Origin of the sequence: Stenotrophomonas sp. SMYL41, from assembly GCF_036319965.1 — a bacterium.
Classification (GTDB): Bacteria; Pseudomonadota; Gammaproteobacteria; order Xanthomonadales; family Xanthomonadaceae; genus Stenotrophomonas; species Stenotrophomonas maltophilia_R.
This window is the reverse complement of sequence record NZ_JAWIRX010000009.1, coordinates 147,649-203,074: the sequence shown is the minus strand read 5'-3', so window position 1 is coordinate 203,074 and position 55,426 is coordinate 147,649. Positions and strand designations below refer to the sequence as shown.

The 55,426-nt window shown below is 67.3% G+C and carries 54 protein-coding genes, 1 pseudogene and 1 riboswitch (1 of these 56 cut by a window edge); of the genes and pseudogenes, 31 read left to right on the top strand and 24 right to left on the bottom strand.

Annotated elements, in window-relative coordinates:
- The 8 genes from V3B30_RS12905 to V3B30_RS12870 form a co-directional block, all read left to right on the top strand.
- Positions 1-150, top strand: the end of a protein-coding gene (locus V3B30_RS12905; protein WP_087924112.1) for an N-acetylmuramoyl-L-alanine amidase. Its footprint begins 597 nt before the window's first position; only the last 150 of its 747 coding nucleotides appear in the window; its start codon lies beyond the left edge, outside the window; it ends in the stop codon at positions 148-150.
- Positions 151-205: 55 nt separating this feature from the next.
- Entirely contained in the window at positions 206-1,366 is a 1,161-nt protein-coding gene (locus V3B30_RS12900; protein ID WP_262084061.1) for an MltA domain-containing protein, read from the top strand.
- Between the two features lie 109 nt (positions 1,367-1,475).
- Positions 1,476-1,790, top strand: coding sequence for a hypothetical protein (locus V3B30_RS12895; protein ID WP_021204073.1), 315 nt, complete (start codon positions 1,476-1,478; stop codon positions 1,788-1,790).
- 107 nt (positions 1,791-1,897) lie between these two features.
- Positions 1,898-3,943, top strand: coding sequence for a TonB-dependent receptor (locus V3B30_RS12890; RefSeq protein ID WP_262084060.1), 2,046 nt, complete (start codon positions 1,898-1,900; stop codon positions 3,941-3,943).
- Positions 3,944-4,058: 115 nt separating this feature from the next.
- Entirely contained in the window at positions 4,059-5,120 is a 1,062-nt protein-coding gene (locus V3B30_RS12885; RefSeq protein WP_100475020.1) for an ATP-binding protein, read from the top strand.
- A complete protein-coding gene (gene ntrC, locus V3B30_RS12880; RefSeq protein WP_262084058.1) occupies positions 5,113-6,561 on the top strand; it encodes a nitrogen regulation protein NR(I) in 1,449 nt (482 codons plus the stop codon). The genes V3B30_RS12885 and ntrC overlap by 8 nt, the downstream gene beginning before the upstream one ends.
- 93 nt (positions 6,562-6,654) lie before the next feature.
- On the top strand, positions 6,655-7,224 hold the full coding sequence (locus V3B30_RS12875; RefSeq protein ID WP_087921124.1) for a superoxide dismutase family protein: 570 nt from the start codon (positions 6,655-6,657) through the stop codon (positions 7,222-7,224).
- 32 nt (positions 7,225-7,256) lie between these two features.
- Complete coding sequence (locus V3B30_RS12870; RefSeq protein ID WP_262084056.1) at positions 7,257-7,874, top strand: superoxide dismutase family protein; 618 nt, start codon at positions 7,257-7,259, stop codon at positions 7,872-7,874.
- 141 nt (positions 7,875-8,015) lie between these two features.
- On the opposite strand, the gene V3B30_RS12865 is transcribed toward V3B30_RS12870, so the two are convergent.
- On the bottom strand, positions 8,016-8,903 hold the full coding sequence (locus V3B30_RS12865) for a hypothetical protein (protein ID WP_262084055.1): 888 nt from the start codon (positions 8,901-8,903) through the stop codon (positions 8,016-8,018).
- A 93-nt stretch (positions 8,904-8,996) separates the two neighbouring features.
- Between V3B30_RS12865 and V3B30_RS12860 the strand changes: the two genes are divergently transcribed.
- Positions 8,997-10,292, top strand: a complete 1,296-nt coding sequence (locus V3B30_RS12860) for an acetyl-CoA C-acetyltransferase (protein ID WP_029550824.1) — start codon at positions 8,997-8,999, stop codon at positions 10,290-10,292.
- A gap of 117 nt (positions 10,293-10,409) precedes the next feature.
- Here the strand turns inward: V3B30_RS12860 and V3B30_RS12855 are convergent, their stop codons facing one another.
- The 3 genes from V3B30_RS12855 to V3B30_RS12845 all read right to left on the bottom strand — a co-directional run bounded on the left by V3B30_RS12855 (position 10,410) and on the right by V3B30_RS12845 (position 13,602).
- Entirely contained in the window at positions 10,410-11,705 is a 1,296-nt protein-coding gene (locus V3B30_RS12855; protein WP_262084054.1) for a heme biosynthesis HemY N-terminal domain-containing protein, read from the bottom strand.
- 6 nt (positions 11,706-11,711) lie between these two features.
- Positions 11,712-12,689, bottom strand: coding sequence for a uroporphyrinogen-III C-methyltransferase (locus V3B30_RS12850; protein ID WP_100475015.1), 978 nt, complete (start codon positions 12,687-12,689; stop codon positions 11,712-11,714).
- Positions 12,690-12,792: 103 nt separating this feature from the next.
- On the bottom strand, positions 12,793-13,602 hold the full coding sequence (locus V3B30_RS12845) for a uroporphyrinogen-III synthase (RefSeq protein WP_262084053.1): 810 nt from the start codon (positions 13,600-13,602) through the stop codon (positions 12,793-12,795).
- Positions 13,603-13,637: 35 nt separating this feature from the next.
- On the opposite strand from V3B30_RS12845, the gene V3B30_RS12840 reads away from it, so the two are divergent.
- The 5 genes from V3B30_RS12840 (at position 13,638) to V3B30_RS12820 (ending at position 16,723) form a co-directional block, all read left to right on the top strand.
- The gene (locus tag V3B30_RS12840) at positions 13,638-14,105 is read left to right on the top strand and encodes a YiiD C-terminal domain-containing protein (RefSeq protein ID WP_005407593.1); all 468 of its coding nucleotides are present in this window, start codon (positions 13,638-13,640) and stop codon (positions 14,103-14,105) included.
- A 32-nt stretch (positions 14,106-14,137) separates the two neighbouring features.
- Positions 14,138-14,563 (top strand): hypothetical protein, encoded by a 426-nt coding sequence (locus V3B30_RS12835; RefSeq protein ID WP_100475013.1) that lies wholly within the window; start codon positions 14,138-14,140, stop codon positions 14,561-14,563.
- A 57-nt stretch (positions 14,564-14,620) separates the two neighbouring features.
- Positions 14,621-15,058 (top strand): rhodanese-like domain-containing protein, encoded by a 438-nt coding sequence (locus V3B30_RS12830; protein ID WP_049416566.1) that lies wholly within the window; start codon positions 14,621-14,623, stop codon positions 15,056-15,058.
- Between the two features lie 100 nt (positions 15,059-15,158).
- On the top strand, positions 15,159-15,677 hold the full coding sequence (gene secB, locus V3B30_RS12825) for a protein-export chaperone SecB (protein ID WP_005407596.1): 519 nt from the start codon (positions 15,159-15,161) through the stop codon (positions 15,675-15,677).
- A gap of 20 nt (positions 15,678-15,697) precedes the next feature.
- Positions 15,698-16,723 carry an NAD(P)H-dependent glycerol-3-phosphate dehydrogenase gene (locus V3B30_RS12820; protein WP_100475012.1) on the top strand — a complete coding sequence of 342 codons (1,026 nt, stop codon included), beginning with the start codon at positions 15,698-15,700 and terminating at the stop codon, positions 16,721-16,723.
- A 152-nt stretch (positions 16,724-16,875) separates the two neighbouring features.
- Here the strand turns inward: V3B30_RS12820 and V3B30_RS12815 are convergent, their stop codons facing one another.
- Entirely contained in the window at positions 16,876-17,352 is a 477-nt protein-coding gene (locus tag V3B30_RS12815; RefSeq protein ID WP_238381647.1) for a nuclear transport factor 2 family protein, read from the bottom strand.
- A 115-nt stretch (positions 17,353-17,467) separates the two neighbouring features.
- On the opposite strand from V3B30_RS12815, the gene V3B30_RS12810 reads away from it, so the two are divergent.
- Positions 17,468-18,133, top strand: coding sequence for an Ivy family c-type lysozyme inhibitor (locus tag V3B30_RS12810; protein ID WP_315973636.1), 666 nt, complete (start codon positions 17,468-17,470; stop codon positions 18,131-18,133).
- Between the two features lie 13 nt (positions 18,134-18,146).
- Here the strand turns inward: V3B30_RS12810 and V3B30_RS12805 are convergent, their stop codons facing one another.
- From V3B30_RS12805 to V3B30_RS12790, 4 genes are all read right to left on the bottom strand, one after another.
- Positions 18,147-18,521 carry a hypothetical protein gene (locus V3B30_RS12805; protein ID WP_100475009.1) on the bottom strand — a complete coding sequence of 125 codons (375 nt, stop codon included), beginning with the start codon at positions 18,519-18,521 and terminating at the stop codon, positions 18,147-18,149.
- Between the two features lie 488 nt (positions 18,522-19,009).
- Positions 19,010-20,041, bottom strand: coding sequence for an ACR3 family arsenite efflux transporter (gene arsB / locus V3B30_RS12800; protein WP_262084051.1), 1,032 nt, complete (start codon positions 20,039-20,041; stop codon positions 19,010-19,012).
- Between the two features lie 13 nt (positions 20,042-20,054).
- Positions 20,055-20,558, bottom strand: a complete 504-nt coding sequence (locus V3B30_RS12795; protein ID WP_100475007.1) for an arsenate reductase ArsC — start codon at positions 20,556-20,558, stop codon at positions 20,055-20,057.
- Between the two features lie 38 nt (positions 20,559-20,596).
- Positions 20,597-20,926, bottom strand: coding sequence for a metalloregulator ArsR/SmtB family transcription factor (locus V3B30_RS12790; RefSeq protein ID WP_100475006.1), 330 nt, complete (start codon positions 20,924-20,926; stop codon positions 20,597-20,599).
- Positions 20,927-21,007: 81 nt separating this feature from the next.
- On the opposite strand from V3B30_RS12790, the pseudogene V3B30_RS12785 reads away from it, so the two are divergent.
- Positions 21,008-21,255, top strand: a pseudogene (locus V3B30_RS12785) (arsenical resistance protein ArsH); the annotation flags it as partial.
- Between the two features lie 20 nt (positions 21,256-21,275).
- Here V3B30_RS12785 and V3B30_RS12780 read toward each other — a convergent pair.
- The 3 genes from V3B30_RS12780 to V3B30_RS12770 all read right to left on the bottom strand — a co-directional run bounded on the left by V3B30_RS12780 (position 21,276) and on the right by V3B30_RS12770 (position 23,608).
- Positions 21,276-21,962: a hypothetical protein gene (locus tag V3B30_RS12780; protein ID WP_262084050.1), complete on the bottom strand. Its 687-nt coding sequence runs from the start codon at positions 21,960-21,962 to the stop codon at positions 21,276-21,278.
- Between the two features lie 157 nt (positions 21,963-22,119).
- Entirely contained in the window at positions 22,120-22,392 is a 273-nt protein-coding gene (locus V3B30_RS12775) for a hypothetical protein (protein WP_005420910.1), read from the bottom strand.
- Positions 22,393-22,603: 211 nt separating this feature from the next.
- Positions 22,604-23,608 (bottom strand): DUF2268 domain-containing protein, encoded by a 1,005-nt coding sequence (locus V3B30_RS12770; RefSeq protein WP_262084049.1) that lies wholly within the window; start codon positions 23,606-23,608, stop codon positions 22,604-22,606.
- Positions 23,609-23,768: 160 nt separating this feature from the next.
- Here V3B30_RS12770 and V3B30_RS12765 point away from each other — a divergent pair, with 160 nt between their 5' ends.
- The 6 genes from V3B30_RS12765 (at position 23,769) to V3B30_RS12740 (ending at position 28,228) form a co-directional block, all read left to right on the top strand.
- On the top strand, positions 23,769-24,344 hold the full coding sequence (locus V3B30_RS12765; RefSeq protein WP_049465985.1) for an Ax21 family protein: 576 nt from the start codon (positions 23,769-23,771) through the stop codon (positions 24,342-24,344).
- A 123-nt stretch (positions 24,345-24,467) separates the two neighbouring features.
- Positions 24,468-25,235: a DUF6597 domain-containing transcriptional factor gene (locus V3B30_RS12760; RefSeq protein WP_262084047.1), complete on the top strand. Its 768-nt coding sequence runs from the start codon at positions 24,468-24,470 to the stop codon at positions 25,233-25,235.
- Positions 25,236-25,303: 68 nt separating this feature from the next.
- Positions 25,304-25,672: a VOC family protein gene (locus V3B30_RS12755; protein ID WP_262084046.1), complete on the top strand. Its 369-nt coding sequence runs from the start codon at positions 25,304-25,306 to the stop codon at positions 25,670-25,672.
- Positions 25,673-25,795: 123 nt separating this feature from the next.
- Complete coding sequence (locus V3B30_RS12750) at positions 25,796-26,770, top strand: Dyp-type peroxidase (RefSeq protein WP_262084045.1); 975 nt, start codon at positions 25,796-25,798, stop codon at positions 26,768-26,770.
- Between the two features lie 97 nt (positions 26,771-26,867).
- A complete protein-coding gene (locus V3B30_RS12745; RefSeq protein WP_100475003.1) occupies positions 26,868-27,710 on the top strand; it encodes an EcsC family protein in 843 nt (280 codons plus the stop codon).
- 98 nt (positions 27,711-27,808) lie between these two features.
- The gene (locus V3B30_RS12740; protein WP_262084044.1) at positions 27,809-28,228 is read left to right on the top strand and encodes a hypothetical protein; all 420 of its coding nucleotides are present in this window, start codon (positions 27,809-27,811) and stop codon (positions 28,226-28,228) included.
- A gap of 129 nt (positions 28,229-28,357) precedes the next feature.
- Here the strand turns inward: V3B30_RS12740 and pnuC are convergent, their stop codons facing one another.
- The 7 genes from pnuC to V3B30_RS12705 all read right to left on the bottom strand — a co-directional run bounded on the left by pnuC (position 28,358) and on the right by V3B30_RS12705 (position 37,130).
- Positions 28,358-28,930 (bottom strand): nicotinamide riboside transporter PnuC, encoded by a 573-nt coding sequence (pnuC, locus tag V3B30_RS12735; RefSeq protein ID WP_262084043.1) that lies wholly within the window; start codon positions 28,928-28,930, stop codon positions 28,358-28,360.
- Between the two features lie 8 nt (positions 28,931-28,938).
- Positions 28,939-31,128, bottom strand: coding sequence for a TonB-dependent siderophore receptor (locus V3B30_RS12730; protein WP_262084042.1), 2,190 nt, complete (start codon positions 31,126-31,128; stop codon positions 28,939-28,941).
- 70 nt (positions 31,129-31,198) lie between these two features.
- A riboswitch (TPP riboswitch) is annotated at positions 31,199-31,294 on the bottom strand.
- A 43-nt stretch (positions 31,295-31,337) separates the two neighbouring features.
- The gene (locus V3B30_RS12725; RefSeq protein ID WP_100475000.1) at positions 31,338-32,462 is read right to left on the bottom strand and encodes a phosphotransferase; all 1,125 of its coding nucleotides are present in this window, start codon (positions 32,460-32,462) and stop codon (positions 31,338-31,340) included.
- 123 nt (positions 32,463-32,585) lie between these two features.
- Positions 32,586-32,993 (bottom strand): glycine zipper 2TM domain-containing protein, encoded by a 408-nt coding sequence (locus V3B30_RS12720; RefSeq protein ID WP_100474999.1) that lies wholly within the window; start codon positions 32,991-32,993, stop codon positions 32,586-32,588.
- A gap of 246 nt (positions 32,994-33,239) precedes the next feature.
- Positions 33,240-35,234, bottom strand: coding sequence for a peptidoglycan-binding protein (locus tag V3B30_RS12715; protein ID WP_262084041.1), 1,995 nt, complete (start codon positions 35,232-35,234; stop codon positions 33,240-33,242).
- 111 nt (positions 35,235-35,345) lie between these two features.
- The gene (locus V3B30_RS12710) at positions 35,346-36,116 is read right to left on the bottom strand and encodes a hypothetical protein (RefSeq protein ID WP_100474998.1); all 771 of its coding nucleotides are present in this window, start codon (positions 36,114-36,116) and stop codon (positions 35,346-35,348) included.
- Between the two features lie 375 nt (positions 36,117-36,491).
- Positions 36,492-37,130 (bottom strand): response regulator transcription factor, encoded by a 639-nt coding sequence (locus V3B30_RS12705; RefSeq protein ID WP_100474997.1) that lies wholly within the window; start codon positions 37,128-37,130, stop codon positions 36,492-36,494.
- A gap of 75 nt (positions 37,131-37,205) precedes the next feature.
- Here V3B30_RS12705 and V3B30_RS12700 point away from each other — a divergent pair, with 75 nt between their 5' ends.
- The gene (locus tag V3B30_RS12700) at positions 37,206-40,805 is read left to right on the top strand and encodes a transporter substrate-binding domain-containing protein (RefSeq protein WP_262084040.1); all 3,600 of its coding nucleotides are present in this window, start codon (positions 37,206-37,208) and stop codon (positions 40,803-40,805) included.
- Here V3B30_RS12700 and V3B30_RS12695 read toward each other — a convergent pair.
- Positions 40,799-41,200 (bottom strand): c-type cytochrome, encoded by a 402-nt coding sequence (locus V3B30_RS12695; protein ID WP_329809655.1) that lies wholly within the window; start codon positions 41,198-41,200, stop codon positions 40,799-40,801. The genes V3B30_RS12700 and V3B30_RS12695 overlap by 7 nt on opposite strands.
- Positions 41,201-41,265: 65 nt before the next feature.
- On the bottom strand, positions 41,266-42,942 hold the full coding sequence (locus V3B30_RS12690; RefSeq protein WP_100474994.1) for an electron transfer flavoprotein-ubiquinone oxidoreductase: 1,677 nt from the start codon (positions 42,940-42,942) through the stop codon (positions 41,266-41,268).
- A 257-nt stretch (positions 42,943-43,199) separates the two neighbouring features.
- Between V3B30_RS12690 and V3B30_RS12685 the strand changes: the two genes are divergently transcribed.
- The gene (locus V3B30_RS12685; protein ID WP_262084038.1) at positions 43,200-44,363 is read left to right on the top strand and encodes an acyl-CoA dehydrogenase family protein; all 1,164 of its coding nucleotides are present in this window, start codon (positions 43,200-43,202) and stop codon (positions 44,361-44,363) included.
- A 548-nt stretch (positions 44,364-44,911) separates the two neighbouring features.
- On the opposite strand, the gene V3B30_RS12680 is transcribed toward V3B30_RS12685, so the two are convergent.
- Both V3B30_RS12680 and V3B30_RS12675 read right to left on the bottom strand, forming a co-directional pair.
- Positions 44,912-45,391: a tRNA (cytidine(34)-2'-O)-methyltransferase gene (locus V3B30_RS12680; protein WP_005407625.1), complete on the bottom strand. Its 480-nt coding sequence runs from the start codon at positions 45,389-45,391 to the stop codon at positions 44,912-44,914.
- 69 nt (positions 45,392-45,460) lie between these two features.
- Positions 45,461-45,937, bottom strand: a complete 477-nt coding sequence (locus V3B30_RS12675; protein WP_262084037.1) for a hypothetical protein — start codon at positions 45,935-45,937, stop codon at positions 45,461-45,463.
- A 415-nt stretch (positions 45,938-46,352) separates the two neighbouring features.
- On the opposite strand from V3B30_RS12675, the gene V3B30_RS12670 reads away from it, so the two are divergent.
- From V3B30_RS12670 to V3B30_RS12655, 4 genes are all read left to right on the top strand, one after another.
- Entirely contained in the window at positions 46,353-49,226 is a 2,874-nt protein-coding gene (locus V3B30_RS12670) for a pitrilysin family protein (protein WP_329809654.1), read from the top strand.
- A gap of 160 nt (positions 49,227-49,386) precedes the next feature.
- Entirely contained in the window at positions 49,387-49,704 is a 318-nt protein-coding gene (locus V3B30_RS12665) for a DUF4156 domain-containing protein (RefSeq protein ID WP_100474990.1), read from the top strand.
- A gap of 103 nt (positions 49,705-49,807) precedes the next feature.
- Positions 49,808-50,824 (top strand): 3-oxoacyl-ACP synthase III, encoded by a 1,017-nt coding sequence (locus V3B30_RS12660; protein WP_014035559.1) that lies wholly within the window; start codon positions 49,808-49,810, stop codon positions 50,822-50,824.
- Between the two features lie 117 nt (positions 50,825-50,941).
- Positions 50,942-51,832, top strand: coding sequence for an alpha/beta fold hydrolase (locus tag V3B30_RS12655; RefSeq protein ID WP_262084035.1), 891 nt, complete (start codon positions 50,942-50,944; stop codon positions 51,830-51,832).
- A gap of 87 nt (positions 51,833-51,919) precedes the next feature.
- Here V3B30_RS12655 and V3B30_RS12650 read toward each other — a convergent pair whose 3' ends face one another.
- Positions 51,920-52,351 (bottom strand): YkgJ family cysteine cluster protein, encoded by a 432-nt coding sequence (locus tag V3B30_RS12650; RefSeq protein WP_100474988.1) that lies wholly within the window; start codon positions 52,349-52,351, stop codon positions 51,920-51,922.
- A gap of 104 nt (positions 52,352-52,455) precedes the next feature.
- Here V3B30_RS12650 and oleC point away from each other — a divergent pair, with 104 nt between their 5' ends.
- The 3 genes from oleC to V3B30_RS12635 all read left to right on the top strand — a co-directional run bounded on the left by oleC (position 52,456) and on the right by V3B30_RS12635 (position 55,340).
- Positions 52,456-54,114 carry an olefin beta-lactone synthetase gene (gene oleC, locus V3B30_RS12645; RefSeq protein ID WP_262084034.1) on the top strand — a complete coding sequence of 553 codons (1,659 nt, stop codon included), beginning with the start codon at positions 52,456-52,458 and terminating at the stop codon, positions 54,112-54,114.
- Positions 54,111-55,103 (top strand): 2-alkyl-3-oxoalkanoate reductase, encoded by a 993-nt coding sequence (oleD, locus tag V3B30_RS12640; protein ID WP_262084033.1) that lies wholly within the window; start codon positions 54,111-54,113, stop codon positions 55,101-55,103. Before oleC ends, oleD begins: the two co-directional genes overlap by 4 nt.
- Positions 55,104-55,184: 81 nt before the next feature.
- Positions 55,185-55,340, top strand: a complete 156-nt coding sequence (locus tag V3B30_RS12635) for a DUF1328 domain-containing protein (RefSeq protein ID WP_005407633.1) — start codon at positions 55,185-55,187, stop codon at positions 55,338-55,340.
- Positions 55,341-55,426: the final 86 nt, after the last annotated feature.

Genomic DNA, 55,426 nt, shown 5'->3' with positions numbered 1-55,426 from the left:
GCGCTGGCCCGCTTCGGCTATCCGCTGGACAACCGCGACGCCACCGTCGCTGCCTTCCACCGCCGTTTCCGTGGCCGCGACGACCTGCCGAAGACGCTGGATGCCGAGGATGCCCGCATCCTGCACTCACTTCTGCTGCAGATGCCCTGAACACTTCTGATTGTCGCGGCTTGCCGCCTGACGACCTGCACGACACCATGGCGGCATGACCGAATCCGCCTCCTTCTCCACGCACAAGCACTGGGCACTGCTTGCCATCGTTCTGCTCGCCGGCTGCGCCACCACGGGTACTGGCCCCGAAGCGCCGGCTGCAGCCAAGCCGGCTGCCGCTACCTACGCCAAGGTCGACTGGAAAACGCTGCCAGCGGTCTCCGATGCCGACCTGCGGGCCGGCTTCGTTGCCTGGCGCAGTAGCTGCACCCGCCTGAAGAACGATGCGGTCTGGGCAAAATCCTGCACCACCGCCGCGGCGGTTTCAGACAAGGACCCGGCCGCGATCCGCCAGTTCCTGCAGCGTGACCTCGATGTCTATGCGCTGCGTGCTGGGGGCCATCAGGCCGACGGGCTGATTACCGGCTACTACGAGCCGATCTACACCGGCAGCCTCACCCGCACGGCCGCTGCCACCGTACCGGTTTACGGCACGCCGAATGATCTGATCGTGGTGCAGCTGGACAGCGTCTACCCGGAACTGAAGGGCAAGCGCCTGCGCGGTCGCCTCGACGGCAAGGTGCTCAAGCCCTATGACGACGCCGGCACCATCGCGGCCAAGGGCGCCAAAGCCCCGGTGCTGGCCTGGCTGACCGATCCGATGGACCTGCAGCTGCTGCAGATCCAGGGGTCGGGCCGGGTACGCCTCGCTGACGGCACGCAGGTGCGGCTGGCCTATGCCGAGCAGAATGGCCACCCGTATCGCGCCATCGGTCGCTGGCTGGTCGACCAGGGCCAGCTGAAGAAGGAAGACGTCACCATGGACGCGATCCGCGCCTGGGCACGGGCCAACCCCGCGCGCGTACCGGAACTGCTGCGCAGCAACCCCAGCTACGTGTTCTTCGTGCGCAACCCTGACAGCCCGGAAGGGCCACGGGGTTCACTGAACGTGCCGCTCACCGCCGGCTACAGCGTGGCGGTGGATCGCACCGTGGTGCCACTGGGCAGCCTGCTGTGGCTGTCCACCACGCGCCCGGACGGCAGCCCAGTGGTGCGCCCGGTAGCCGCACAGGACACCGGCGGTGCCATCGCCGGTGAAGTGCGCGCCGACCTGTACTGGGGCAGCGGCGATGCCGCCGGCAAGCTGGCTGGCGACATGAAGCAGAAGGGCAATATCTGGATGCTGTGGCCAAAGGGCGTGGCCTTGCCGAACTGAACCGGCAGGGGTCGGATCCCTTTCCGCAGGGAAGGGTTCTGACCCCCGGATGCCTGATAATGGCGCCATTCCGAACTTTCCGGCCGCGCCTGCGGCCAGGACCCCTGCAATGACCTACGCAAAGCACAACGCAAAACCCGGCGCGAAATCCGCCGCAAAGAAGTACTACAAGCACTGGGCCGAATCGGGCCTGGGCAAGGGCAACGTGCTGATGGAAGCCCGTGGCGAGAAGATCGTGCGCCAAGTGGAGATCTACGGCACCAGGATGGTCTGGGCCGACGAGCATGCCCACAGCGATGACCGCTTCCTGCTGGCCGACCAGCCGGTGTCGTTCCTGGATTTCGACGAGGACGACGAAATCTCCGCGCGTGAATTCGAAGCCGCCTGGAAGAAGGCACGGGAAGCCACCGGTTACCCGGTGTAATCCCCCCCCCCGGCACCCGCCCTTGTAGCGCCGAGCCTTGCTCAACGCTGCAAAAGTGGGCATGTGAAATGTTATACGATTACATTTCACCGTAACCGCCCCTTCCCATGAAGACTCCCACCCTGGTGGCCGCCCTCGCGGCCGCACCGTTCGCCCCTGAAGCTTTCGCGCAGTCGGCCGACGCCGCGCTCACCCTCGGCAAGGTGCAGGTACACCAGCACGGCGAAGGCCAGCTCAGTGCGCACCAGGTGCTGACCTCGGTGGACGTCCTGGGTGCAGACCAGATCGAAAACCGCAACGTCTCGCACAGCTGGGAACTGCTCGGGCAGATGCCCGGCATCCAGCTCACCGAAACCCGGCAGGGCGCCGAATCGGGCAAGGTCAGCTTCCGCGCCTTCAACGGCGAGGGTTACCTCAATGCCATCAAGACGCTGATCGATGGCATCCCCAGCAACGTCAACAGCGGCAACCAGCGCTTCATCGACATGCTGTTCCCGCTGGACATCAGCTACATCGAAGTGGTGCGCGGTACCAACGACCCTCGCTATGGCCTGCACAACATCGGCGGCAACGTGAACTTCGGTACGCGCCAGGGTGGCAGCTACACCGATGCGCGCCTGGCCTACGGCAGCTACAACACCCGTGATGCGCAGCTGGCGGTTGGCCGCGAAGCCAATGGCTTCGCGCAGAATTATTTCGTCGGCACCCAGGCCAGCGATGGCTACCGCGACCACGACACCTCGAAGAAGTACTCGCTGGGTGGCAAGTGGTTCTTCGGCTCGCTTGACGAAGGACTGCGCGTGGGCCTGACCGCGCGCGCCTACCACCATCAGGCCGACGAACCGGGCTTCATGACCGCCGATGAACTGCGTACGCACCGCCGTAGCAGCGAGCTGCGCAACGGCAACGACGGTGATGACCGCGACATGCGCCAGCTTGCCGCGCACCTGGACATGAAACTGTCCGACGCACTCACCTTTGGCACGCGGCTGTACTACAACCGCTACGAAGACGATCGCCGCGTGACCTTCAGCAACCTGCCCACCGGCAACCTCCCGCGCCAGCGCCGCGTGTGGGACGAGCGGCAGCATGGCCTGCTCAGCACGCTCACCTGGCAGGCCAGCCCCGCGCTTACTGTCGAGGGCGGCCTGAACTACGAGCAGCAGGACAACGGCTACATCCGCGAGCGCTACGCCTACGCCGAACCCACTGATTTCAGCCGGCCACCGGCACGGGTGCAGAACAATGATCGGCACAGCTTCGACAACTGGGGCGCCTATGTGCAGGCCGTCTACCAGCCCGTCGAGGCCTGGAAGATCGTGCCGGCCTACCGCGTGGACCGTTTCAGCGGCCGCACGCACCTGATGAACGGCGTCAGCGGCCGCCTGCAGGATTACAGCAGCATCGGCCAGCCCAAGCTGAGCGTCATCCACAGTCTGGGCCAGACCACCCACGTGTACGCGAACTGGGGCCGCACCTTCCAGGTGCTGACTGGCTCCACCGCACCGGCCTACCTCACCCCGGGGCAGGCGCCCATGCAGCCGTCCACCAACACCGGCATGGAGCTGGGCCTGAAGTTCCAACCGTTCGCGGGCAGCCAGGCGCGCCTGGCGGTGTGGCAGCAGGATGCGGAAAACGAGGTGTCCAACATGCCGGCCACCGGCACTACGGTCACCCTGGGCAAGACCCGCCGGCGCGGCGTGGATGCGCAGTTGAGCCTGCAGTTGGGCGACGACTGGACGGTATGGGCGTCGCACGCCTACCAGGAAGCGAAGATCACCCGCGACGACCGCGATGCCAGCATTTCCCTGCAGGGCCGCGAAGTGGCCGCCACGCCGCGCCATATCAGCAACCTGGGTCTGGACTACCGCGCCACGGATGCGCTGCGGCTGGGCCTGCAGGCGCGTGCACAGGGCGATTACTACCTTGAGGAGCGCAACGTGGCCGGCAAGTTCGGTGGCTTCGCCGTGCTCGACCTCAGCGCGGCCTACCAGCTCACCCCGCGCTTCAGCGTGGACCTGCAACTGAAGAACGTCACCGGCCGCGAGTACGCCTACGCCTGGTACGACAGCTTCTTCTGGGACAGCGCGCGCCCGATGTTCTCTCCGGCCCCGGCGCGCAGCGTGTTCGTCGGCCTCAACATGAAGCTGTGACCGGCCACGCATCTGGTAGTGGTCGAGCTTGCTCGACCTGCAGCAGGGGTCAGAGCCCTTTCCTGGCGGAAAGGGATCCGACCCCGAACCCCGCGTTTTGCACTACATTGGTGCAATGTCCGACCCCACACCCTCGCCGTCTCTCGATGCCCTGGGCACGCCGCTGGCCTGGGCCGGGGCTGATGGCTGCATTGCCGGTTGCAATCCGGCCTTTGCCCGCTGGCTGGGCGTCAGCGCCCGGCGCCTGCTGGGTCGGCCGCTGGTCGCTCTGGAAGTGCAGGGCGAGGCGCTGGCCCATTTCCTGGCCCGCGATGAGCGCGACAGCCTGCGCCTGAACCGGTTGGCGCTGGCGGTGCCCGGCGAGGCACCGCGCTTCGCCGAGGGCTGGATGAGCCGCCGCGACGATGGTGGCTGGCTGCTGGAGGCGCACCCGGTCGATGAATTCCCCGGGCTGGACCCGACCCAGGCGCTGCCCAGCGCGCTTAGCGCGGCGCTGAAGGGGCTGGCCCACGAGCTGCGCAATCCGCTGGCCGGGCTGAAGGGCGCCGCCCAGCTGCTGGCCCGCCGCGCCGTCCAGCGCGATGCCAGCGAGCGCGAACTGATCGAGCTGATCGGCTCGGAGATCGAACGCCTCAACGGCCTGCTCGACCAGTTGCTGTCGCCGGCCCCGGCCGCACCGCATGCCGAACTGAACATCCATGCCGCGCTGGAGCGCGTGCTGCGCCTGGCCGAGAACGAGGCCGGCTGGGCGGTACGCCTGCAGCGCGACTACGACCCCAGCATTCCCGAATTCCACGGTGACGCCGACCGCCTCACCCAGGCGGTGTGGAACCTGGTGCGCAATGCGATCCAGGCCGGTGCCGGCAGCATCACCCTGCGCACTCGCGTGGAACATGGCGTGCGCATTGCCGAACAGCTGCACACGCTGGCGTTGCGCCTGGAAATCGCCGACGACGGCCGTGGCGTTCCCGAGGAACTGGCCGAGCACCTGTTCCTGCCGCTGGTCAGTGGCCGCGCCGAAGGCACTGGGCTGGGCCTGGCGCTGGCCCAGCAGGTGGCACGCGAGCATCGCGGCACGCTGACCTACCGCTCGCGCCCGGGCCATACCGTGTTCACCCTGCTGCTGCCGATCATCAACGGTACCGCCCCGTCCGAGGAGGCCACGCGCAATGTCTGAGTCTTCTTCGTCCCCACAGCGCATCTGGGTGGTCGATGACGATCGAGCCGTACGCTTCGTGCTGTGTACCGCGCTGCGCGAAGCGGGCTACCAGGTCGTCGATTTCGACAGCGCCGCGCCCGCCCTGCAGGCCTTGAGCGAGGGCCCGCCACCGGCGCTGCTGTTCACCGATGTGCGCATGCCGGGCGATGACGGCCTGGTGCTGCTGGACAAGCTCAAGGCCGCACTGCCGCAACTGCCGGTGGTGGTGATGTCGGCCTATACCGACGTAGCCAGCACCGCGGGCGCGTTCCGCGGTGGCGCGCATGAATTCCTGTCCAAACCGTTCGACCTGGACGATGCGGTGGCGCTGGCGCAGCGCGTGCTGCCGGCAGTGGCACCGGCACTGGCAGCGCCCACGCCGGCGGCGGAAACGCACGGCGATCAACCGCCGCAGCTGGTGGGCGATGCCCCGCCGATGCGCGCGCTGTTCCGCGCCATCGGTCGCCTGGCGCAGGCGCCGCTGGCGGTGCTGATCACCGGCGAGACCGGCACCGGCAAGGAACTGGTGGCCAACGCGCTGCATCGTGAATCACCGCGAGCGCAGGGGCCGTTCGTCGCGCTCAATACCGCCGCGATTCCGGCCGAGCTGCTGGAAAGCGAGTTGTTCGGCCACGAAGCCGGCGCCTTCACCGGTGCGCAGCGCCGCCACATCGGTCGCTTCGAGCAGGCCGACGGTGGCACGCTGTTCCTGGATGAAATCGGCGACATGCCGTTGCCGTTGCAGACCCGCCTGCTGCGTGTGCTGGCACAGGGCGAGTTCTTCCGCGTCGGTGGCCGCGAGCTGATCCGCGTCGATGTGCGCGTGGTCGCCGCCACCCACCAGGATCTGGAAGGCCTGGTTGCACTGGGAAAGTTCCGCGCCGATCTGCTGCACCGCCTGGACGTGGTGCGCCTGCAGCTGCCGCCGTTGCGCGAACGCCGCGAGGACATCGCGCAACTGGCCAGTACCTTCCTGGCCGCCGCTGCACGCAAGCTGGATACGCCGCCGAAGCGATTGACCGCCGCCGCCCTGCAGGCGCTGCGCGAGCATGATTGGCCAGGCAACGTGCGTGAACTGGAGAACGTGTGCTGGCGGATGGCCGCGCTGGCCGCCGCGGACACCATCGGCGTGGCCGATGTCGATACCGCGCTGAACCGCGCGCGGGGCCGCCGCGGCAGCAGCAACAGTGCCGATCCAGGGCAGTGGGAGGCGATGCTGTCGGAATGGGCACGCCGGCAGCTGGGTGAAGGGGTGGAAGGGTTGCACGCGCAGGTGCGCGAGCGGGTCGACCATGCCCTGCTGGAGGCCGCGCTGCAGATCACCCACGGCCGCCGCGCCGAAGCTGCTGCCCGCCTGGGCCTCGGCCGCAATACCCTTACCCGCAAGCTGGGCGCCGGGCGCCGCCGCGGGGGCCATTGAACGGCCCCTGCACGCGATCCTCGCGCCCGCTTGCCGAACCGTTGATCGTTCATGGACGATGCAATGCTTAGTGTCACCTGCAAGGAGTCTTCGATGCGCCTGTCCTTTGCCATCCTGCCGTTGTCCGCCGCCGTGCTGCTGTCTGCCTGTGGCAGTGCGCCGAAGAAGGCCGAGCCCACCCCGCCGCCGCCGACCGTGGTCAGCGCCGCCAAGCAGGCCGAGGCCAATCTGTCGCCGGCCTCGGCCAGCATCGTCAGTGGCCGCATCGCGCTGATGGTGGAGCCCGGTGGCATCCACATCACCGGCCTGATCGGTGGCCTGCAGCCGATGCAGCTGGCCGGCTTCCACATCCACGAGCGCGGCGACTGCAGTGCGGTGGATGCCAGCAGCGCCGGCAATCACTTCAATCCCGGTGGAGCTGCGCATGGCCGCGCCGGTACCGGCAAGCACCACCTGGGCGACATGGACAATCTGCGTGCCGACGCCCAGGGCCGCGCCAACGTCGATATCCACCTCAAGGGCGTTACCCTTGGCGGAGGCGCCGCCACCGATATCGCCGGACGTGCACTGGTCGTGCATGCCAACGCCGACGACTATCGCAGCCAGCCCGCCGGCAATGCCGGCGTCCGCATCGCCTGTGGCGTGATCCGGGTCGTCCGCTGATCACCGCAGGCTTCATCCAGGGAGAGATTCCAATGCGTATGATCCACACTTCGCTGTTCGCGGCCATCGCCGCGCTGGGCCTGGCGGCCTGCAACCAGCAACCGGCCGCGCCGCAGGCTGAAACCCCGCCGGCCGAGGGCGCCACCACCGAACCGGCGGCAACGCCGGAACCGGCCACCGCACCGGCTGCCGATGCTTCGGCAACGGCCGAGCTGGCACCGACCCAGGGCAACGAAACCAAGGGCAGCGTCACCTTCAAGGTGGTCGATGGCAAGGTCCACGTAACCGGCCAGGTCACGGGCCTGAAGCCGGGCAGCGAGCACGGCTTCCACATCCACGAGAAGGGCGACTGCAGCGCGCCGGACGGCATGAGCGCCGGTGGCCACTTCAATCCGGGCAAGCAGGACCACGGCAGCGTGGCCGCCGATCCGCACCACGGTGGCGACATGCCCAACATCAAGGCCGACGACAAGGGTGTGGCCACCATCGACGGCCCGGTGTCGAGCAACGTGAACATCGGCAAGGGTGATGACTTCGACATCATCGGCCGCGGCCTGATCGTCCACGCCGATGCGGATGACTACAAGACCCAACCGACCGGCAACGCCGGCGCGCGCCTGGCGTGTGCGGTGATCCAGAAGGCGCAGTAAGAGCGCTTTTGCTGGAAACGGAAAACGCCGGCAGAAGCCGGCGTTTTTCTTGATCGGTAGTGCCGGCCGCTGGCCGGCAATCGCAGATCCGGAGGTTGCCGGCCAGTGGCCGGCATTACCAACAAGAACAAGCCACCCGGATCAGCGCGCCAGCAGCTCGCGCGCGTCCTGGCCGGCCTCGCAGTGCACGAACAGCACCGGCACGCCGTGCGCTTCCAGCACCGCCGCCATCTGCCGCTGGCGCATCAGGAACTGCTCGTAGATGCCCTTCAAGCGATCGCAGTCGTTCTTGCCGTGGTTGTAGTGGGCGCACCAGCCGGCCGGGTCGAACAGTGCCATGCGCGCCTCGCCGTGCGTATAGCGCAGCAGCGGCTCGGGCGCAGCGTTGAGCCATTCGTCCTCGCCCGGCGCCATGATCGCGGTCTCGATCAGCGGCCACAGCGCCGCCAGGCCTTGATTGTCGTACTGCATCGACATCATCGCGGCCAGATCATTCACGGTGAAATAGCGCGCGTGTTCGATGCGGGCACCGAAGGTGTTCTGCGCCATCAACGCGGTGTCGGCATGGGCCATGCCGTTGGCCAGCAGTGTTTCTTCCAGCGCATTGGCCACCGCATTGGTGGTGGCCACGTCGCTGCCGGTCAACAGGAACGGCACCACGCGCAGGCCGCCACCCACCAGGCTGGCATCGGCCTGGAACGGCAGCGGCACATCACCGTTGGCGTCAGTACCGAAGGCCAGCAGGCGCGGTCCCTGGTTGCGGCCCGGTGCGCGCATCTGCAGCTCTTCCAGCCGGCGGTGGATCGGCCAGCCCGGGCGCAGTACTTCGGCCGGGTCGAAATGGGCGGCGGCGAACACCAGGTCCAGCTCGGCCACCTGCGGCACCAGCTTGGCCAGGTCACGGCCGACGCGTTCGGCCAGTTCACCGGCCTGATCGGCGCTGAGTACCGCCTGGCGGGGGATTTCGCCGCCGGCCAGTTCCAGGGCCAGCACGCCAAGGGCATTCATCGCGGGGTCGGGTTTGCTCATGGTTCCACGGTTGGCCCATCACAGGGCGGCAGCTACACTTGGCTCCATTATGCCTGCTCCGTCGTGCAGGCCATGTTGCAGACACCCTCATCCATGCCAGGTATCTCCATGCCCAACGCTCGTCCCGTCGCCATCCTCGGTGGCGTCCGCATCCCGTTCTGCCGCCAGAACACCGCGTATTCGGATGTCGGCAACCTCGGCATGTCGGTCCGTACGCTGGGCGCGCTGGTCGAACGTTTCGGCCTGCATGGCCAGCAGCTGGGCGAAGTGGCGATGGGTGCGGTGATCAAGCACTCCAGCGACTGGAACCTGGGCCGTGAAGCCACGCTGTCGTCCGGCCTGTCGCCGCTGACCCCGGGCATCACCCTGCAGCGCGCCTGCGGCACCTCGCTGGACAGCATCATCACTGTCGCCAACAAGATCGCGCTGGGCCAGATCGAATCGGGCATCGGCGGCGGTTCGGACACCACCTCCGACGTGCCGATCGTCTACGGCAAGAAGCTGCGTGCACGCCTGCTGGCCGCCAACCGTGCCAAGAGCACTGGCGACAAGATCCGCGCGCTGACCGCTGGCTTCAAGTTCTCCGAGCTCAAGCCCGAGTTCCCGGGCGTGGCCGAGCCGCGCACCGGCAAGAGCATGGGCGACCACTGCGAGGACATGGCCAAGGAATGGAACATCTCGCGCGACTCGCAGGACGAATGGGCGGTGTCCTCGCACAAGAAGCTGGCCGCAGCCTATGAGCGCGGTTTCTTCAACGATCTGATCGCACCGTTCCGTGGCGTCGAGCGCGACAACATCCTGCGTCCGGATACCTCGCTGGAAAAGCTGGCCACGCTGAAGCCGGCCTTCGACAAGGTCTCCGGCCGTGGCACGCTCACTGCGGCCAACTCCACCCCGCTGACCGACGGCGCCGCTGCGGTGCTGCTGGCCAGCGAAGAGTGGGCGCGTGCGCACGGCCATGAGCCGCAGGCCTACCTGCGCGACGCGCATGTCTCTGCGGTGGACTTCGTGCATGGCGAAGGCCTGCTGATGGCGCCGACCGTGGCGGTGCCGGAGATGCTCAAGCGCAACGGCCTGACCCTGCAGGACTTCGACATCTACGAGATCCACGAAGCCTTCGCCGCGCAGGTGCTGTGCACCCTGCGCGCGTGGGAGAGCGAGGATTACTGCCGCAACCGCCTGGGCCTGGATGCGCCGATGGGTCGCATCGACCCGGACAAGATCAACCTGCTGGGTTCGTCGCTGGCCACCGGCCACCCGTTCGCGGCGACGGGCGCACGCGTGATCGCCACGGCGGCCAAGCAGCTGGCCGAGCGCGGCGGTGGCCGCGCGCTGGTGTCGATCTGCACCGCCGGCGGCATGGGCGTAGTGGCGATCGTCGAGCGCTGATTGCCTCCATCGAACAACAAAAAAACGCCGCCCATCGGGCGGCGTCTTTTTTTGTCCGGTGGGTGCCGTTTTTTTTCCGGTGGGTGCCGACCGTTGGTCGGCACACCTCAGCGATGCTTATGGCAACCGCGGATTACCGAATTCGTCGCGCTCCTCGTTGGCGTCATACACCGGCGGCTGCACCGCGATCGGCTGTTCCTCCACCGTGGCACGCAGCGGAGTCTCGGTGCCGCGCACCAGTTCCACGCTGTCCTCGCCCCGCTGCAGGCGCAGCGCATTGGCCAGGCACTGCGCGGCCAGCGCGTGCTCGCCACGCTGTGCGAACAGCTCACCCAGCGCCTCCCATGCCGGGGCACCTGCGCCCGCGGCGATGGCCTCGTGCAGGAACGCATCGGCAGCATCCCACTGCTGCTGGGCCAGGGCGACGCGGCCCTGTGCCAGGCGCAGCGCGGCCGAGTCGTCATGCACGTTGCGCCAGCGTGCCAGATTGCTCTGGCGCGTGGCCAGGCGCTCGGCCGGCAGGCGGCCATACAGCGCCACCAGTTCATCGTCCCAGCGCTGGTCCAGCGCCTGTTCCAGCGCCAGCAGCGCCGGCTCATCCCAGTTCAGGGCCACCGCGCGGCTGGCATAGGCGCCCACCACGTCAGGGGTCGGCCGCAGCGCCTTCGGCGTGGCTTCCCACTGCGCGGCCAGCGCGTTGACGTCGGCCGCTTCCAGCAGCGCCTGTGCAGCCAGGCGGGCTTCCAGTTCGCTGTTCGCGTCGGCCGGAAGCACCTTGCTCTGGCGCAGTGCGCCCAGCTGGCCATACGCCTCGTGGGCGCGGCCGGCCTGTGCCAACGCTTCGGTGCGCAGCCACAGGCCGCGCGGCGGCAGCGGCTGGATTGCCGCTACGTCCAGGGCATTGATCGCATCCACGGGCAGATCGCGCGCCAGCAGCTGTTCGGCGCGCAGCAGCGCCTGCAGGGTGGCATCGCTTTCACCCAGGCGCTGCAGCAGCGCCTCGCCAGCGGGGCCATCGGCACGTGCCTGCGCACTGCGCACGGCATTGGCCAATGCCACCGCGCTCACTTCCGGGTCCTTGGCGGCGCCGTCCAGCAGCTTCTCGGCACGCTGCCACTGGCCATGCTCATAGGCCTGCAGGCCATCGATCAGGCGCACCCGGCCCTGCTTGCGGCGGTAGCGGCCCCAGGCACGGAACGGTGCGGCAATCAGGCTCCACAGCAGCCACAGCACCAGCACCGCGATCACCGACAGCAGCGCCACCTTCGGCAGGTTGCTGTGGTAGTCGTAGCCACCGTAGCGCAGGGTCACTTCGCCGAAGCGGTTCAGGTCATCGGCGCCGAGCCATTGTGCGGCCACCACGCCGATGGCCACGGCCAGCAACAGCACGACCAGTGATTGCAGGGGTTTCATGCGGGCTTACCTCCGGTCGGTCTGGGTGCGCAGTTGTTGCAGGGTGCTGCCAAGAACAGCGTCGCTGGCCTGCAGCGGCAGTTCGCGCAAGGCCTTCAGTTCAGCACGTTGCGCGCGCAGGGCTGGTGAATCCGGCCAGCGCCGTTGCGCCCAGTGCTCCACGCGATCCAATGCCGTATTGCGGCCCGCGCGGTCGCCGCGCTCGATCGCAGCACGCGCCAATGTCAGTTCTAGCTGCAGCGCGTCGTCGGCAGTGCGCTGTTCGGCAGCGGTCAACGGGCCGTTCTGGCGGCTCGGGGTGATGTCCACGAACGGCGCCAGCGTGGCCTGCCACCAGGGCTTGGCGGGGTTGCTGCCGGTCGTGCCGGTGATCTGCGACGGCAGGCCCTGCAGCGCCCTGGCCACCGCATCCAGGCGCTGCAGCGACTGCACGCGCGGGCCGCCGCCGAGCGCATCCAGTGCCTCGCGCTCCTGCACCAGCGCCTGGCGCAGGTTCAGGCCGTCACTGTCGGGCAGTTGGGCCAGCGCCGTCGCGGCCTGGGCGTACAACCGGCGTGCGCCTTCCACATCGTCGGCGTAGTTCAGGCGCTGCGCGGCCTGGGTCAGCAGCAGTTCGGCCTCATCGCGCTGTACCGCCTGGCGTCCTTGGTTGGCGCTGTCGGCCAGCTTGGCCAGGTTCTCTTCCAGCAACGCACTGCGCTGGGAAAGGCCCAGCATCTCGTCGCGCAGCACGCGGTTGGTGGCGGCTGCGTCCTGCAGGCGCTGGCTGCTCGCGCGCTGGTCACGGCGCAGTGCATCCAGCGTGGCCTCCAGGCCCTGCAGCTGCACGGCAGTGGTCTGTGCCTGCGCTGCCTGTTCACTTTGTTGCTGTTGCCAGACGTACCAGCCGGCATAGCCCCCCACGCCAAGCACGACCACCCCGGCCAACGGCAGCAGCCAGCGCACGGGTCGACGGGGCGGGGAAACGGGCGGAGTGTCGTTCATCGGGCTTCCTTGTCGGCAACGTCGCCGGTTGGGGCCGGCAGGCCGCGTTGTGCACAGCATCACTGTTGCCGACGACAGCGGCAAGCGTGACCCACGTCCCTGTTCAGGTCGCTGCCGGGCCGGTGAGCGTGGTGTGTGCGGCCGCCACCAGCTGCGCAGCGGTGGGGCCGGCCGCGCGCATGACGTGCTGCAGGCCCAATGCCCGCGCCTGTTCGCCGAGGCGATCACTGGCCACCACGGCGGTCGCGTGCGCCCCCAGGCGTTGCTGCAGTGCCGGCGGGAGCTGCTGCCAGAAGTGCTGCAGCGCTTCGCCACTGCTCACCGCCAGCATCCAGGGATACGGTGAATGCGCCAATCGAGCCAGCGCACGGGGGGGCAGGCGCAGCAGGCGACGCTGGTACACGTCGGCGCGCTCGATCGTGGCGCCCGCCGCCTGCAGCTGCGCGGCAATCAGGCCACGACCGCCGGGCGCGGTCACCAGGCCGATGCGCAGGCCCTGCACGTCGGCCAGCACCGGCAGCGCCAGCAGACCTTCACTGTCCATCCGTTGCGGTGCATGCACCTCGGTGATGCCGTGTGCCTGCAGTGCGCGCGCGGTGCCTTCGCCCACGGTCAGCCACGGGTTGCGCTGTGCCTCGGCCAGCGGCAGCAGGGACGCGGCTGCGGCAACGGCGGCCGGGCTGGTGAACACCACCCGGTCGCAGTTCAGCGCGCGTTGCAGCTGGCGCATCACGGGCGTGCCGTGCAGGCGTTGCAACCGCCAGGGTGACAGGGCCAGTACATCCCCGCCCAGCCCAGCAACGGCGCGGCGCAGCGCCGCATGCTGGCCCTGCGGGCGCAGCGAGATCAGGGTCCAGCGCACGCCGGAACGGGTGGCGCCAGTGGGTATCGTATGGTCGACCATTGCCTGCATTATGCGGGCCCTTCGTTGTCGTGGTCGCTGCTCCGATGTCCGTTGATGCCCTGACTTCCTCGTTGGCCGCCCTGCAGGACGTGCTGGACTGCATGCCGGCGGTGCGCGCCATGCAGATCCAGCTCGACGGCTATGCCGATGGCGTGCTGCGCATCACCGCGCCGCTGGCCGCCAACGTCAACGACAAGGGCAATGCCTTCGGCGGCAGCCTGGCCTCGGTGCTGACCCTGTCCGGCTGGGCCCTGGTCAGCCTGCGCCTGCGGCTGGCCGGCCACGATGCCGAGGTCTACGTGGCCGACAGCAACCTCCGCTACCTGGCGCCGGTCTACGAAGACCTGCACGCCCACGCCGAAGCGGCCGAAGCCACCGGCTGGGACGCCTTCCTGAACACCTTCCGCCAGCGCCGCAAGGCCCGCATCAGCATCATCGCCACCCAGCCCGGTGCCGATGGCAAGCCGGCCGCCGAGTTCAGCGGTCGCTTTGTTGCCTTCGCCAAAGGGTAGGATGGCAGGCTGACGTCCTGGGGAAACCACCGATGCGCCGCCTCATCCAGTTCCTGATGTACTCCCTGCTGCTGGTCAGCGCCGTCGCTTCAGCCGACGACCTGAGCCGCAAGCAGCGCAAGCTGCTGGAAGAGACCCAGGTCGCCTATGGCGCCACCATCCGCTGGGGCAGCATGGACGATGCCATCGGTTACCTCGACCCCAAGCTGCGCAAGGAAAAGCCGCCCACCGAGTTCGAGCTCAACCGTTACGCCCAGCTGCGCGTGTCGTCCTACCGCGAGCGCAGCAGTGCCTCGCTGGACGGTGGCCTGGTCGAGCGCCGGGTCGAAATCGGGGTGATCAACCAGAACACCCAGGCCGAGCGCACCGTGGTCGTGGTCGAGCGTTGGCGCTGGGACCCGGACGCCAAGCGCTGGTGGCAGACCGCGGGCCTGCCGGACCTGTGGAAGGGGCAGTGACGGGCCGCGTCCGGCTTGTGCGACAATCGGCGCCCGCTTAATCGACCCGTGACCTGAGTGAATTACGAAGAGTTGCTGGCCTTTGCAGGCCGAAACCCGATGCTGTCCGCGGCCCTGGTCGGCCTGACCGTGGCCATCATCGTCACCGAGATCCGCCGCCTGTTCCGGGGCTTCAAGGGCATCAAGCCCGCCGAACTGACCCAGCTGATCAACGCGGGCGGCACGGTGGTGGTCGACCTGTCGGCCAGCGGTGACTTCGAGAAGGGCCACATTGCCGGCAGCCGCAATGCCCAGGCCAGTGCCTTCGGCCCGGAAAACAAGCTGGTGGCCAATGCCAAGCAGTCGCCGGTGGTGCTGGTGTGCCGCAGCGGCAACGCCTCGGAAACCGCCGCCAAGGCGCTGAAGAAGGCCGGCTTCGAGAAGGTTTACGTGCTCGACGGCGGCATTCCCGCCTGGCAGCAGGCCGAACTGCCGCTGGTCAAGGGCCGCAACTGATTGTCGCAGGTGGCGGATCCGGCCTTGTATGGGCCTTATCCCGCCCCCATCGCAGTAGTTCGACCATCGTTTTCATTGCATTCACCTGGAGTTACTGGAAATGTCCGAAGAGATCACCAACGGCGCCGCTGCGCCGGTCGATGCCGCCACCGGCCCCGCTTTCACCGTCGAGAAGATCTACGTCAAGGACGTTTCCTTCGAGTCGCCGAACGCCCCGACCATCTTCAACGACCAGGTGCAGCCGGAGCTGCAGCTGAACCTGAACCAGCAGGTGCAGCGCCTGGGCGAGAACGCCTTCGAAGTCGTGCTGGCCGTGACCCTGACCTGCCAGGCCGGTGAGCGCACCGCCTACGTGGCCGAAGTGAAGCAGGCCGGCGTGTTCGGCCTGGTCGGCCTGGACCCGCAGTCGATCGACGTGCTGCTTGGCACCCAGTGCCCGAACATCCTGTTCCCGTACGTGCGCCAGCTGATCAGCGACCTGATCCAGGCCGGCGGCTTCCCGCCGTTCTTCCTGCAGCCGATCAACTTCGAAGGCCTGTACGCAGAAACCCTGCGCCAGCGCCAGGAGCAGGGCGACGCACCGTCGCTGGCTGACTCCGAGCCGGCTGGCAACGCCTGATTCCTGCCGCGACGTCACGGATGAGCACTACCGCTGACAAGATCGCCGTGCTGGGCGCCGGTTCCTGGGGAACCGCACTGGCCAGCCTGCTCGCACGGCACGGTCACACGACCGTGCTGTGGGGGCGCGACGCTGCCGTGGTCGAGGCCATCGACCAGCGCCACGAGAACCCGCGCTACCTGCCGGGCATCCCGCTGCCGGACAGCCTGCGTGCCACTACCGACCTGGCGTCGGCGGTGGAGGGCGCCGCCTGGATCCTGGTGGTCACCCCCTCGCACGCGTTCGGTGAAACCGTGCGTGCGCTGGCGCCGCTGCGTCCGGCCGGTGCCGGCGTGGCCTGGGCCACCAAGGGCTTCGAACCCGGTTCGGGCCGCTTCCTGCATGAAGTGGCGCGCGAAGTGCTGGGCGAGGACGTGCCGCTGGCCGTCGTCACCGGGCCGTCGTTCGCCAAGGAAGTGACCCAGGGCCTGCCGACCGCGATTACCGTGCATGGCGACGTGCCCGAGTTCGCGCAGACGGTGGCCGAGGCGATGCATGGCCCGGCGTTCCGTGCCTACACCGGCGACGACATGGTCGGTGCCGAGCTGGGCGGCGCGATGAAGAACGTGCTGGCCGTGGCTACCGGTGTGGCCGACGGCATGCAGCTGGGCCTCAACGCTCGTGCCGGCCTGATCACCCGTGGCCTCAACGAGATGCTGCGCCTGGCCGCTGCCATCGGGGCCAAGCCGGAAACGCTGATGGGCCTCGCTGGCCTGGGCGATCTGGTGCTGACCTGCACCGGCGACCTGTCGCGCAACCGCCGCCTGGGCCTGGCCCTGGGGCGCGGCCAGACGCTGCAGGATGCCGTGCGCGAAATCGGCCAGGTGGTCGAATCGGTGCAGACCGCCGACGAAGTGATGCGACAGGCGCGCCGCCATGGCATCGACCTGCCGATCTCCGACCGCGTGCGTGCCGTGCTGCACGGCGAGCAGACCCCGGAAGAAGGCCTGCGCGCGCTGCTGGCGCGGGAACAGAAGCCGGAATACCCGGACACGCTGTTCAAGTGAATCGAAAAACCCCGGCCCAGCGCCGGGGTTTTTTCATCAGGGAGTACACACGCGGGTGCCGGGCGGGAGACAGGCTGCGGTGGGTGCCAAGCTTGCTCGGCACCACGCGCGCGGCATATCCACGCACGGCGTGGATCTAGCGCAACGCCCGATCACCGCGATCGCGGCGGCGCGTTGCTGTTGTCCATGTCCGAGAAGATCAACCACGGCCCATCGCCCACGCGCTTCAGCGACAGCGTGAACTTGCCGGTGTCCGCCACGGCGTTGCCATAGCTGTAGGCACCGATGATGTAGCCGACGTTCCCATCCACCGAGTACGCCAAGGCACGCAGCCGCAATGGACTGCCGCCCTGGCCGGCATACGCGGCCTCGATTGCACTGCGTCCTCGCACCGGGGGCTGGTTGCTCTGCAGCACAAAGCCATCCTCGGCAAAGAGTGCTGCCAGCGCCTTGGTGTCGCCCAGGCGCCACGCCTGCTCGTAGTCGCGCAGCACGCGCTCCAGCGGCGCGGGCAAGGCTGCATCGGGGAGCGGCTGTGCGGGCTTCGCGCCTTCAGCATCATGGGCGATGGCCGGCGATGCCAGCAGCAGGGCACTGCAGAAGATCATGGCGAGTCGTGTACGGCGCATGCGTCCGGCTCCAGGCGATGACGGGAACGTGCGAACGCATCCTAGCGCGCTGCTGGTTAGAATCGCGCAGGCGCCCGCATGGCTGCATGCAGCGCAGACCGGACAAGGACAGGGAATGAAGATTCGGATCACAGGGATGGCACTGACGGTCGCACTGCTGGCCGCCTGCGGGCAGGCATCGGCACCGGATGCAGCGCCGGCCGCACCGGCACCGACCACCGAAGCACCGGCCGCCACAGCGACGGTGGTCGAGAACGAACCGTCCATCGAAGACGGCGTGGATCCCTCGGTATGGGACAACGAAGGCGAGCCGGAAGGACCGAGTGCCGGCGGGGACCTCACCTGCGCGGACAACCCGCTGGCGACGCATTTCTTCACCCTGGTGGGCGGCAACACCGTGGACGACTGCGGCCGCAAGGACCCGAAGGTGCTGGCCGCGTTCAACGCCCTGATGCAGAACACGGCGGCGGCCGAATCCGCCGACAAGGAGATTCCCTCGCTGCGAGAACGCCTTTTGAGCGGGCCCAGCGGGCCTGGCGAACGGGTGGTGCTGCAGGGCGAGCCGTGGTGGTTCTACACCGCCTGCCAGGCCCACGACTGCCCCGGCACTGCTCTGGCGATGCTGTATTCGCCCGATCAGTCGAAGATGGTCGGCCGTCTTACCGCGCGCTGCCGTGTGTGGTGGCTGGGCGAACCCACGGCGGAACAACGTGCGCAGATCGAACAGCGCCAGCCTCTGCAGGATGCCGCGTTGAAGGAAGACAGCGCGCTCTGCGAGTGAGGTGGTGCCCGCGTCACCCGTCCGGCCGCATGCGCGCGCTGGCCTGTGCGTTCATGGCCAGGCACGCCATGATCAGCCCTTCCATCACCCGGTCGCCCACGTACTCGGCCTCCGTGCCGTTCTGGCGCACGCGTTCGGCCGCCAGCAGCAGTTCCAGCGTCACGCGCTGGCTTGCCAGTGCGCAGTCCGCGTCGGCCAGCGCCATGCAGCGGCCCGGCATCTGGTGGCGCTCCGGCCAGGGCTGGCCGTCGGCGGCCGCGCCTTTGCCGATGCGGTGAAGCGTGGCGATGAAGGCATTCGGATCGGTCGCAGGCGCGTGTTCTGACGGCTCACCGGCATTGGCGGGCGAGTGATGCGGATGCAGGCGGGGAAAGTCCGGTGAGGTCATGGCAATGCTCCGTGCAGGACAGACGGAAGCCGCCACACAAAGGTGGCGGGCGGAGACGTGGCTCGAAAACCGGGACAGTGCGTACAAGGCCGGCAGGCACAAGGCCTCCACGCTCCGCCCACCATAGTCGGCAGACGAATTGCCCGCCGGCGTCACACTGGGTGACGCCGACGGGCAGGCGCAAACAACGTACGCATTGCCACGGGTTTTCGAGGCCCGGCCACCCTTTTCCGGTGGCCTGCCATCTGTACGCGTGCCGCGGCGCAGTGCCAATCAGAAGAGTTGCATTCAACGCTGGATCAAAGACGCTTTCGGCATTCTTGCATGCTGTTAAGCCATCGCAGACGCAGGCGCCGCAACGGCCGTTGCGGCTTGGGGAATATGCGACATGGGTCGAAGTTGATGACGTGGCGTACGGGTACCCCACCAAGCCGATGACGACAGTGCGGAGTGAAGAGCGTAGATCGACATCGACGCACTCCGTTCTCTCAGTGCTCTTCGCGTCTCTCGTACCACTCTTGAGTACGGTTCACGATCTGCACCACAGACAGCATCACCGGCACCTCGATCAGCACGCCAACCACCGTCGCCAGCGCCGCGCCCGAATGCACGCCGAACAGTCCCACCGCTGTCGCCACCGCCAGTTCGAAGAAGTTGCTGGCACCAATAAGCGCTGACGGGCCGGCCACGCAATGTGCCACGCCCAGCCGACGGTTGAGCAGGTAGGCCAGGCCCGAGGTGAAATAGACCTGGATCAGGATCGGCACGGCAATCAGCGCGATTACCAGCGGTTGCTTCACGATCTGCTGGCCCTGGAACCCGAACAGCACCACCAGCGTCAGCAGCAGCGCGGACAGGGACAGCGGCCCCAACCTTCGAAGCGTGAGTTGCAGGCCCGCCTCGCCGCTGCGCAAAAGGATCCAGTGCCGCAGCAGTGCAGCCACCAGTACTGGCACCACGATGTAGAGGCCCACCGACAACAGCAGCGTGTCCCACGGCACGGTGATCGCCGACAGGCCCAGCAGCAGTGCCACCACCGGCGCGTAGGCAACCACCATGATCGCGTCGTTCAACGCCACCTGGCTCAGGGTGAAGTTGGCATCGCCACGGCACAGGTTGCTCCAGACGAACACCATGGCGGTGCAGGGCGCGGCCGCCAGCAGGATCAGCCCGGCGATGTAGCTGTCGATCTGTGCTGCGGGCAGCCAGTCCGTGAAGGCATGGCGCAGGAACAGCCAGCCCAGCAGCGCCATCGAGAACGGCTTTACGGCCCAGTTGATGAGCAGCGTCACGCCGATGCCCCTCCAGTGCTGCTGCAGCTGGCGCATCGCAGTGAAGTCGACCTTCAGCAGCATCGGGATGATCATCAGCCAGATCAGCACCGCGACCGGCAGGTTGACCTTGGCGATCTCCGCGGATGCGAGCACCGCGAAGGCCTCGGGCAGGAAGTGGCCCAGCAGGGTGCCGGTCGCAATGCACAGCACAACCCACAGGGTCAGGTGCCGCTCGAACAGGCTCATGGCAGCAGCACCGTCACTGCGCGCCGTCGGTCGGCAGCAGCTGGCCGATCCGGTCCAGCGCGTGCTGCAGCGTTTTGCGTTCGGACCACACCGGTTCGGGCAGTGCGAGCAGCGCACGCAGGCGCGTTTTCACGATGGCATGGGCCAGCGCGAACGCTGCGGCCTTGTCGGCATCGCTGCCCGCTACGGCGGCCGGATCGGGCAGGCCCCAGTGACTGCGGATGAAGTCACCGAACACCACAGGGCAGGCTTCGGCAGCGGCTGCATCACACACGGTGATTACCAGATCCATCGGGGCTGCATCCACGAACTCATCCCACGACTTGCTGCGCAGCCCTTCAACAGACATTTCTTCGGCCTGCAACTGGACGAGCGCAAATGGATTGACCTGGCCGGTGGGCTGGCTGCCTGCACTGAATGCCCTGAAGCGATCGCCGCCCCAGGCACGCAGGGTGGCTTCAGCAAGCACGCTGCGGGCGCTGTTGCCGGTGCAGAGGAACAGGACATTGCGGGTCATGGAGCAACTGCCTTGAGGGGAGGTGGATCTGTGCGGGTTCAGCACTTGCAGGCAGGCGCAGTGGACACGCATTGCTCGGTTGGCGAGCCCGCGCAGCAGTTGTGCGTCAGGTACTCGATCAAGCCGTTCATGGAATTGAAGTTGGCGCGATAGCAGACATTGCGGCCCTGGCTTTCGCTCTCCACCAGCCCGGCCTGCACCAGCTCCTTCAGGTGGAAGCTGAGCGTGGCTGGGGGCACCTGCAGGGCCGTGGCGATGTCGCCAGCCATGCGCCCTGCCGGGCCGGCCTCCACCAGCAGGCGGAAGGCAGCCAAGCGGGTGGCATGGCCGAGGGCGGTCAGGGCGGTGATTGCATTCGACGTTTCCATATTTCTAGAATAGTCGAATGAATGAGCCAGTCACAAGCCCTGGCCTGCCAAACCCGGTGGAATCGTCATTGCCTCAGCCCGATCATCACCAGCGCGCCTATCCCCAACCAGTCGTCGGTGTGGCCAAGGCCTGGCAGGAATTCGATGACGACGGACGAATGAAGGCCTCGCCGTACTACGACCGCGTGGTGGACGTGATGGAGGAGCTGGTGAAGTTCACGCTGCTGACGCGGGGCCGGTTGGACTATCTGGTGGATCGCTACAGCGAGCGGAAAGGCGACGAGATCGCGGCCGCATTGGTCAGGGCAGCAGGCGCCGCCGCTCGCTGAGTTCCTTAGGCAAACGCGCTCTACTTGCTCGCGCGCCGCGCGCCCTTCTCTTCTTCGTCCTTTGCATCGCCCCGGCTCTGCGCGAACTCGGGGAACGTCTTTGCCATCGAATCCTTGTCCGGCAGGATATAGAACACGCCGCCCTTCTCGAACGTGGCATGCACGATCTGCTCGTAGAACGCCGGCGAGACGTTGATGCAGCCGTGGGTGACGCGGTTGTCGTCCGGGGTCGGCGTTGCCAACCGTTCGGCACGCTTTTCCTTCGGGCTGCCCGGCGGCAGCGGATGCATCGACACGGCCGAATCGTAGTCCACCCACAGCACGCGCCCGGCATCCTCGGAAGGGCCGTAAGCACCAATGAAGCGGCCCGCAGGCGTAGTGCGGTCGTGGCCGGGAATCGCGCTCAGCGCAAGCTTGGCGACGCCCGGTGCGGAGTGATCGCCGATGGCCGAACCGAACAGCGCCGGTGCTGCACCGCGCAGCTTGCCGTCGCCGCTGAAGACCAGAACCTGGGCGGCCGCCTTGTCCATGATCGCGAACGGATAGCCTTGGTTGTCCTTGCTGGCGACTACCCAGCCAGCCAGCTCGATCACTGTTTCGGACACGCTCTGGTCGGGCGGAAGTTCATCAACGGCGGTCACCGATGGTGCAGGTGCGTCCTTGTCCCTGGCGTTGGCTACGCCGCTGCACGCAACGACCAGTGCCATGGCCAGTGCGGCATGGAGGGCGCGGCGTGCAGGGGAGGAGGAAGTACGAATGGGGCGGCTCCTTGCAATGCGATCTTGGGTGGAAGGATGCCAGTGGCCGGCGAAGGCCACTGGGTCCCGATACAGAGGTGGATCAATTCAAACAGTGCGGGAGCGATTATCCGCGCGGCTTGCGGCCGACGGGTGCCCTTTCAAGCTGCTGCACGCGGCCTTCGATCTGGTCCAGACGCTGGTTGGCCTGCTGTGCGGACTGGTTGGCGGACTCCGCACTCTGCGCAGCGCCCTGCACCTTGACGTCGAGCTGGTCGAGACGCGAGTTGATGGTTGCGAACTCGTCCTTGTAGGTGGCGCAAGCCCCGAGGCTTACGGTGGCGATGAGCGCTACAGCAAGTGCGCGGGCCGTCTTCATGTGTTGCGGGTTCAGGTTCATTGCACTCCCTCCTTCGTCTGGGGAAGCTGGAATATAGCGGCGTTTGTTCCCGGCGCTACCAAGCGCTTTCAGCTGGAATTTGAGTACGTGGAAGCACTGTGAAGCCCGCTTCTGACCCAACATTAACAAGCGGGATCAGGCGAGCTGATCTACGTCGGCGGCGCGCCTTGCGCCTGTTCAACTTCGCCAATTCATCTGTATGAAGCCGGTCTCACAGCAGATGCCTGTCCGCACCTTTTCCACCAATGCAGGCAGGCTGCCATCCGCTCGCCTCAAGCACGGTCGCGGCGGTGTCGGGGCGTACATCCAGCAGCGTGGCGATGGCTTTGGTCCGGTCTGGCGCGCGCGAAACATAGTCGCGGGCGATGCGGTACCCGATCCAGTAACCGAGATCTCCGCGTCGCGCTTCATCACCGGGGCCGTTGTACAGCCACTGCGAATGATCGGTGCCTGCACTGTCCTGCACAAACGCACGCTCCAGGGCACATTCTCGGCCCTGCGTCCAACGATGCAGATGCGTGTTGGCCGGCTGCCCTGAAATCAGTTCGCCCACGTACTCGGCGCCGCCTTCAAGCAACGTCTGATAGAGCAGGGTGGGCTGCGCCACATCGACGCTCGCACCGGGCTGTTGCACGTGCACGTACTCATGGGCGATCAGGTGGACGAATCGATCGCTCACATCGGCCTGCATCCAGTCAGCGTTGCACAGTGCTTCCAATCCGATCACCACACCATCCTCGGTGGTGACGCCGCCACTGTTGCCCCGCCCGACCAGTACGGTGACCGGAGGAAATCGTGCGGAGGGGAGCAGCGTGCCCAACCGACCAAGTGCGTTGGCAACCCGCGCGCGGATCTCCGGCAGCGCCGTCGCGCAGGTGCGCGCCTTGGCGAACAACGCCGGCTTGTCCTGGATGGTCCTGGCCAAACGTTCCATCGAGCCGATGCGGCTATCGGTGAAACTGCGCAATGCATCCGTGCCGGTGTCCAGATAGCCGTGCTGCAGATCTTCGGCACTCGGTTTTCCTCCACTGGCATCGAGCACGCTGAAGAAACGTTTGACGTCGTCTGTCTGTACCACGATGCGCGCGGAAGGCTGGGTGCGCTCGGCTGCGTTGGCTGGCAGCAGCATCATCGGCAGGACGACGAGCAGCAGCCCCCGCACTGTGCGGCGCGCATGGGGCGGAAACAGCAGTGACGCTACGGACGCGTGCAGCATGTGGAGTTCCCTGAATGGAAGCCTTATTTATACACCAGTCAGTTCAATATTCAGGGTTGATTAGACCCCCTAACGGATAATTCACACCTGTCGACCGCCTTCTCTCCCTCCCCTCCCGGGAGGCGGCCGACGAAACCAAAATAATTAAAGGTGTGTCCCGATGAACAAGAATTCGCTGCTCGCCCTGGGTCTTCTGGCTGCTCTGCCGTTCGCTGCATCGGCAACCGATGGCCTGTCGTACAACTACGTTGAAGGCGGCTACGTGAACACCGATGCCAAGGGCGGCGACGCCGATGGCTGGAAGGTGAAGGGTTCCGTGGCGGTGCACCCGAACTTCCATATCTTCGGCGACTACAGCGCGCAGGAGACCGACACGTTCAAGAACGACGTCGACCAGTGGCGCATCGGCGCCGGTTACAACTACGGCATCGCGCCGAACACCGACCTGGTGGCGCGCGTCGCGTATCAGAAGTTCGACATGAAGCACGGCCTGGACTTCAACGGCTACTCGACCGAAGTCGGCGTGCGCACCGCGTTCAACCCGTACGTGGAAGGCTACGTGATGGCCGGCTACGAGGACTACACCAAGAAGCACGGCATCAACCCGGACGGCGAGTTCTACGGCCGCGTCGGTGCCACCGCCAAGTTCAACCAGAACTGGGGCCTGAGCGGCGAAGTGAAGCTGGCCAAGGCCGGCGACCGCGAGTGGTTCGTGGGCCCGCGCTTCACCTGGTAACAAACGCCTGTCGTTAGTGCATGTTGTGCTGGCGTGTGACTCTCTCTCTCTCCCACACGCCAACCGAAGCCCGGCCCTGCGCCGGGCTTCACTTTTATGGGCCGCGTGGCGCGACAATGCGGCATGGGCGACCCTTCCTCTCTCGCAGGTACCGGCACGACCTACCAGGAGCATCTGGCACCTGCCCCGCTGCGTGGCCGCTTCGGCCAGCTGTGGCAGAGCCAGCTTCCTGACGATGCTGATGGGCATATCACCGTGCTGCCCGATGGCTGCGTGGATATCCTCTGGCGCGACGGTGCGCTGTTCGTCGTCGGCCCTGACCGGGTCGCCGCACATCCGATGCTGGCACCGGGCGCGCAGGTGCTGGGTGCGCGCTTCCGGCCAGGGCAGGCGCTGGCCGTGCTGGGCCTGCCGTTGGCCGAGATCATCGGCCAGGCGGTGCCGTTGGCTGATCTCAAGGGTCGATGGGCGCTAGAGGCCGCGGCCTCCATCGGCGACACCGCGCCGGCGCAGCGCCTGCAGCGGATGGCGCACTGCCTGCAGCCGCACCTCGGGGGCGCGGCGCTCGACAGCCGGTCACAGCGGGCGCACGCCCTGTTCCAAGCGCTTGCCAGCGGGCATGCCACGCTGGATGAGCTCGCGGCACGCTTGAGCCTGAGCCCGCGCAGCCTGCGGCGCTTCAGCCAGTCGCAGTTCGGCTACGGGGCCAAGACGCTGGAGCGGATCCTGCGCCTGCAACGCTTCCTGCGGCACAGCCGCGCGCTGCCGCAGCACTCGTTGGCGATGCTGGCCGCCGATGCCGGCTATGCCGACCAGGCCCATCTCAGCCGCGAGGCGCGCGAGCTAGCCAGCATGACCGCACGGCAGCTGCGCCTGGAATGGGGGCGATGATGGCCGTTTCGTTCAAGACCACCGTGCCGCGCTGACCGAAGCTGGGGTTCCAACCACGGAGCCACCGCATGAGCCATGCCGCCACCCACGATGCCGAACGCCGCATCGACAACATCGAATTCAACGTCGCCGACATCGTCCGCAGCAAACGCTTCTACGGCGAGGTGTTCGGCTGGCACTTCACCGACTATGGCCCGGCCTACACCGAGTTCGACCATGGCCGCCTGAAAGGTGGCTTCGTGGCCGACGCACCGGTGCGTGCGCACGGCGGTCCGCTGGTGATCCTGTACTGCGCGGACCTGGCCGGCGCACAGCAGCGCGTGGTTGCCGCCGGTGGCGAGGTGGTGCAGGCGGTGTTCGCCTTCCCCGGTGGCCGCCGCTTCCATTTCCGCGATCTGGATGGCTATGAGCTGGCGGTCTGGAGTGACGTGGATTGAGGTCTTCCGACCTTTGTCGGTGGACGGAACGAGAACCGCTCCGCCGCCGGCCAGGCGGTTCCGCTATGATCGCCGGCGCATCGCCACCAGCGGTGCATCCGTCTGAAGCCAGCAGGAACTGCCGTGAATTCCCAGCCCGCACCGATCACCGCCCTCAACCACACGCTCGACAACGAGCCGCAGCAGATCACTGCGCCGCTCACCCATTCGGCGGCGTTCCTGGTGCTGAAGGTGAAGGACGATGAGGCGTCGATCGCCAAGGCGCGCGAGGTGCTGGCCAGCACCGATGATCTGATCAAGAACACCGCCATCCGCGAGATCGAGCGCACGTTCACCTGCAACGTGGCCATCGGCCACCGCGTGTGGCAGCCGCTGGTGGGCAGCACGCCGCCACGCGAACTGAAGCCGTTCCGCGAGATCAAGGGCGCGGCCCACACCGCCGTGTCCACGCCCGGAGACCTGCTGTACCACATCCGCGCACGGACCATGGACTTGATCGTGGCGTTCGAGCGCAACCTGCTGATGGCGTTCGGTGATGCGGTGGAAACCGTCGATGACGTGGCCGGATTCCGCTACTTCGATGGCCGCGACCTGCTCGACTTCGTCGATGGCACCGCCAACCCGGAGGGGCTGTCGTTGCCGGAAGCCACCATCGTCGGCGATGAAGACCCGGCGCATGCCGGTGGCAGCTACGTGGTGGTGCAGAAGTACCTGCACAACCTCGATGCCTGGCGCGCACAGAAGACCGAGGCGCAGGAAGCGATCATCGGCCGCACCAAGCACGACAACATCGAGCTGGACGATGCGCCGGCCGATGCGCAGAAATCGCACAAGACCCTGTGCACCATTGAGGACGCCGACGGCGAGCACGAGATCCTGCGTGACAACATGCCGTTCGCCAACCCGGGCCGCGGCGAGTACGGCACCTACTTCATCGGCTACACGCGCCGCCTGTGGGTGATCGAGAAGATGCTCGAGCGCATGTTCATCGGCAATCCTGCACCGCTGCACGACCGCATCCTCGATTTCTCCACCGCCACCACCGGCGTGACCTTCTTCGCGCCCTCGCGCAAGGTGCTGGCCGACCTGGGCGAGTGAACCTCATCAAGAGGAATGCAGGCTCAAGAAGGTTCTCCGCTGGCCGATACCGAGGCGCCCCGCCACATGGCTGGGGTCGCACAAGGACCGACGGAGAATGCAAGTGGAACTGACCCCTTACGAACAGCAGCAATGGAAAGCAATCGTCGAATGGAAGAATGAAGAGCCTTCGGTCATTTCCCAGACCGCCGGAAAAGCACTTGCACCGGTTTCATGGTTGATCGGAAAAGTGGTTCCTGAAGCCGCCATGCGGGGCATCCTCGACCTGTCTTCTTCAGCGGCTGAATGGCTTACCGACACCGGCGACCTCACCCGTGATGCCGGCGTCTCCAGCTTGAATGAACTGAAGACGCTGGGCCTTCAGCGGTCGGATGAACTGGCCGACGAAGTCCACAACTGGGCGATTGGCATGGCCGGCGCGGAGGGTGCTGCTACCGGCGCTGCAGGAATCTTCGGCATCGCGGCGGACATTCCCATGGTGCTTGTGCTGGCACTTCGTACGATCCACAAGATTGGTGCCTGCTACGGGTTCGAGGCAAAGTCGAAAGAAGACAAGGACTTCATGCTCGCAATTCTCTCTGCGTCCAGTGCAAATGAAATGGCGGAGAAAACGGCCGCATTGACTACGCTTCGCATGGTCCAGGTCAGCATCGCCAAAACGACATGGAAAAAGCTTGCGGAGAAGGCTGCAACAGACCGATTCAGCAAAGAAGCCGGCGTTATCGCGGTCAAAACCCTTGCAAAGCAGCTGGGGATCAACATGACCAAGCGCAAGGCACTGCAAGCCATCCCTGCCATTGGTGCGGTGGTGGGTGGATCGGTCAATGCCTGGTATCTGAAGGAGATTGGCTGGTCGGCCAGGCACGCCTTCCAGGAGCGCTGGCTCCTTGAGAACGGGCGCGCGCTTGAGGACGCCGAACTGGCAGTCGTCGGAGGCTGATTCATCTGGGCGGGCCGAAGCAATGCAGCAGGGTGCCATCTCCCTGTCATCCAGTGCGCCGACCATGGCGCGCTGGATGGGAGCGCAGGAGGTTGGCGATGGCCATGGCAGGGAACAGGCCCGGTGTACGCCGCTGGTGGCGGCCGCTGGCCGCGTTGTTCGGCGCATTGGCACTGGGGAGTGCCAGCGTTTCCGCGCAGGAAGCTCCTGCGCACTGGATGGCCTATGCTGCCGCCGTGGGCGGCCAGCTGCAGCAGCGCCTGCAACACGAGCAGGACCCGCACGCGCAGCGTGTACTGGAATGGCTGCAGGCACACCCTGATGCACCGACGCCGTTGCCGGTGAGTGTGTGGATCGCGGCGGATGGCCGCATTTCGAAACTGGAATTCGACAGCCTGGGCGATGCCCAGGTCGACACCGACCTGCGCGCGACGCTGCAGGCCGCGCCGTTGCAGGCGGCACCGCCCGCCGACATGCGCCAACCGCTGCGATTGGGCCTGGTACTGGAGCCGAAGTAGATCCACGCCATGCGTGGATGTGTCTGGTCGTCAGGCGCGCGCCAACCAAGGTTGGCGACTACCGTAGCCCCCAGCCACGCATGGCGTGGCTCTACTGTGGATGGCCAGCGCACAGCCCGGCCATCCGCATCAACGCACGGGTGCACCCTGCGGCTCGCGCGCGGCCGCGCTCCACGCACGCAGGCCGAACACGGCCAGGCCGAGGAAGAATACGTACAGCGCGGCGGTCACGTGCAGCGACTTGAAAAGGTACGCACCCACGTAGACCACGTCCACCGCGATCCACACCCACCAGCAGGCCACGTGGCGGCGCGCCTGCCACCACTGGCCGACCAGGCTCAGCGCGGTCAGCATCGCGTCCAGCCAGGGCAATGCGGCATCGGTGAAGGTATGCATGGCCGCACCCAGCGCCACGCCACTGCACAGGCCGATGGCCAGGTCGCGCAGCAGCTTGCCGCGCGCCAACGGCACGATGCGGACGCTGCCCTCATCGGCGGCGTGCTGCCGCCAGTTGAGCCAGCCATACACCAGGAAACCACCGAAGGCGACCTGCAGCAGCGTATCCGAATACAGCTTGGCCTCGGCGAAGACCAGCCCGTACAGCGTCACCGACAGCAGCCCCACTGGCCACGCCACCAACCGTCGCCGGGCCATCAGCCAGACGCCGAGGATGCTGCACAGCGCGGCGGTCCACTCGAGCATCACGCCGCTCACAGCGCGAACGTCACCGACAGGCGGGCCTGTCGCGGTGCGCCGGGGAACAGGTAGTAGTCACCGCCGCTGCTGCCGGTATCGCGCCAGTAGAAACGATTGAACACGTTGTCCACCGACAGGTTCCAGGTCACCGCGCGCTCGTGCAGGCGATGCTGGAAACGCAGGCCAGCGTCGAACACCGAGTAGTCCGGTGCGCGCACGCCACCGTCGGCGCGGGCAACGTTGGCACCGGCATAGCGCCAGCCACCGGTTACATCCAGGCCCTGCACGAACGGCAGCGCATAAGCCACGTGCACGCTGGCGCGCACCTTCGGCACGTTCACCAGCTGATGGCCTTCATAGGCCGGTGTGCCGGCATCGCGCGCGCGCGCCTGCAGCACGCTGGCGCTGGCCACGATCTGCAGCGCATCGGTCAGCTGGCCGTTGGCGGTCAGCTCCAGGCCGGTGTGGGTCTGCGAGCCTTCCTCGACGAAGGTGTACCCCACGTCGCTGTTGTCGGGCTTGGCGTACTGGTAAGGCTGCGAAATGCGGAACACCGCCGCACCCAGGGTCAGCGCCTCGACGGGCACGTACTTCACGCCCACTTCCAGCTGCCGCGACTGCACCGACGGCAGGAAGGTGTCGGCATTGCTGGTCCAGAACGGCGCTTCCTGGCCCAGCGAAATGCCGCGCACGTAACTGGCGTAGGCGTTGAGCCGGTCGGTGGCCTTCCACACCACCGCGGCCTGCGGCAGGAAGCGCGACAGGCGGCTGTGCCGCTGCGGGTTTCCACGCTTGTCGTAGGCGCGCTCGTCCAGGCGCACGAAGCGGCCGCCGGCCAGCCACTGCCAGTCATCACCGAAGCTCATCCGGTCCAGCGCGAAGAACGCGGTCTGGCGGCTGTCCAGGCGTCGTGCGGAGGGGCCGGGCATCTTCGGCGACGGCTCGAACACCGGCACCTGCGCGTCGTGGATGTTGGTGGTGCCGACGTACTCGTTGACGCTCGGGCGCTTGTCCACGGTGCGGCGGAAGTAGTCGGCACCGACGGTCAGCTGATGGCCGACGCTGCCGGTCTCGAAGCGGCCGCGCAGCTCGGCACGGGCCTGCTGGTTGCGGCGCGTGTCGTCCGGGCTGCGGTAGTCGTAGACGTCGTAATCGCCATTGGGGGCGAAGTAGTTGCCCGGCAGGCTGCCATCGGCGCACTGCGCGGCGTAGTAGCAACCGTAGGCGAAGGCGACGTTGTCATCGATCACCGAGCGGCTGTGGCCGACCGAGACGCGCGACTGCCAGGCATCGTTGAAGTCGTAGGTATGCAGCGCGGTGATGTTGGTGCTGGCAATGTCCACCGGGCGCTGCCATGGCTGGTAGCCGAGCAGATGCTCGCGGTCGACGCCGCGCGGCAGGTCGCGCGCGCCCAGCAGCTGGTAGCCCGACACCGAACGCTGCGAGCTGGTCTGGTAGTTGGCATCCACTTCCAGCTTGCCGCGTTCGCCGATCAGCCAGTCGGCCGCCAGCGAGTAGAAGTTGCGACGGCCATCGGCGTGCTCGACATAGGAATTGCTGGAATCCCAGGCGGCGTTCAGGCGCAGGCCGAGGCGCGGCGTGATCCAGTGGCCGACATCGACGGCGACGTAGCGCGAGCCTTCCGAATCGGTGCCGAGGGTCGCCGTGCGCACTTCGGCCGGGCGCTTGCCGATGTAGTTGATGATGCCGCCGGGCGCCATCACGCCTGCGGCCAGGCCGGCTTCACCCTTGAGGATCTCCACCGACTGCACGTTCTCCAGCGCCAGGCGCTGTTCGCCGGCGATGGACAGGCCGTTGAAGCGGTAGCCGGTGGCGGCGTCCAGGGCGAAGCCACGGATGGCGATGTTCTGGTAGTAACCCACCGGCGCATACGCATCGCCCAGCGAGGCATCGTTGCTGGCCAACTCGGACAGCGAACGCACCTGGCGGCGATCAAGGTAATCGCGCTCAAGCACGTTCACCGACGCCGGCGTGTCCTTCCAGGAACCACCACCGAAGGCGTTCACGCGCGCGGTATCGGCCTTGGGCTTGCCGGCCTGCACGCGCACTGCTGCCAGTTCGGTGGGCGAGCGCTCGGCGCCGGTGGCAGCCGCATCGGGGGACGCCTCGGCCTCGCTGGCGTGCAGCGGCAGCGCGGCGCAGAGGGCGAGGGAGAGCAGGGTGGGGCGCAGGCAGCGGTTCATTCGGTTCGTCTTCGGACAACAAGGGAGACGAAGCGACGGCGCGCAGGTGCACCGGCCCATGACGGGGGCGTGGCTGCGGCTCAAAGCTCCCTACGCCGGTGCAAACCGGATCAGGTTCCAAGGGACTCTCTCAGCCTGGCAGATCCAGGCACCCCCGCTTCAGGTGACCATTTCACTACAAATGGTACGGATTTGCGAGCCGGTGCCCTTCAGGCTGCCGCGTGCAGGGCCTGCAGCAGCGCCTGTCCCGGCGCGCTGTGGAACCACGCCGGGTGCCCCAGCATGAAGGGCTGCCAGGCCACGTTCGCGTTCGCGGTCGAGCCGGTGATGCCTTCGAAGTACTCCACTTCGGACAGTGCGAAGTCGAAATGGACCATCGGCAGCAGGTCGGCCAGCAGGTGTACGCGTGCCGCCGAGAGCGGCTGTACCTCGCGGTAGCCGTCGAGCAGGGCCAGCGCGATATCGATGCGCACCGCCTCCATGCCGCGCTCCAGTTCCAGCCACGCCACCGCGTTGCGCTCGATCGCGGTGGCGAGGTCGAACAGCGCGCTGGTGGGCGAGGCCAGGCCGAAATCCAGCACGGTGCTGATCTGCCCATCGCGCCACAGCAGGTTGGAAACATGCCAGTCGTTGTGCGCCCACAGCCGTGGCTCGTCGCGCAGGCGCTCGGCCAGTCCGGCATGCCACGGCAGCACGTCACGCTGCAGCTGCGATTCCCACGGAATGCGCGCGAGATAGCGGGCCAGCCCGGGGCGCTCGTGCAGCCCCGCCTTGATGGCCGCGATCGGATCGTCGGCGCGGATCAGATCGTCGCGCGCTACCAGCAGATGGGTGCTGCGCTGTGGCGCGTGGTAACTGGCCGCGGCGCGGTGCAGCTGGGCCAGCATGCGGCCAGCCTCGCGGGCCTGCGCGACATCGGTCAACAGCGACCACGACACCGCGTCGCGGTACAGGTCGTCGCCCACGCCAACCGCATGCAGCTCGAAGGTCCATTCGCCGTGTTCGACCGCGGTGTGGCCATCGGTGGCCGCCAGCACCTGCACCACCGGTACGCCGGCGGCGGCCAGATGGGCGATGAAATGGTGTTCTTCTTCCAGGCACGCCGCGCTGCGCACGCTGTGGTGGTGGCGCTTGATGAACACCGCGCCGTCCACGCCGTTGACGATGGCGGCGGCCGACAGCGGCCGCGGGCTGTGCCAGCGGGGTTGGCTGCGCTCGTCCAGCTGAGGATAACGCCGGCGCAGCCACGCAATGTCCGCCGTGCTGATCGGCGGCCAGTCGGCGGCGACCTCATCGTTGTTGAGGCCCTGCACGCGGTGGGAGGAAGACGTCATGCCGCAACCCAGTGGGGAAAGTCACATCCAAGGCTGCGCATTCAACGCCATGCACGCGGCCAACGCAAACGGGCGGGTCATCGACCCGCCCGTCCGTGCATCGGCATGGGGATGCCGCGCTGCTTACCAGCCGCGATGGCGGCCGCGGTCGTGGTAGTAGCGGTTGTCGTAGTAACGCTCGCGCTGCCAGCGACGGTCGTCACCGCGGTCGTAGTAGCCGCTGCGATAATAGCCACGGTCGTAACGGCGATCGTAGCGGTTGTCGTAACGGCGATTGTCGTAGTAACGACGGTCGCGGCGGTCGGAGGTAGTCAGGTTGCCGATCGCGCCGCCGGCCACGGCACCGCCGACGGTGGCAGCGGGATCACCGTTGGAGAGCAGGTTGCCGGCCACGCCACCGACCACGGCGCCGACCAGGGTGCGCTTGTCCTTCCTCGACATCGCGCTGGCATCGCTGGCCACGGCCACACCGGCCACCAGTGCCAGAGCCATCGCCAGACCACGGAAGCTGAGTGCGGAAGTACTGAGCATGTTCGTTCTCCTGTGAGGTGCATGCCACGCTGGGCAGGGAGGGCGCGGGGCGCCCCGGCTGCCGTGGTGTCCACGCTGGCGTTCCAACATTGCCGGAACATTGCCTGGTCCACCGTGCGGCTTGCGCATTCATCTAGCGGCAGGCGGCATGAAGCAAGGCTGAAAGCGGCCCTGGCCGCTCAGCGGGCAGAAAGGGAAAGGGCCGCGCATGGCGCGGCCCCTCCCGGTCTGCAAGGCGTTGCGGGCCTAGACGCCCATGGCCTTCTGCGCCTGGCGGGTCTGTTCCTGCTGCGCGTCCTGCTGCTGGTGCAGCACGTTCGGCGCGCCGTGCACCGCGCCGCTGCTGAGCGCCATGCTCTGTTCGCTGGCGGTGCGGGTTTCCACCGCAACGCGGCTGGCCGCCGGGTCTCCGATCGTGCCCTGCACGGCGAACAGGCGCTCACCGTTCGGACTGGGCACCACCGCGTCGATGCGCTGCAGGCCGGCGGCATGCGCCTCCCTGGTCAGCGCCGCTGCGGCACTTTCCAGCGCGTGGCGGTCCTTGAAGGTACCCGCCGGCATCCGTTCCAGGCCTTCGCTGGCCTGCAGGTACATCGGATTGCGCGGGTGCCGCTCGTCGTTCAGCAGCGGGCGCTCGCGGGCTTCCCGGATCGCGTCCAGCGTCTTCGCACCGACGATGCCGTCGGCGACCAGCCCGTTGTCCTTCTGCAGCCGGCGCACAGCCGCTTCGGTATTGCGGCCGAAGCGGCCGTCCTCGACCAACGGCTTGCCGTCGGCACCGGCATAGCCGAGGTGGCCCAGCTGCTCCTGAACCTTGCGCACGCCCTCGCTGTGTGCACCCGGCTTGTACAGTTCGGCGTGCGGTGTGCCAGTGCCCTTGTGCTCGGCCGCAGGCTTGCCCTGGGTCTGCTCGTGCGATTGGGTGCGGCTCTCCAGCAGGTCGCGGGCCTTGGACAACGGGTCCGACGCGAACAGCTTCCAGTTCGGGTGGTCCTTCACCTGCTTCAGGTAGTCCTCGACCGGCATGGTGTGCACGCCCTTGCTGCCGGTGGACTGGCTGATCAGCAGTTTGTCGGTGTTCGGGTCGCGCACCACCATCACGATGTGGTCGATGCCGTTCCAGTGCTCATGGCGGGTCCTGGCCGTATCCAGGCCGATGACCATGCCTTCCTTCAGCGCATCGGGCTTGAGGATGGCGTCGCGGTCCAGCAGCACGCCGGACTGGTCGAACGCCTTGCGCACGATGCCACCGGAACCGAGGTTGCCCAGGTCGATGCGATCAGCCTTGCTGAATACCGCGTGCCCGGCCTTCTGGTTGATCTCGTCCATGGTCCGGTTCTGCAGCGTGCCGACCCAGCCGGAGCAATCGATGTAGCCCTGGTCCACGTTCTTGCCGGTCTTGCCCGGCACGTACAGCGCATGGCCCGGGATGTTGATGGCGTACTTGACGTCGTCGTACTTCACGCCGGCGTCGTAGGCGGCCTGCAGTTCGATGCCCGGCTTCGGCGCGGCGGCAGCCGTTGCGGTCGCCGCCAGCGTGGCTGCAGCGGCGCCCACGGCTGCAGTCTGCGCCGGCGCAGCCGGAGTCTGGGTGTGGGTCTGGCCCGGTGCCACGGTCTGCGGTGCGATGTGCTTTTCCGGGATGCTGATCGCTGCGTACTTGTGGATGTAGTAGCTGGAGAAGGTCCGCGCCAGGTCGCCGTCGTTCATGCCACGCATTTCGGCCAGGGTATGGCCGGTCAGTGCCTTGGCATCGGAGCCGATCTGGTTGAGCACGTTGCGGCGCATGTTGATCTCTTCGCCATGGCCGTTGCGGACCACGCCGAAGGTGCCGGTGGCGATCGCGGTCTGCACCGAGCCATAGCCGGCGCTACCCTGCTGGTGGGCCAGGTACAGGTCCAGGCCGGTCGGCGTGTCGCCGCCGGACAGGTACGGGTGGCCGGTGCGCTCATTGCGGCGCGCCATCGAGCCCAGGTTGTCCTGGTACATCTGCGCGGCGGCTTCGGTGTTGCGGGTCGGGTCGAACTCGTGGCCGGTCAGGTGGTACTGGCGGGCCGAGCCGGGCACGAACTGGAACAGGCCCTTGGCCCCGGTCGAGGTGTTGTGGGCGCGCTCGTTGAAGGTGCCACCGGTCTCGATGTGCGCGAAACGCATGAAGTCATCCACGGGGATGCCCTTCTGCCTGGCGACCTGCTCGACGATGTCCAGGACTTCCTTTTTGCTGTAGTCATGCTGTGCCATGACGTTTTCCTCGGGGTTGATGGAGCGGCCGATGCCGCGAATCGCCAACCGGACTCATCCGTGAGTCAAGAACATGTCGGTCAACAGGGAACCCGCGTGTGGCGGGTGCAATCAGGGTGCGACGTACTGCTGGGTCGCGCTGTCGAAGGTGTAGTGCACGGTGTCGCCGGCACCCAGCGTGCGGGTCTTGCCGGGGCCTTCGATGGTGGTGCCCTTGAAAGTCACGGTCAGCTGCGGCAGGCCATTGCTGCCGGCCACGAAGGCCAGTTCGCCATCGCTGTCGGTGCACGGCATCACGTTGCCATCGTCGCAGGCCGCGCTGTTGTCTTCCCCGGTGCGCACCGAGCCGACGTAACGCCAGACCTTGCTGTCGAGGTCGTCCTCGCTGCGCTTGGGGTTGAACAGCAGCAGGGCGTAGCCGCTGCTGCTGACGCCGCGGTCGAAGCTGCTGGTCGGCACTGCCAGCAGCAGGCGGCCGTCGGCGGTGCGGTGTTCGATCGGCTTGCGCCGGGTATCAACGTCATCGGCCTTGTCGTAGGCACCGAGCGCACCGATGGTCCACTCCTGGCCACGGAACTTCCACGGCTTCCTGGCGTCGCTGCCGGCCAGCACGAAGGTGGCTTCGGCCAGATTGGCGCGGTCGTCGGGGCCGGCCGGCTGCTGTTCGCCCGGCTTGCCGTAGTGCTCGCGGGTATCCCAGGAAAAACCGGTGTAGTAGGTAGTGCCGTCCAGGGTGAAGGCGTGGCCGAACCAGAAGGTCGCCACGCTGCCGTTCTGGACCTCATAGGACGTCGCACCATCGCCATCCACCTGGTAGATGAAATACATCACGGTCGGTGCGTCGGGCGGGGTGACGGCGGCATCGGGAGAGCGGTTCTGCATCGGGGCAACATCCTGTCGGGGCGCTTTGGCAGCCTGCGCAGGCGCAGGCTGGGAGGACGAGGGGGCCGGATCGGCGGCGCTGCAGGCGGCAGCGGAAAGAGAGACGAGCAGGCACGCCGCGAAGGCGCGCAGGGGCCGCAACGGCAGGGTCCAACGTAGCTTGGGGGGGGACTGCATGCGCCTCTCCATGGTCAGCGTTGCCGGGCCAGACGGCCGGCAGGAAGCCGCACCCCATCCACCAGGGACGGGAGCGAGGACATGAGCCGGTCGATTCCTTCGACCTCGCATTGAGAACTCATGCCCACCCATCTTGGCACAGATCCGCAGGCCGTCAAAGAGGGGCGCGACGGGCGGGGAGGTTATGTGCGGTGCGTCTCAGATCTTGCCGTCACGCAGATAGTCGAACAATTCGGCGTCACCCTTCAGCCCCAGTTTGAGCATGGCGTCGCCCTTCTGCCGGCTGATGGTGCTGACGCTCTTGTGCAGTTGCAGCGAGATCTCCTTCACCGTCATGCCGGTGCCGAGCAGTCGCAGCACCTCCACTTCGCGTGGTGACAACGGCTTGCCGTCGCCCTCGCGCATGCGCCAGCTGCCGGCCGCGTCCACCCGCTCGCGCAGGCTGCGGCTGATGTAGGGCTGGCCGCGGTAGACCGACTGGATGGCCTGCGGCAGTTCGTCCATCGACGAACTCTTGTCGACCAGGCCGAGTACCCCGCTGTCGAGCACCATGCGCAGGATTGCCAGGTTGTTGGAGACGCTGAGCATCAGCACTGGCAGGTCGGGATGGCGGCGGCGGATCATGCCGATCATGGCGAAGCCGTCGGCCTGTGGACTGCCCGGCATGGAGTAGTCGGTCACCAGCAGGTCGCAGGGCTGGCTGCCGAGCAGGGCCATCAGCGCCTGCGCACTGTCGGCCTCGCCGACCACGCGGCCCACGCCGCTCGACTCGATGACGGCGCGGGTACCGATACGGACCACGGGATGATCGTCTGCGATGATGATGCGCAAGCTCATGCTCTAGTATGGCCATCGGGCACGCCGGGCCGCGACCATCGCGGTCCCTGGCAGGATTCTAGGAGATTGACGCAGATGCGTAGGTGGGCTGTTCGCGGGCTGCTCCTGCTGCTGGCGGTGCTGGCCCTGCCCGTGGCCCAGGCACAGCCGGCCCCTGGCCTGCTGCCGCTCAGCCCGTTGCAGCGCGAATACCTGGTGGCGCATCCGACCATCGTTGTCGGGCAGTATGACAGCGGCTGGCCCCCCTTCGAGTCTCTTCGTGACGGCCAGCAGGTTGGGCTGGGACCGGATTACCTGTCGCATCTTGCTCGCCAGCTCGGCGTGAAGGTCGAGATGCGTCGCTATCCGGACTGGACTTCCGTGCTGGATGCGACATGTCGTGGCGAGATTGACGTGGTCATGAATGTCGGTCTCAGTGCCGACCGCACCCGCTGCATGGTCTATACCGCTGCGTATGCCGAAGCGCCGCTGGCGCTGGTGGGACGACCGGCCGATCTTCGCGCGTCCGAGATCCCCGACCTGGATGGCCTGCGCGTGGTGATCGAGCAGGATTTCCTGACCGGTCCTCAGGTGCGTGCCCGTTTCCCGCGTGCCCGCCAGCTTGTCGCAAACGACACGTTGACGGCGTTGCAGATGGTCAGAGACGACAAGGCCGATGTCTACATCGGCAATGCCTTCGTCGCCACTGAACTGATCGCCAGCCGGCGCGTGCTGGGCGTGGCGCTGCTGCGCCCGAGCGATCTTCCACCCGAACGGCTGCATTTCGGCATCCCCAACGGCAAACAACCCCTGGCGGAAGCGCTGGACCTGGCGCTGGCTGCCACCAGCCAGGCCCAGCGCGATGCGCTGGCACAACGCTGGCTGCCCCCTCCGCATTGGTCGGCATCGGCGCAGCTGGCGTTGAGCCAGGCCGAGAAGCGAGTGCTGGAGCAGCCGTTGAAGATCGGCTTTGCGCCGAATGCCGCGCCGCTGTCGTTCATCGGTGAGGATGGCCGGCCCAGTGGACTGGCCAGCGAGTACCTGCAGCGCTTGATGCAGGCTGGCGCCAACCTGCAGATCGAGAACAGTCACGACTGGTACGAGGTGCGTGAGAAGGCCCGCCGCGGCGAACTGCAGGCAGTGATGGGCATGCCCGCCGATTCACGCTACCTGGACCCGGATTGGGTGTTCAGCCAGCCCTTCATCAGCGTGCCGAACGTGATCGTCAACAGAAATGATGGTGCGGCGCTGCTGGGACTGGCCGATCTGCAGGGGAAGCGCGTGCTGCTCTCCGACCCGGAGCGCCTGCGCCGCTACGTGCTGCAGCAGGCACCGCAGGCCCGGATCATCGCCGCGCGCAGCGCCGAGCAGGCGTTGCAACGCCTGCTCGATGGCGAAGCCGATGCCTATGTCGGCAATCTTGCGTTGGTCGATCGCCTGCTGCGCAGCCGTTTCCCGGCGCGGCTGCAGGTGGCGGCGCCGGCCGGCTTCAATGACCAGCTGGCATTGGCGGTGGATCGCCGGCACGCAGCATTGGCCACCACCTTCGATCGCCTGCTGCTGCAGATGACTCCACGCAAGCGCGAAGCGCTGCGCAGCGCCTGGCTGGCGGTGGAACACCGCAGCGGCGTCGACTGGAGCAATCTGCTGCGGTGGGGCGTGCCGGTGCTGCTGGTATTGCTGACCGCGCTGCTGGTGCATGGCGTCGGCCATTGGCGGCTGCGCCGTGAGGTGGCAGGACGCCGCCAGCTGGAGCAGCGTCTGGCCGAGGTGACCGACAACCTGCCCGCAGTGGTGTACCAGGCGCGCCGCGACGCCGATGGCACGCTCAGCTTCCCGTTCATCGCCGGCGATCTGCCTGCGTTGTTCGGTATCACCCGGCAGCAGGCCGAACAGGATGCGAGGCTGTTGCTCGAACGCATCGAGGAAGAGGATCGCGCACACATCCTGCACGCCATCGAGCAGGCCGCGCGCCAGTTCGCGCCGTTGATCCTGGAGTTCCGCCTGCGCACCGATGGGGAAGGCACGCGCTGGGTGCGCAGCCAGGCCCATCCCTACGCCGCCGAAGAGGGCGCGGTGATCTGGAGCGGTTACTGGGTGGATGTGAGCGAGGCCCGGATGCAGGCCGACGCCCTGACGGCGGCGAAGGCGGATGCCGAGCAGGCCGCCGAGGCCAAATCGCGTTTCCTGGCCACGATGAGCCACGAGATCCGCACGCCGATGAGTGGCGTGCTGGGCATGCTGGAGGTGCTGGCGCACTCACCGTTGGACAGCGAACAGCAGCGCATCCTCGGCGTGATCGAGGATTCGGCACAGATGCTGCGGCAGATCCTCGACGACATCCTCGACTACTCGCGGCTGGAAGCAGGGGCGTTGCGCCTGGAACCGGTGCCGCAACCACTGCGGCCGCTGCTGGAAAGCGTGTGCCGCCTGCTGTCTGCCCAGGCCAGCGCGCGTGGCCTGGCGCTGCATGTGCAGATCGACCCACTGCTGGCGCCTGCCCACGAAGTGGATGGCGTTCGGCTGCGCCAGATCGTGTTCAACCTGCTCAGCAACGCCATCAAGTTCACCGCACAGGGCGAGGTGCGCCTGCAGCTGGAGGTGCTGGGGCCGACCAGCGAAGACGGCGTGCAACCGCTGTGCCTGAGCGTCACCGACACCGGCATCGGCATCGCGCCGGAACAACTGCAGCACCTGTTCGCGCCCTTCATGCAGGCCGGGGCCTACATCCAGCGTGACCACGGAGGCACCGGCCTGGGTCTGAGCATCTGCCAGCGGCTGGTGCAGATGATGCAGGGCGAACTGGCCCTGCACAGCACGCTGGGCGAAGGAACCCGCGCCGAAGTGCGGGTATCGCTGGTGGAGGCCGGCAGTGAGGACGCAGCGGCGCTGCTGGACGAGCAGGAGCAGACAGCGCTGCTGCCCGCCGCGCTGCGCCAGGCGCGGGTGCTGGTGATCGAGGATCACCCGACCAACCAGGCGATGATGGCGTGGCGGCTGCAGCAGCTGGGCGTGCCCCATGTCCTGCTGGGCGATGGCCAGCAGGCGCTGGACCGCTTGTCGTCGGAGAGCTTCGACCTGGTGATCACCGACTGCCGCATGCCGGTACTCGATGGATTTGGCTTCACCCGCCTGCTGCGCGAACGCGAGGGCCGCACCGGCCAGCCGCGGCTGACGGTGCTGGCGCTGACCGCCAGCGTGCTGGACGACGATGCGCGCCGCTGCCGCGAGGCCGGCATGGATGAAATACTGGCCAAGCCGCTGTCACTGGCCACACTGCGTGCCGCGCTGCTGCGCTGGCTGCCGCAGGCCCAGGGCCAGTCATTCGACGTGCCGGCGCCGGAGGTTGCCGCCGATGACGGTGAAGCATTGCCTGACCTGGCCGCCCTGCAGCAGCGCTACGGTTCCCGCGCGGTGGCCGAGCAGCTGCGCGACAGCCTGTTGCAGGCCAGCGAGAGCGATCTGGCGGCCGTGCAGCGCGCCGTGCAGGCCGGCGACCGCGAGGCGGCGGCGCTGCACCTGCATCGCCAGGCGGGCGGCCTGGGGGCGGTCGGGGCGACGGCATTGGCCGGGCAGGCCAATGCCCTGGTCGAGCGCCTTCAGGATGCGGCGGAGACCGACCCGGCGCCGTTGTTCGCCGCCGTAACGGCATTCGTGGCACAGCTGCAGCATCAGCTGCAGCGGTTGGCTCACTGAGCCGACTGCTGCTGCAGGTAGGCGATCACCAGCGCGCGGCGTTCTGCGCTGGGGAAGGCGTTGTACATGCGCGTGCCCGGCACCAGGTGCGTCGGTGACTGCAGGAAGGTATCCAGCGTCTGCGCGGTCCAGGTGATGTCTGCCCGGCGCATGCCCTCGGAATAGCCGTAGTCGGGCAGGCTGCCGGCGCGGCGGCCGATCACGCCGTGCAGGTTCGGCCCGAAGCGGTGGATGCCACCGGGCTGCACGGTGTGGCAGCCGGCACACAATTCGAACGCAAGCTGCATGGCCTGCTGGTGCGCCTGTTCGGGCGTGGCCGGGACCGCAGGCGGGCGCTGGCAGGCCGTGGCAAGCAGGGCCACGGCAATGGTGATGAGCAGGCGGGAGGCACGCATGGGCGGGCAGGATAGCGGTGAGGTGCAGCGGCCGGGCTGCGACCGGCGGTCGCAGCCCCGGGCGATCACATACCCGAGTAGTTCGGGCCACCGCCGCCCTGCGGGGTCACCCATACGATGTTCTGGGTCGGATCCTTGATGTCGCAGGTCTTGCAGTGCACGCAGTTCTGCGCGTTGATCTGCAGGCGCGCGTTGTCGGCTTCGCCAACGAACTCGTATACGCCGGCCGGGCAGTAGCGTGCTTCCGGGCCCGCGTACTCGGCCAGGTTGACCTTCACCGGAATGCTGGGGTCTTTCAGCGTCAGGTGGCTGGGCTGGTTCTCGTCGTGGTTGGTGCTGCTCAGGAACACCGAGCTGAGGCGGTCGAAGGTCAGCACGCCATCCGGCTTCGGGTAGGCGATGCGGGTGTGCTTGGCCGCCGGTTCCAGGCAGGCATGGTCCGGCTGCGTGCGGTGCAGGGTCCACGGCGGGTTGCGCACGCCCAGCTTTGGCAGCAGCCACTGCTCCACGCCGGTCATCAGGGTGGCCACGGTCTGGCCCTTCTTGAACCACTGCTTGAAGTTCTTGGCCTGCTGCAGTTCGGTGAACAGCCAGCTGGCTTCGAAGGCCTTCGGGTAGGCGCTCAGTTCATCGTGCTGGCGATCGGCGGCCAACGCATCGAACGCCGCGTCGGCGCACAGCATGCCGGTCTTGATCGCGGCGTGGCTGCCCTTGATGCGGCTGGCGTTGAGGTAGCCGGCTTCGCAGCCGACCAGCGCGCCACCGGGGAACACCGTCTTCGGCAGCGACAGCAGGCCACCGGCGGTGATCGCACGCGCGCCGTAGCCGATGCGGGTGCCGCCTTCCAGGTGCTTGCGGATCGACGGATGGGTCTTGAAGCGCTGGAACTCTTCGAACGGGCTCAGCCATGGGTTCCTGTAGTCCAGGCCGACCACGTAGCCGATGGCGACCTTGCCACCGTCGGCGTGGTACAGGAACGCACCGCCGTAGGTGTCGCTGTCCAGCGGCCAGCCGGCCGCATGCACCACCAGGCCCGGCTCATGCCTGGCCGGGTCGATCTGCCACAGTTCCTTGATGCCGATGCCGTAGGCCTGCGGGTCCTTGCCTTCGTCGAGCTTGTAGCGGGCGATCAGCTGGCGGCCGAGGTGGCCGCGCGCGCCTTCGGCGAAGATCGTGTATTTCGCGTGCAGCGCCATGCCGCGCTCGAAGGCCGGGCCGATGCTGCCGTCCTTCTCGATGCCCATGTCGCCGGTGGCCACGCCGATCACTTCACCGTTGTCGCCGTACAGCACCTCGGCGGCCGCAAAGCCGGGGAAGATCGCCACTTCCAGCGCCTCGGCCTGCTGCGCCAGCCAGCGGGTCACTTCCCCCAGGCTGATGATGTAGTTGCCTTCATTGTGGAAGCACTCCGGCAGCAGCGCATGGGGCGTGCTGCGCGCGCCGGTTTCGCTGAGGAACAGGAATTCGTCGCGGGTGACTTTCTGCTTCAGCGGTGCGCCGCGCTCGGCCCAGTCCGGGAACAGTTCGGTCAGCGCGCGCGGGTCCATCACCGCGCCGGACAGCACGTGTGCGCCCGGCTCTGAGCCTTTTTCCAGCACGCACACCGAAAGTTCGCGGCCGGCTTCGATCGCGCGCTGGCGCAGGCGGATCGCGGTGGCCAGGCCGGCGGGGCCGGCGCCGACGATCACCACGTCGAACTCCATTACTTCACGCGGGGGCAGGGCGTTGGCTTCAGCGCTCATCGATTGCATGACTCGTGGGTAGGGCCGGCATCGGGGCCACCGGCGGTGCCTGGGAATCGCGCGTGCAGCCACGGGCGAAACGGTTGTTTGAATGTGTCAGGGTACCGGGCCGCGCGTGATCGAGCTAGATCGCCGATGTTCACACCCGGATTGCTGCAATGCAGCGTAGCGCCGCCGCTCTGGTGGGTGCCGACCCTGGCCGGCACGCTCTGCCCGGATGACCGACAATGGTCGGGTCCTGACTGCGTGTGAGTGCCATGGCTTTGCATCCGTACGATCTGTTCGATGTCCGTTCCCTGCTCAACGAGGAAGAGCGCGCGGTGCAGGAAAGCGTCGCCCGCTTCACCAACGAGCGCGTGCTGCCGATCATCGGCGATGCTTTCGACCAGGCGCGTTTTCCCGAGGAGCTGGTGCCGGAGATCGCCTCGTTGGGCCTGCTCGGCGCGACCCTGCCGGCCGAATACGGCGGCGGCGGCCTCGGTGCGGTCAGCTACGGCCTGATCTGCCAGGAGCTGGAGCGCGGCGATTCAGGCCTGCGCAGCTTCGTCTCGGTGCAGAGCTCGCTGTGCATGTACCCGATCTACGCCTATGGCAGCGAGGAGCAGCGCCAGCAGTGGCTGCCGGCGATGGCGCGCGGTGAACTGATCGGTTGCTTCGGCCTGACCGAGGCCCACGGCGGTTCCGATCCGGCCAGCATGAAGACCCGCGCGGTGCGCGACGGCAGCGACTGGCGCATCAGCGGCAGCAAGATGTGGATCACCAGCGGCCCGGTGGCCGACCTGGCCATCGTCTGGGCGCAGACCGAAGACGGCATCCAGGGCTTCGTGCTGGAGAAGGGCATGGCCGGCTTCACCACGCAGGAAATCAAGCACAAGATGAGCCTGCGTGCGTCGCTGACCGGTGCGCTGTACTTCGACGACGTGCGCGTGCCCGACAGCCATCGCCTGCCGAACGTGAAGGGCCTGAAGGGGCCGCTGGGTTGCCTGACCCAGGCGCGCTATGGCATCAGCTGGGGCCCGATCGGTGCGGCGATTGCCTGCCTGGATGAAGCGCTGGGCTATGCCAAGGAGCGCGTGCTGTTTGGTCGCCCGCTGGCCGCGACCCAGAGCGCGCAGATCAAGCTGGCGGAGATGGCCCGCCGCATCACCACCGCACAGCTGCTGGCGCTGCAGCTGGGCCGGTTGAAGGAAGCCGGCCAGCTGCAGCCGCAGCAGGTCAGCCTGGCCAAGTGGAACAACTGCCGCATGGCGATCGACATCGCCCGCGAGTGTCGCGACCTGCTCGGTGGGGCTGGCATCACCACCGAACACGTGGCGATCCGGCATGCGCTGAACCTGGAGTCGGTGATCACCTATGAAGGCACCGAGACCGTGCACCAGCTGGTGATCGGCCGTGAGCTGACCGGCATCAACGCGTTCTGAAGCCTGGTTCTGGTGGGTGCCAACCTTGGTTGGCACATTCCTTCAGCGCGCGACCGGGTATTTGTGCGGACCAAGGTCCGCACCCACCAGGGGTGGTTCACAGCCATCAGAGGTTCTCGGTGGCGGCCTGGACCTGCCCTTGGTGGGTGCCAACCTTGGTTGGCACATTCCTTCAGTGCACGACCAGGCATCGGTGCGGACCAAGGTCCGCACCCACCAGGAGCGATTCACAGCCATCAGAGGTTCTCCGTGGCCGCCTGGACCTGCCCTTGGTGGGTGCCAACCTTGGTTGGCACATTCCTTCAGTGCACGACCAGGCATCGGTGCGGACCAAGGTCCGCACCCACCAGGAGTGGTTCACAGCCATCAGAGGTTCTCGGTGGCCGCCTGGACCTGCCCTTGGTGGGTGCCAACCTTGGTTGGCACATTCCTTCAGCGCGCGACCGGGCATCGGTGCGGACCAAGGTCCGCACCCACCAGGAGCGATTCACAGCCACCAGAAGCAGGTCATACCCACCAGCAGCGGTTCACACCCCACCTGAGGCGGTTTACGCCCCGCCGGCAAAGCCGTGCTGGCGCCACGCTTCGTACATCACCACGGCAACGGTGTTGGAAAGATTGAGGCTGCGGTTGTCCGGCCGCATCGGCAGGCGCAGGCGGCGGCCATCGGGCAATGCATCGAGCACGTCCTGCGGCAGGCCGCGGCTTTCCGGGCCGAACAGGAAGGCATCACCGTCTTCGAACGCCACGCTGTCATAGCGGACGCTGGCACGCGTACTCAGGGCGAACAACCGCTTCGGTGCGATCCGCGCCAGCGCGGTGTCCAGGTCGGGGTGCACCTGCAGGCGCGAATACTCGTGGTAGTCCAGGCCGGCGCGCTTGAGCTGCTTGTCTTCCAGTGCGAAGCCGAGCGGCTCGACCAGGTGCAGCTGCGCGCCGGTGTTGGCGCAGAGCCGGATCACATTGCCCGTGTTGGGCGGGATTTCCGGTTGGAACAGGATCACGTGGAACTGGGGCGCGGCATTCATCGGCGCAGTGTACCTGCGACGACCGCCGCCCTTACGGCGCACGCCCTGCACGGGGCAGGGCGGCACCGCTTACGGGCGCAGCAGGACCTGGGCGGTTCCGGTGGCCAGGGCCTGCAGGTCGGCGGCGCTCGGACGCACCTGCAGGGCCGGCAGGTTGGTGATGACCGAGTTGGCGACGTTGGTGGCGGCGGCAGCCAGGGTCGCAGCGTAGCGCTGGGCTTCCAGTTCGGCGGCCAGGGCGACGCGCTGTTCCAGGCTCGGGCGCACTTCCACCGAGGCCAGGGTGGTGATCGGCATCGCGGCGGCGACCGGGGTGGCGACGTAGCCGCTGCGCTCGGCCAGCTGGTCGGCGCTCGGACGCACTTCCACGGTGGCCAGGGTGGGGATGCCGCTGGCCTGTTCCCAGGCCTGCTGGGCCAGCTGGTCGGCGGCCGGGCGAACCTGCACGGTGGACAGGGTCTTGATGGATTCGGAGGCCTGCACCGACGAAACAACCGCGGTGCCGGCGATCAGGGCGATGGCGATGGCAATGGTCTTGGCGTTCATGACGGGGCCTGTTTAGTGTTGGTGATCAGTGGTGTGGTAGTAAGGTAGTACACCAATTCTGGGGATGCAAGGAGAATTTTCGATTTCCTGCATCTGTTCAGTCTTCAGTCAGCTTTTGTCTGAAGCCCTTCTTGGCGCAGGAAGTACCAAGCAATCCCCGTGCCAACTTTTAGCTATTGATTTACAAGGGTTTTCTGGTAATCGGAAAGTGTCCGGTGGGCGGACACCTGTCCATTCGATCTGCCGCGGACACTGTCCGGACGCTTTCAGTCGGCGCATGTGACGGTTCAGGCCCTGCGGATGGGCCGGGCCGGATGGCCTCCAGGGCAAACACCCCCAGTGACTGGCGACCGATTCCTGCCGTTGCCTGCGCAGGCTAGGATCGGGGTTCACCTATGTGACCAAGGATCCGGATATGTCTCTCGCCCTTCGCCCGCGCGCTGCACTGCTGGCCGTCGCCCTCAGCACCGCCCTGGGCACGCTTGCGCCCACCTCCGCGCTTGCCGCCAAGCCGGCGGCACCGGCCAAGGTCGATATCCCGTACGAGCAGTTCACCCTGCCCAACGGCCTGCGCGTGATCGTGCATACCGATCGCAAGGCGCCGATCGTCGCGGTCAACGTCTGGTACCACGTGGGCAGCAAGGACGAACCGGCCGGCCGTACCGGCTTTGCGCACCTGTTCGAGCACCTGATGTTCCAGGGCAGCGAAAACCACGACGGCGAATTCTTCGAACCGTTCAAGCAGGTCGGTGCCACCAACCAGAACGGCACCACCAATACCGACCGCACCAACTACTTCGAGAACGTGCCCACCACCGCGCTGGACATGGCGCTGTGGATGGAGTCGGACCGCATGGGTCACCTGGTCGGTGCGATCGACCAGGCGGCGCTGGACGAGCAGCGTGGCGTGGTGCAGAACGAGAAGCGCCAGGGCGAGAACCAGCCCTACGGCCAGGCCTGGGACCAGCTCAACAAGGCGCTGTACCCGGTAGGCCACCCGTACCACCACGGCGTGATCGGTTCGATGAACGATCTGAACGCGGCGTCGCTGGATGACGTGAAGACCTGGTTCCGCACCTGGTACGGCCCGAACAACGCGGTGCTGGTGCTGGCCGGCGACATCGACGTGGCCACCGCCAAGGAAAAGGTCGGCAGGTACTTCGGCAGCATTCCGGCCGGCCCGACCATGGCGCAGCCGGCCGTGAACGTGGCCAAGCGCAGCGCCGACACGCGCGAGACGATGACCGACAAGGTGCCGCAGGCGCGCATCTACCGCGCCTGGAACGTGCCGCAGGTCGGCACCACCGATGTCGATCAGCTGCAGCTGTTCGCGCAGGTACTGGGCGGTGCCAAGTCCTCGCGCCTGAGCCAGCGCCTGCAGCACCAGGACAAGCTGGTGGACAGCATCGCGTCGGGCCTGTCGACGTCGCAGCTGGGTTCGAACTTCGTGATCATGGCGACGGTCAAGCAGGGCCAGGACCCGGCCAAGGTCGAGAAGATCATCGACGAGGAACTGGATCGCCTGATCAAGCAGGGCCCGACCGCGGCCGAGCTGGAGCGTGCCAAGACCGGCGCCCGCGCCGGCTTCATCCGTGGCATCGAGCGCATCGGTGGCTTCGGCGGCAAGGCCGATGCGCTGGCCGAGTGCGCAGTGTTCACCGGCGACCCGGGCTGCTTCCGCACCTCGCTGGCCAACATCGAGAAGGCCAGTGCCGCCGATCTGAGCCGGCTGGGTGCGCAGTGGCTGGACAAGGGCAGCCACACCCTGGTGATCGCACCGGGTGAGCGTGTGGCGCTGAAGGAAGACCCGAGCCAGGCGCCGAAGCCGTTCACCGTGCCGGCGGTGGACCCCAAGTACAGCACCCTGCCGGAGCAGGTCGACCGCAAGGCCGGCGTGCCGCAGACCCGCGAGTTCCCGCAGCTGAAATTCCCCGCGCTGCAGCGCGCCACGCTGAAGAACGGCACCCAGGTGATCCTGGCCGAGCGCCACGAGATTCCGGTGGTGCAGTTCAGCTACCAGTTCCCGGGCGGCTTCAGCGCCGACCAGGGCCGCAAGCCGGGCACCGCCAACTTCACCATGAGCCTGATGACCGAAGGCGCCGGCAAGCTCGGCTCGCTGGCCTTCGCCGATGCCGCTGATGCACTGGGCGCCAGCCTGGATGCCTCGGCCGGCCTGGACTCGATGAGCGTGGACCTGTCGGCACTGAAGGAAAACCTGGCACCGTCGCTGGCGCTGTACCGCGACCTGCTGCGCGAGCCGCGCTTCGAGCAGGGCGAGATCGACCGGGTCAAGGCGAGCTGGATCGCCGGCATCCAGCAGGAGAAGGTCAACCCGGGTGCGGTGGCGATGCGCGTGCTGCCGCCGCTGCTGTACGGCAAGGGCCACCCGTATGCGATTCCGTTCACCGGCAGCGGCGACGAGGCGGCGATCAGCGGCCTGACCCGTGAGGACCTGGTCGACTTCCACCACGACTGGCTGCGCCCGCAGAACGGCACCCTGATCGTGGTCGGTGACACCACCCTGGCTGAGATCGTGCCGCTGCTGGACAAGCAGCTGGGCGACTGGAAGGCTGCGGGCGATGCCCCGCAGGTGAAGGCCGCCACCGACGTCGCATTGCCGAAGGGCCCGCGCGTGTTCCTGATCGACCAGCCGGGCGCGGTGCAGGCCAACCTGTTCGCCGGCCAGGTGGTGGCGCCGTCCAGTGCCACCAGCTCGACCCGCTTTGACATCGCCAACGGCGTGATCGGCGGTGACTTCACCTCGCGCCTGAACATGAACCTGCGCGAGGACAAGCACTGGTCGTATGGTGCACGCAGCAGCGCGATCAACTCGGTGGGCCAGCGCCCGTGGATGGCCAGCGCACCGGTGCAGATCGACAAGACCGGGCCGGCGATGGCGGAAATGCGCAAGGAAATCTCTGCATTCGCCGATGGCAGCAAACCGGCCACTGCTGCGGAGATCAATCGCATCCGCAACATCCAGACCCTCAGCCTGCCCGGTGCCTACGAGACCGCCAGCGCGGTGGCGTCGACCATCGGTTCGATCGTGCAGTTCAAGCGCCCGGACGACTACGTGCTGCGCCGCAAGGCCGAGATCGAGGCGATGACCCCGGCGCAGGTGCAGCAGGCCGCTGCCGAGATCAAGCCGCAGGCCCTGACCTGGGTGGTGGTGGGTGACCTCAAGCAGACCGAAGCGGCCGTGCGTGCGCTGAACCTGGGCGAGGTGACGGTGATCGACCGGGGCGCGGGGCCGGTGCTCCCCGCCGCGGGCACCCGGGTGAAGAAATAAGGCACTACCCGGCCAGGGGTCGGATCCCTCCCATCGGGAGGGATCCGACCCCGTCGTGCACTGGGGTCAGAGCCCCCTGTGGGGGATCCGACCCCTGCCGGGCTACCCTCGATTCAGGCTGTTCAGGCAGAATCCCCCCATACCCTTCCAGGATCTGCCCATGCGCGTTCTGCTGCTTTCCTCCCTGCTGCTCACCGTCACTGCCTGTACCTGGGTGCCGATCGAACCGGCCGGCAAGGCGACCCGCGTGCTGCCGGCAGGCCCGGTTCCGGCCGGCTGCATCGCCAAGGGCGAGGTCGTGGTTAGCGTGAAGAGCAAGGTCGGCTTCTACAACCGCAACCCGCTGCGCGTACAGGAAGAGCTGGAAACCCTGGCACGCAACGAAGCCCCGAGCGCCGGGGCCAATGCCGTGCAGGCCGCCGCGGCCCCCGCTGATGGCAGCCAGCGCTTCGCTGCCTACCAGTGCCCGCCGCGCTGAACGCTTCACCATACGGCCAAGCCTGAATTCGTAAAGATGCGGTGAAGGCCCCGGGGGTTATAGAATAGCGCCCCCTTTTGCCTGAGCCTTGGCGCTAACCTCGATGCTCTTCAAGAATGTCTCGATCGCCGGCCTGGCACACGTTGATGCGCCGCATACGCTGACGACCAAGGAAATCAATGAGCGGCTGCAGCCGACGTTGGATCGCCTCGGTATCCGTACCGACGTGCTCGGCGATATCGCCGGCATCCACGCCCGCCGCCTGTGGGACAACGGCGTGCTGGCGTCCGATGCCGCCACCATGGCCGGCCGCAAGGCGCTGGAAGACGCAGGCATCGATGCGACGCAGGTGGGCCTGCTGGTCAACACCTCGGTCAGCCGCGACTACCTGGAGCCGTCCACGGCCTCCATCGTGTCCGGCAACCTGGGCGTCAGCGACGAGTGCATGACCTTCGACGTTGCCAATGCCTGCCTGGCCTTCATCAATGGCATGGATATCGCGGCGCGCATGATCGAGCGTGGCGACATCGACTATGCGCTGGTGGTGGATGGCGAGACCGCCAACCTGGTGTACGAGAAGACCCTGGAGCGCATGACCGCCCCGGACGTCACCGCCGACGACTTCCGCAACGAGCTGGCCGCCCTGACCACCGGATCGGGTGCCGCCGCGATGGTGATGGCGCGCTCGGAACTGGTGCCGGATGCGCCGCGCTACAAGGGCGGCGTGACCCGCTCGGCCACCGAGTGGAACCAGCTGTGCCTGGGCAACCTGGACCGCATGGTCACCGATACCCGCCTGCTGCTGATCGAAGGCATCAAGCTGGCGCAGAAGACCTTCACCGCCGCCAAGATCGCCTTGGGCTGGGCCGTGGAAGAGCTGGACCAGTTCGTGATCCACCAGGTCAGCCAGCCGCACACCGCGGCGTTCATCAAGAACTTCGGCATCGACCCGAAGAAGGTCATGACCATCTTCGGCGAGCACGGCAACATCGGCCCGGCCTCGGTGCCGATCGTGCTGAGCAAGCTCAAGCAGCTGGGCAAGCTGAAGAAGGGCGATCGCATCGCGCTGCTCGGCATCGGCTCGGGCCTGAACTGCTCGATGGCTGAAGTAGTCTGGTAAGAAAGTCACCGCTGACCTGCTGTGTGATTGCCTGGTCAATCGCTCGCGACGGACAGCGATGATTTTTCCAAGTGTCCAAGGGCCGGTTCTACCGGCCCTTTCTACAGGTGCGATCCGATGTCCCAGCTTCCCGGTTACCCCGCCCACCCGCAGCGCTTCGAGGTCCGCCCCGGCCTGTCGATGAACTATCTCGACGAAGGCCCGCGCGACGGCGACGTGGTGGTGATGGTGCACGGCAACCCGTCGTGGAGCTATTACTGGCGCACGCTGGTGGCCGGCCTGTCGGACACGTACCGCTGCATCGTGCCGGACCACATCGGCATGGGCCTGTCGGACAAGCCCGATGACAGCCGCTACGAGTACACGCTGCAGTCGCGCGTGGACGATCTCGACGCGCTGCTGAAGCACCTGGGCATCGCCGGCCCGGTGACCTTGGCCGTGCACGACTGGGGCGGCATGATCGGCTTCGGCTGGGCGCTGTCGCACCACGACCAGGTCAAGCGCCTGGTGGTGCTCAACACCGCCGCCTTCCCGATGCCGGCGGCGAAGAAGATGCCGTGGCAGATCGCGCTGGGCCGCCACTGGAAGATCGGCGAGTGGATCATCCGCACCTTCAACGCGTTCTCGTCCGGCGCCTCGTGGCTGGGCGTGGAGCGCAGGATGCCGGCCGACGTGCGCCGCGCCTACGTGTCGCCGTACAACAGCTGGGCCAACCGCATCAGCACCATCCGTTTCATGCAGGACATCCCGCTGTCGCCGTCCGACAAGGCGTGGTCGCTGCTGGAACGCGCCGGCAAGGCACTGCCGTCGTTCGCCGACCGCCCCGCCTTCCTCGGCTGGGGCCTGCGCGACTTCGTGTTCGACCATCACTTCCTGAAGGGCTTCCAGGCCGCGCTGCCGCAGGCCCAGGTACATGCCTTCGAGGATGCCGGGCACTACGTGCTGGAAGACAAGCAGGACGTGCTGGTGCCGGAGATCCGCGCGTTCCTGGACAAGAACCCGATCTGAAGGGCATGCCGACCAACGGTCGGCACCCACCGGAAGAGGGAATGGGCAGGTGCCGACCGTTGGTCGGTACACCGGCCGGCACTTCCCCTACGCAGCGATCGGTGCCTGCGGCGGCGAGGACGGGCTGTTGCCGTTGTCGTCCGGATGATCGTCGTCATTGTCGGCGCCATCGCGCCAGCGCCAGTCGGCCAGGGTCAGCGGATCCAGGCCGTAGGCGATGCGCGCCTTGTCGCACTGCGGGCTGGCCTTGCCGTACTCCCACGACGCATCCACCTCTCGGCACACGCTGGGCCGGTTGGGGTGGATGGTGCAGCGCGAGTACACGCCGACCTGCGCATCCAGTGCCACGCAGCGCACCGGCTTGGAGTGGGTGCCGCGCATGCACAGGCGGTGCGGGTCCAGCACCTCGGTCAGCTGGTGCGGCACGCCGCCGGGGGTGACCTCGTCCGATTCCATCCAGTGGAAGGCCACGCGGTATTGGGTGCAGCAGGCGCCGCAGGTCATGCAGGGATGTTGCATGGGCAAGCCGCCTCGGGCGGCAGTCGGAATCAGGAGCGAGGGTGCGGATTTTCCACGAAGTGGAGCGCCGCGCAAGAAATTCCGTAAGCGGCGACAATGAACGGATGAACCGACCCTGCAACATTGCCGCGCGCCTGCCTGAACTGGCGCGTGAACGGCCCGACCAGATCGCCATCCGCTGCCCAGGCCGTCGCGGCGCCGGCAACGGCATGGCCGCCTACGATGTGACCCTGGATTACCGCCAGCTGGACGCCCGCAGCGACGCCATGGCCGCCGGCCTGGCCGGCTACGGGATCGGCCGCGGGGTGCGCACGGTGGTGATGGTGCGGCCGTCGCCGGAGTTCTTCCTGCTGATGTTCGCCCTGTTCAAGCTGGGCGCGGTGCCGGTGCTGGTCGATCCGGGCATCGACAAACGCGCGCTGAAGCAGTGCCTGGACGAGGCGCAGCCGCAGGCGTTCATCGGCATCCCTCTGGCGCATGTGGCGCGGTTGGTGCTGCGCTGGGCGCCCTCGGCGACCCGCCTGGTCACCGTCGGCCGCCGCCTCGGCTGGGGCGGGACCAGCCTGGCTGCGCTGGAGCGCGCCGGCGCCGACGGTGGGCCGATGCTGGCCGACACCGATGGCGAGGACATGGCCGCGATCCTGTTCACCAGCGGCTCCACCGGCGTGCCCAAGGGCGTGGTCTACCGCCACCGCCACTTCGTCGGCCAGATCCAGCTGCTGGGCAGCGCGTTCGGCATGGAAGCGGGCGGAGTGGACCTGCCGACCTTCCCTCCTTTCGCCCTGTTTGACCCTGCGCTGGGCCTGACCTCGGTGATTCCGGACATGGACCCGACCCGGCCGGCACAGGCCGACCCGGCACGCCTGCACGACGCCATCCAGCGCTTCGGTGTGACCCAGCTGTTCGGCTCGCCAGCCCTGATGCGCGTGCTGGCCCGGCATGGCCGGCCATTGCCCACGGTGACCCGGGTGACCTCGGCAGGGGCGCCGGTGCCCCCCGACGTGGTCGCCACCATCCGCAGCCTGCTGCCCGCCGATGCGCAGTTCTGGACCCCGTACGGCGCCACCGAGTGCCTGCCGGTGGCGGTGGTGGAGGGGCGCGAGCTGGAGCGTACCCGCGCGGCCACCGAGGCCGGCGCCGGTACCTGCGTGGGCAACGTGGTGGAGCCGAACGAGGTGCGCATCATCGCCATCGATGACGCACCGTTGGCCGACTGGTCGCAGGCGCGTGTGCTGGCCACCGGCGAGGTGGGCGAGATCACCGTGGCCGGGCCGACCGCCACCGACAGCTACTTCAACCGCCCGCAGGCCACCGCCGCCGCGAAGATCCGCGAGACGCTGGCCGATGGCAGCGCCCGCATCGTCCATCGCATGGGCGACGTGGGCTACTTCGATGCGCACGGGCGCCTGTGGTTCTGTGGCCGCAAGACCCACCGGGTGGAAACCGCACAGGGGCCGCTGTACACCGAACAGGTCGAGCCGGTGTTCAATACCGTGCCGGGTGTGGCGCGCACGGCACTGGTTGGTGTTGGTCCGGCGGGTGCGCAGGTGCCGGTGCTGTGCGTGGAACTGCAGCGCGGCCAGTCAGACAGCCCGGCGCTGCGGGAAGCGCTGCGTGCGCACGCTGCAGCCCGCGCGCCAGAGGCTGGCCTGCAGCACTTCCTGATGCATCCGGCGTTCCCCGTCGATATCCGTCACAACGCCAAGATCGGCCGCGAGAAGCTCGCCGTCTGGGCCAGCGCCGAACTGGAGAAGCGCGCATGAAGATCCTGGTCACCGGTGGTGGTGGTTTCCTTGGCCAGGCGCTGTGCCGCGGGCTGGTCGAACGTGGCCACCAGGTGCTGGCGTTCAACCGCAGCCACTACCCGCAGCTGCAGGCCATGGGCGTGGGCCAGATCCGCGGCGATCTGGCCGATGCGCAGGCGGTGCTGCACGCGGTGGCCGGCGTCGATGCGGTGTTCCACAACGGCGCCAAGGCCGGCGCCTGGGGCAGCTATGACAGCTACCACCAGGCCAACGTGGTCGGCACCGACAACGTCATCGCGGCCTGCCGTGCACATGGCATCAGCCGCCTGGTCTACACCTCAACGCCCAGCGTGACCCACCGCGCTACGCATCCGGTGGAAGGCCTGGGGGCTGACGAGGTGCCATACGGCGAGGACTTCCAGGCACCGTATGCGGCGACCAAGGCAATCGCCGAACAGCGCGTGCTGGCCGCCAACGATGCGTCGCTGGCGACGGTGGCACTGCGCCCGCGCCTGATCTGGGGCCCGGGTGACCAGCAACTGGTGCCGCGCCTGGCAGAGCGTGCGCGGCAGGGCCGCCTGCGGCTGGTGGGCGACGGCAACAACAAGGTGGATACCACCTACATCGACAACGCCGCGCTCGCGCATTTCCTCGCTTTCGAAGCGCTGGCACCGGGCGCTGCGTGTGCGGGCAAGGCCTACTTCATCTCCAACGGCGAGCCGCTGCCGATGCGCGAGCTGGTCAACAAGCTGCTGGCCGCGGTTGGCGCGCCGACGGTGGACAAGGCGATCAGCTTCAAGACCGCGTATCGCATCGGTGCGATCTGCGAACGGCTGTGGCCGCTGCTGCGCCTGCGCGGCGAGCCGCCGCTGACCCGCTTCCTGGCCGAGCAGCTGTGCACGCCGCACTGGTACAGCATGGAGCCGGCCCGCCGCGATTTCGGCTATGTGCCGCAGGTCAGCATCGAAGAAGGGCTGCGCAGGCTGAAGGCTTCATCTGCTGCATAGATCGCCATCACTGGTTGCACACCGCGGGAACGGGAGGATGGACCCACGCCATCCAAGGCTCGACCACCCGCGAGGAGCGCCATGCTGCACTACGCCATCATCTTCTTTGTCATCGCCATCATCGCCGCCGTTCTGGGGTTCTCCGGCATTGCCGGGGCCGCAACGAACATCGCCTGGATCCTGTTCGTGGTGTTCCTGATCCTTGCGGTGATCTCGATGTTCCGGAAGCGCGGCTAGAAGACCGCAGGGTAGTGCCGGCCGCTGGCCGGCACTGTTCTTTCCGGTGTGGGGCCGCCGGGTGGCGGCACACCACAATGTAGAGG

Bases quoted from the DNA above. Each gene is read 5' to 3' on its own strand.
- V3B30_RS12900 (WP_262084061.1), top strand. From the start codon at position 206: ATGACCGAATCCGCCTCCTTCTCCACGCACAAGCACTGGGCACTGCTT.
- V3B30_RS12895 (WP_021204073.1), top strand. From the start codon at position 1,476: ATGACCTACGCAAAGCACAACGCAAAACCCGGCGCGAAATCCGCCGCA.
- V3B30_RS12890 (WP_262084060.1), top strand. From the start codon at position 1,898: ATGAAGACTCCCACCCTGGTGGCCGCCCTCGCGGCCGCACCGTTCGCC.
- V3B30_RS12885 (WP_100475020.1), top strand. From the start codon at position 4,059: ATGTCCGACCCCACACCCTCGCCGTCTCTCGATGCCCTGGGCACGCCG.
- ntrC (WP_262084058.1), top strand. From the start codon at position 5,113: ATGTCTGAGTCTTCTTCGTCCCCACAGCGCATCTGGGTGGTCGATGAC.
- V3B30_RS12875 (WP_087921124.1), top strand. From the start codon at position 6,655: ATGCGCCTGTCCTTTGCCATCCTGCCGTTGTCCGCCGCCGTGCTGCTG.
- V3B30_RS12870 (WP_262084056.1), top strand. From the start codon at position 7,257: ATGCGTATGATCCACACTTCGCTGTTCGCGGCCATCGCCGCGCTGGGC.
- V3B30_RS12865 (WP_262084055.1), bottom strand. From the start codon at position 8,903: ATGAGCAAACCCGACCCCGCGATGAATGCCCTTGGCGTGCTGGCCCTG.
- V3B30_RS12860 (WP_029550824.1), top strand. From the start codon at position 8,997: ATGCCAGGTATCTCCATGCCCAACGCTCGTCCCGTCGCCATCCTCGGT.
- V3B30_RS12855 (WP_262084054.1), bottom strand. From the start codon at position 11,705: ATGAAACCCCTGCAATCACTGGTCGTGCTGTTGCTGGCCGTGGCCATC.
- V3B30_RS12850 (WP_100475015.1), bottom strand. From the start codon at position 12,689: ATGAACGACACTCCGCCCGTTTCCCCGCCCCGTCGACCCGTGCGCTGG.
- V3B30_RS12845 (WP_262084053.1), bottom strand. From the start codon at position 13,602: ATGCAGGCAATGGTCGACCATACGATACCCACTGGCGCCACCCGTTCC.
- V3B30_RS12840 (WP_005407593.1), top strand. From the start codon at position 13,638: ATGTCCGTTGATGCCCTGACTTCCTCGTTGGCCGCCCTGCAGGACGTG.
- V3B30_RS12835 (WP_100475013.1), top strand. From the start codon at position 14,138: ATGCGCCGCCTCATCCAGTTCCTGATGTACTCCCTGCTGCTGGTCAGC.
- secB (WP_005407596.1), top strand. From the start codon at position 15,159: ATGTCCGAAGAGATCACCAACGGCGCCGCTGCGCCGGTCGATGCCGCC.
- V3B30_RS12820 (WP_100475012.1), top strand. From the start codon at position 15,698: ATGAGCACTACCGCTGACAAGATCGCCGTGCTGGGCGCCGGTTCCTGG.
- V3B30_RS12815 (WP_238381647.1), bottom strand. From the start codon at position 17,352: ATGCGCCGTACACGACTCGCCATGATCTTCTGCAGTGCCCTGCTGCTG.
- V3B30_RS12810 (WP_315973636.1), top strand. From the start codon at position 17,468: ATGAAGATTCGGATCACAGGGATGGCACTGACGGTCGCACTGCTGGCC.
- V3B30_RS12805 (WP_100475009.1), bottom strand. From the start codon at position 18,521: ATGACCTCACCGGACTTTCCCCGCCTGCATCCGCATCACTCGCCCGCC.
- arsB (WP_262084051.1), bottom strand. From the start codon at position 20,041: ATGAGCCTGTTCGAGCGGCACCTGACCCTGTGGGTTGTGCTGTGCATT.
- V3B30_RS12795 (WP_100475007.1), bottom strand. From the start codon at position 20,558: ATGACCCGCAATGTCCTGTTCCTCTGCACCGGCAACAGCGCCCGCAGC.
- V3B30_RS12790 (WP_100475006.1), bottom strand. From the start codon at position 20,926: ATGGAAACGTCGAATGCAATCACCGCCCTGACCGCCCTCGGCCATGCC.
- V3B30_RS12780 (WP_262084050.1), bottom strand. From the start codon at position 21,962: ATGGCACTGGTCGTTGCGTGCAGCGGCGTAGCCAACGCCAGGGACAAG.
- V3B30_RS12775 (WP_005420910.1), bottom strand. From the start codon at position 22,392: ATGAACCTGAACCCGCAACACATGAAGACGGCCCGCGCACTTGCTGTA.
- V3B30_RS12770 (WP_262084049.1), bottom strand. From the start codon at position 23,608: ATGCTGCACGCGTCCGTAGCGTCACTGCTGTTTCCGCCCCATGCGCGC.
- V3B30_RS12765 (WP_049465985.1), top strand. From the start codon at position 23,769: ATGAACAAGAATTCGCTGCTCGCCCTGGGTCTTCTGGCTGCTCTGCCG.
- V3B30_RS12760 (WP_262084047.1), top strand. From the start codon at position 24,468: ATGGGCGACCCTTCCTCTCTCGCAGGTACCGGCACGACCTACCAGGAG.
- V3B30_RS12755 (WP_262084046.1), top strand. From the start codon at position 25,304: ATGAGCCATGCCGCCACCCACGATGCCGAACGCCGCATCGACAACATC.
- V3B30_RS12745 (WP_100475003.1), top strand. From the start codon at position 26,868: ATGCAAGTGGAACTGACCCCTTACGAACAGCAGCAATGGAAAGCAATC.
- V3B30_RS12740 (WP_262084044.1), top strand. From the start codon at position 27,809: ATGGCCATGGCAGGGAACAGGCCCGGTGTACGCCGCTGGTGGCGGCCG.
- pnuC (WP_262084043.1), bottom strand. From the start codon at position 28,930: ATGCTCGAGTGGACCGCCGCGCTGTGCAGCATCCTCGGCGTCTGGCTG.
- V3B30_RS12730 (WP_262084042.1), bottom strand. From the start codon at position 31,128: ATGAACCGCTGCCTGCGCCCCACCCTGCTCTCCCTCGCCCTCTGCGCC.
- V3B30_RS12725 (WP_100475000.1), bottom strand. From the start codon at position 32,462: ATGACGTCTTCCTCCCACCGCGTGCAGGGCCTCAACAACGATGAGGTC.
- V3B30_RS12720 (WP_100474999.1), bottom strand. From the start codon at position 32,993: ATGCTCAGTACTTCCGCACTCAGCTTCCGTGGTCTGGCGATGGCTCTG.
- V3B30_RS12715 (WP_262084041.1), bottom strand. From the start codon at position 35,234: ATGGCACAGCATGACTACAGCAAAAAGGAAGTCCTGGACATCGTCGAG.
- V3B30_RS12710 (WP_100474998.1), bottom strand. From the start codon at position 36,116: ATGCAGAACCGCTCTCCCGATGCCGCCGTCACCCCGCCCGACGCACCG.
- V3B30_RS12705 (WP_100474997.1), bottom strand. From the start codon at position 37,130: ATGAGCTTGCGCATCATCATCGCAGACGATCATCCCGTGGTCCGTATC.
- V3B30_RS12700 (WP_262084040.1), top strand. From the start codon at position 37,206: ATGCGTAGGTGGGCTGTTCGCGGGCTGCTCCTGCTGCTGGCGGTGCTG.
- V3B30_RS12695 (WP_329809655.1), bottom strand. From the start codon at position 41,200: ATGCGTGCCTCCCGCCTGCTCATCACCATTGCCGTGGCCCTGCTTGCC.
- V3B30_RS12690 (WP_100474994.1), bottom strand. From the start codon at position 42,942: ATGAGCGCTGAAGCCAACGCCCTGCCCCCGCGTGAAGTAATGGAGTTC.
- V3B30_RS12685 (WP_262084038.1), top strand. From the start codon at position 43,200: ATGGCTTTGCATCCGTACGATCTGTTCGATGTCCGTTCCCTGCTCAAC.
- V3B30_RS12680 (WP_005407625.1), bottom strand. From the start codon at position 45,391: ATGAATGCCGCGCCCCAGTTCCACGTGATCCTGTTCCAACCGGAAATC.
- V3B30_RS12675 (WP_262084037.1), bottom strand. From the start codon at position 45,937: ATGAACGCCAAGACCATTGCCATCGCCATCGCCCTGATCGCCGGCACC.
- V3B30_RS12670 (WP_329809654.1), top strand. From the start codon at position 46,353: ATGTCTCTCGCCCTTCGCCCGCGCGCTGCACTGCTGGCCGTCGCCCTC.
- V3B30_RS12665 (WP_100474990.1), top strand. From the start codon at position 49,387: ATGCGCGTTCTGCTGCTTTCCTCCCTGCTGCTCACCGTCACTGCCTGT.
- V3B30_RS12660 (WP_014035559.1), top strand. From the start codon at position 49,808: ATGCTCTTCAAGAATGTCTCGATCGCCGGCCTGGCACACGTTGATGCG.
- V3B30_RS12655 (WP_262084035.1), top strand. From the start codon at position 50,942: ATGTCCCAGCTTCCCGGTTACCCCGCCCACCCGCAGCGCTTCGAGGTC.
- V3B30_RS12650 (WP_100474988.1), bottom strand. From the start codon at position 52,351: ATGCAACATCCCTGCATGACCTGCGGCGCCTGCTGCACCCAATACCGC.
- oleC (WP_262084034.1), top strand. From the start codon at position 52,456: ATGAACCGACCCTGCAACATTGCCGCGCGCCTGCCTGAACTGGCGCGT.
- oleD (WP_262084033.1), top strand. From the start codon at position 54,111: ATGAAGATCCTGGTCACCGGTGGTGGTGGTTTCCTTGGCCAGGCGCTG.
- V3B30_RS12635 (WP_005407633.1), top strand. From the start codon at position 55,185: ATGCTGCACTACGCCATCATCTTCTTTGTCATCGCCATCATCGCCGCC.